General features: G+C 68.3%; 49 protein-coding genes (1 of these 49 cut by a window edge). 37 read left to right on the top strand and 12 right to left on the bottom strand.

The genetic code is table 11. The features are described from left to right. Positions 1-260: 260 nt before the first annotated feature. The 8 genes from pstB to ABD154_RS00270 all read right to left on the bottom strand — a co-directional run bounded on the left by pstB (position 261) and on the right by ABD154_RS00270 (position 9766). Positions 261-1040, bottom strand: coding sequence for a phosphate ABC transporter ATP-binding protein PstB (pstB, locus tag ABD154_RS00235; RefSeq protein ID WP_198499655.1), 780 nt, complete (start codon positions 1038-1040; stop codon positions 261-263). 109 nt (positions 1041-1149) lie between these two features. After that, entirely contained in the window at positions 1150-2289 is a 1140-nt protein-coding gene (gene pstA, locus ABD154_RS00240) for a phosphate ABC transporter permease PstA (protein WP_376871462.1), read from the bottom strand. 2 nt (positions 2290-2291) lie between these two features. Continuing rightward, positions 2292-3182 carry a phosphate ABC transporter permease subunit PstC gene (pstC, locus tag ABD154_RS00245; protein ID WP_198500788.1) on the bottom strand — a complete coding sequence of 297 codons (891 nt, stop codon included), beginning with the start codon at positions 3180-3182 and terminating at the stop codon, positions 2292-2294. Positions 3183-3409: 227 nt separating this feature from the next. Next, positions 3410-4513: a phosphate ABC transporter substrate-binding protein PstS gene (pstS, locus tag ABD154_RS00250; protein ID WP_344249258.1), complete on the bottom strand. Its 1104-nt coding sequence runs from the start codon at positions 4511-4513 to the stop codon at positions 3410-3412. A 283-nt stretch (positions 4514-4796) separates the two neighbouring features. Then, a complete protein-coding gene (locus tag ABD154_RS00255) occupies positions 4797-5771 on the bottom strand; it encodes an NUDIX hydrolase (protein WP_344249260.1) in 975 nt (324 codons plus the stop codon). Then, entirely contained in the window at positions 5768-7912 is a 2145-nt protein-coding gene (locus ABD154_RS00260) for an RNA degradosome polyphosphate kinase (RefSeq protein WP_344249262.1), read from the bottom strand. Before ABD154_RS00260 ends, ABD154_RS00255 begins: the two co-directional genes overlap by 4 nt. After that, positions 7905-8939: a mycothiol synthase gene (mshD, locus tag ABD154_RS00265; RefSeq protein ID WP_344249264.1), complete on the bottom strand. Its 1035-nt coding sequence runs from the start codon at positions 8937-8939 to the stop codon at positions 7905-7907. The genes ABD154_RS00260 and mshD overlap by 8 nt, the downstream gene beginning before the upstream one ends. Continuing rightward, positions 8936-9766 (bottom strand): winged helix-turn-helix domain-containing protein, encoded by an 831-nt coding sequence (locus ABD154_RS00270; RefSeq protein WP_344249266.1) that lies wholly within the window; start codon positions 9764-9766, stop codon positions 8936-8938. The genes mshD and ABD154_RS00270 overlap by 4 nt, the downstream gene beginning before the upstream one ends. A 192-nt stretch (positions 9767-9958) precedes the next feature. Between ABD154_RS00270 and ABD154_RS00275 the strand changes: the two genes are divergently transcribed. The 26 genes from ABD154_RS00275 (at position 9959) to ABD154_RS00400 (ending at position 40447) form a co-directional block, all read left to right on the top strand. Beyond that, positions 9959-10762 carry an ammonia permease gene (locus tag ABD154_RS00275; RefSeq protein ID WP_344249268.1) on the top strand — a complete coding sequence of 268 codons (804 nt, stop codon included), beginning with the start codon at positions 9959-9961 and terminating at the stop codon, positions 10760-10762. Between the two features lie 201 nt (positions 10763-10963). Beyond that, entirely contained in the window at positions 10964-11563 is a 600-nt protein-coding gene (locus tag ABD154_RS00280) for a heme-binding beta-barrel domain-containing protein (RefSeq protein WP_198499649.1), read from the top strand. A 1-nt stretch (position 11564) separates the two neighbouring features. Continuing rightward, complete coding sequence (ygfZ, locus tag ABD154_RS00285) at positions 11565-12740, top strand: CAF17-like 4Fe-4S cluster assembly/insertion protein YgfZ (RefSeq protein ID WP_344249271.1); 1176 nt, start codon at positions 11565-11567, stop codon at positions 12738-12740. Between the two features lie 221 nt (positions 12741-12961). Next, on the top strand, positions 12962-14326 hold the full coding sequence (gene gabT / locus ABD154_RS00290; RefSeq protein ID WP_344249273.1) for a 4-aminobutyrate--2-oxoglutarate transaminase: 1365 nt from the start codon (positions 12962-12964) through the stop codon (positions 14324-14326). Positions 14327-14541: 215 nt separating this feature from the next. Continuing rightward, the gene (locus tag ABD154_RS00295) at positions 14542-16089 is read left to right on the top strand and encodes a sensor histidine kinase (protein ID WP_344249275.1); all 1548 of its coding nucleotides are present in this window, start codon (positions 14542-14544) and stop codon (positions 16087-16089) included. Positions 16090-16121: 32 nt separating this feature from the next. Beyond that, positions 16122-16829: a response regulator transcription factor gene (locus tag ABD154_RS00300; protein ID WP_344249277.1), complete on the top strand. Its 708-nt coding sequence runs from the start codon at positions 16122-16124 to the stop codon at positions 16827-16829. A 175-nt stretch (positions 16830-17004) separates the two neighbouring features. Next, complete coding sequence (locus ABD154_RS00305; protein ID WP_344249279.1) at positions 17005-17226, top strand: hypothetical protein; 222 nt, start codon at positions 17005-17007, stop codon at positions 17224-17226. Next, positions 17207-17599 carry a hypothetical protein gene (locus tag ABD154_RS00310; RefSeq protein ID WP_344249281.1) on the top strand — a complete coding sequence of 131 codons (393 nt, stop codon included), beginning with the start codon at positions 17207-17209 and terminating at the stop codon, positions 17597-17599. Before ABD154_RS00305 ends, ABD154_RS00310 begins: the two co-directional genes overlap by 20 nt. Positions 17600-17715: 116 nt before the next feature. After that, positions 17716-19140 carry a type III PLP-dependent enzyme domain-containing protein gene (locus ABD154_RS00315; protein WP_344249283.1) on the top strand — a complete coding sequence of 475 codons (1425 nt, stop codon included), beginning with the start codon at positions 17716-17718 and terminating at the stop codon, positions 19138-19140. Positions 19141-19244: 104 nt separating this feature from the next. After that, positions 19245-20453, top strand: a complete 1209-nt coding sequence (locus tag ABD154_RS00320) for an ROK family protein (protein WP_344249285.1) — start codon at positions 19245-19247, stop codon at positions 20451-20453. A gap of 190 nt (positions 20454-20643) precedes the next feature. After that, positions 20644-21846, top strand: a complete 1203-nt coding sequence (locus ABD154_RS00325) for an ABC transporter substrate-binding protein (protein WP_344249287.1) — start codon at positions 20644-20646, stop codon at positions 21844-21846. Positions 21847-21871: 25 nt separating this feature from the next. Next, positions 21872-22777, top strand: a complete 906-nt coding sequence (locus tag ABD154_RS00330) for a carbohydrate ABC transporter permease (RefSeq protein WP_344249289.1) — start codon at positions 21872-21874, stop codon at positions 22775-22777. After that, complete coding sequence (locus tag ABD154_RS00335) at positions 22777-23688, top strand: carbohydrate ABC transporter permease (RefSeq protein WP_344249291.1); 912 nt, start codon at positions 22777-22779, stop codon at positions 23686-23688. The genes ABD154_RS00330 and ABD154_RS00335 overlap by 1 nt, the downstream gene beginning before the upstream one ends. Before the next feature lie 131 nt (positions 23689-23819). Further along, positions 23820-25520: a glycoside hydrolase family 13 protein gene (locus ABD154_RS00340; protein WP_344249293.1), complete on the top strand. Its 1701-nt coding sequence runs from the start codon at positions 23820-23822 to the stop codon at positions 25518-25520. 12 nt (positions 25521-25532) lie between these two features. After that, complete coding sequence (locus tag ABD154_RS00345; RefSeq protein WP_344249295.1) at positions 25533-26603, top strand: ABC transporter ATP-binding protein; 1071 nt, start codon at positions 25533-25535, stop codon at positions 26601-26603. A gap of 213 nt (positions 26604-26816) precedes the next feature. Then, positions 26817-28664 carry an ABC transporter substrate-binding protein gene (locus ABD154_RS00350; RefSeq protein WP_344249297.1) on the top strand — a complete coding sequence of 616 codons (1848 nt, stop codon included), beginning with the start codon at positions 26817-26819 and terminating at the stop codon, positions 28662-28664. Positions 28665-28782: 118 nt separating this feature from the next. Beyond that, positions 28783-29892: an ABC transporter permease gene (locus tag ABD154_RS00355; protein WP_344249299.1), complete on the top strand. Its 1110-nt coding sequence runs from the start codon at positions 28783-28785 to the stop codon at positions 29890-29892. Further along, entirely contained in the window at positions 29892-30932 is a 1041-nt protein-coding gene (locus ABD154_RS00360) for an ABC transporter permease (RefSeq protein ID WP_344249301.1), read from the top strand. Before ABD154_RS00355 ends, ABD154_RS00360 begins: the two co-directional genes overlap by 1 nt. Beyond that, complete coding sequence (locus ABD154_RS00365) at positions 30929-32707, top strand: ATP-binding cassette domain-containing protein (protein ID WP_344249303.1); 1779 nt, start codon at positions 30929-30931, stop codon at positions 32705-32707. The genes ABD154_RS00360 and ABD154_RS00365 overlap by 4 nt, the downstream gene beginning before the upstream one ends. Further along, positions 32704-34011: a S66 peptidase family protein gene (locus ABD154_RS00370; protein WP_344249305.1), complete on the top strand. Its 1308-nt coding sequence runs from the start codon at positions 32704-32706 to the stop codon at positions 34009-34011. Before ABD154_RS00365 ends, ABD154_RS00370 begins: the two co-directional genes overlap by 4 nt. 64 nt (positions 34012-34075) lie before the next feature. Beyond that, the gene (locus tag ABD154_RS00375; protein ID WP_344249307.1) at positions 34076-34888 is read left to right on the top strand and encodes a serine hydrolase; all 813 of its coding nucleotides are present in this window, start codon (positions 34076-34078) and stop codon (positions 34886-34888) included. Positions 34889-34991: 103 nt separating this feature from the next. Further along, complete coding sequence (locus ABD154_RS00380) at positions 34992-36143, top strand: DUF819 family protein (protein ID WP_344249309.1); 1152 nt, start codon at positions 34992-34994, stop codon at positions 36141-36143. Between the two features lie 367 nt (positions 36144-36510). After that, positions 36511-37539, top strand: a complete 1029-nt coding sequence (locus ABD154_RS00385; protein ID WP_344249311.1) for a dipeptidase — start codon at positions 36511-36513, stop codon at positions 37537-37539. Next, positions 37536-38345 carry a type 1 glutamine amidotransferase gene (locus ABD154_RS00390; protein ID WP_344249313.1) on the top strand — a complete coding sequence of 270 codons (810 nt, stop codon included), beginning with the start codon at positions 37536-37538 and terminating at the stop codon, positions 38343-38345. The genes ABD154_RS00385 and ABD154_RS00390 overlap by 4 nt, the downstream gene beginning before the upstream one ends. 42 nt (positions 38346-38387) lie before the next feature. After that, the gene (locus tag ABD154_RS00395) at positions 38388-39818 is read left to right on the top strand and encodes an APC family permease (protein WP_344249315.1); all 1431 of its coding nucleotides are present in this window, start codon (positions 38388-38390) and stop codon (positions 39816-39818) included. A 233-nt stretch (positions 39819-40051) separates the two neighbouring features. Beyond that, positions 40052-40447, top strand: coding sequence for a universal stress protein (locus tag ABD154_RS00400; RefSeq protein WP_198499629.1), 396 nt, complete (start codon positions 40052-40054; stop codon positions 40445-40447). A gap of 87 nt (positions 40448-40534) precedes the next feature. Here ABD154_RS00400 and ABD154_RS00405 read toward each other — a convergent pair whose 3' ends face one another. Continuing rightward, complete coding sequence (locus ABD154_RS00405) at positions 40535-41722, bottom strand: NAD(P)/FAD-dependent oxidoreductase (protein ID WP_344249321.1); 1188 nt, start codon at positions 41720-41722, stop codon at positions 40535-40537. Between the two features lie 237 nt (positions 41723-41959). Here ABD154_RS00405 and ABD154_RS00410 point away from each other — a divergent pair, with 237 nt between their 5' ends. From ABD154_RS00410 to ABD154_RS00420, 3 genes are all read left to right on the top strand, one after another. Then, entirely contained in the window at positions 41960-44188 is a 2229-nt protein-coding gene (locus ABD154_RS00410; RefSeq protein WP_344249323.1) for an HNH endonuclease signature motif containing protein, read from the top strand. A gap of 228 nt (positions 44189-44416) precedes the next feature. Continuing rightward, complete coding sequence (locus ABD154_RS00415; RefSeq protein ID WP_211978780.1) at positions 44417-45490, top strand: LLM class flavin-dependent oxidoreductase; 1074 nt, start codon at positions 44417-44419, stop codon at positions 45488-45490. A 291-nt stretch (positions 45491-45781) separates the two neighbouring features. Next, the gene (locus ABD154_RS00420) at positions 45782-46864 is read left to right on the top strand and encodes a C40 family peptidase (protein WP_344249326.1); all 1083 of its coding nucleotides are present in this window, start codon (positions 45782-45784) and stop codon (positions 46862-46864) included. A gap of 281 nt (positions 46865-47145) precedes the next feature. Here the strand turns inward: ABD154_RS00420 and pepN are convergent, their stop codons facing one another. After that, complete coding sequence (gene pepN, locus ABD154_RS00425) at positions 47146-50202, bottom strand: aminopeptidase N (RefSeq protein ID WP_344249327.1); 3057 nt, start codon at positions 50200-50202, stop codon at positions 47146-47148. An 85-nt stretch (positions 50203-50287) separates the two neighbouring features. Between pepN and ABD154_RS00430 the strand changes: the two genes are divergently transcribed. Next, on the top strand, positions 50288-51430 hold the full coding sequence (locus tag ABD154_RS00430) for an FUSC family protein (protein WP_198499623.1): 1143 nt from the start codon (positions 50288-50290) through the stop codon (positions 51428-51430). Between the two features lie 77 nt (positions 51431-51507). Here ABD154_RS00430 and ABD154_RS00435 read toward each other — a convergent pair whose 3' ends face one another. After that, positions 51508-52203, bottom strand: coding sequence for a helix-turn-helix domain-containing protein (locus tag ABD154_RS00435; protein ID WP_232623698.1), 696 nt, complete (start codon positions 52201-52203; stop codon positions 51508-51510). Positions 52204-52286: 83 nt separating this feature from the next. On the opposite strand from ABD154_RS00435, the gene ABD154_RS00440 reads away from it, so the two are divergent. The 7 genes from ABD154_RS00440 to ABD154_RS00470 are packed head-to-tail and all read left to right on the top strand — an operon-like array spanning position 52287 to position 57283. Beyond that, positions 52287-53039 carry an AzlC family ABC transporter permease gene (locus ABD154_RS00440; protein ID WP_198499622.1) on the top strand — a complete coding sequence of 251 codons (753 nt, stop codon included), beginning with the start codon at positions 52287-52289 and terminating at the stop codon, positions 53037-53039. Continuing rightward, a complete protein-coding gene (locus ABD154_RS00445; protein ID WP_198499621.1) occupies positions 53036-53581 on the top strand; it encodes an AzlD domain-containing protein in 546 nt (181 codons plus the stop codon). The genes ABD154_RS00440 and ABD154_RS00445 overlap by 4 nt, the downstream gene beginning before the upstream one ends. Before the next feature lie 45 nt (positions 53582-53626). Then, a complete protein-coding gene (locus ABD154_RS00450; protein WP_137825690.1) occupies positions 53627-53938 on the top strand; it encodes a DUF2516 family protein in 312 nt (103 codons plus the stop codon). Between the two features lie 7 nt (positions 53939-53945). After that, positions 53946-54770: an alpha/beta fold hydrolase gene (locus tag ABD154_RS00455; RefSeq protein ID WP_198499620.1), complete on the top strand. Its 825-nt coding sequence runs from the start codon at positions 53946-53948 to the stop codon at positions 54768-54770. Positions 54771-54780: 10 nt separating this feature from the next. Next, positions 54781-56166: a glycosyltransferase gene (locus ABD154_RS00460; protein WP_232623697.1), complete on the top strand. Its 1386-nt coding sequence runs from the start codon at positions 54781-54783 to the stop codon at positions 56164-56166. Next, the gene (locus ABD154_RS00465; RefSeq protein ID WP_198499619.1) at positions 56166-56900 is read left to right on the top strand and encodes a YbjN domain-containing protein; all 735 of its coding nucleotides are present in this window, start codon (positions 56166-56168) and stop codon (positions 56898-56900) included. Before ABD154_RS00460 ends, ABD154_RS00465 begins: the two co-directional genes overlap by 1 nt. Beyond that, the gene (locus ABD154_RS00470; RefSeq protein ID WP_198499618.1) at positions 56897-57283 is read left to right on the top strand and encodes an iron chaperone; all 387 of its coding nucleotides are present in this window, start codon (positions 56897-56899) and stop codon (positions 57281-57283) included. The genes ABD154_RS00465 and ABD154_RS00470 overlap by 4 nt, the downstream gene beginning before the upstream one ends. Before the next feature lie 4 nt (positions 57284-57287). Here the strand turns inward: ABD154_RS00470 and ABD154_RS00475 are convergent, their stop codons facing one another. Continuing rightward, positions 57288-57671: the final stretch of a bile acid:sodium symporter family protein gene (locus tag ABD154_RS00475; RefSeq protein WP_198499617.1), read on the bottom strand. Its footprint extends 636 nt past the window's final position; 384 of the gene's 1020 nt are visible here — the last part of the coding sequence; its start codon lies beyond the right edge, outside the window — the gene reads right to left on this strand; the stop codon is at positions 57288-57290.

The following is a 57671-nucleotide window of genomic DNA, read 5'->3' on the forward strand; positions in this document are numbered from 1 at the left end:
GAGACCGCCACTTGTCGCCGAGACCGACGGTTCTGGCCGGCGGTCTCAGTGACAAGTGGCGGTCTCGGCGGAGGGGAGCGGCTCAGTCCACTGTCGTCCGGCGTCCGAGGAAGCACGGCGGCAGGGCAGATGCGAAGAGCCGGACCGGGCACGATGCCCGATCCGGCTCTCTCACTCAGCGGTACGTCAGCGACGCCAACGCCACCGACGAGGCCGCCACTGACGAGTGCGTCAGCGAGGCCTCCGCCAGCGGTGCAGGATCATCCGAAGCGACCGGAGATGTAGTTCTCGGTCTCTTCCTTGTCCGGGTTGGAGAAGATCGTCGAGGTGTCGTTGAACTCGATGAGCTTGCCGGGCTTGCCGGTGCCGGCGATGTTGAAGAACGCCGTCTTGTCCGACACGCGCGCGGCCTGCTGCATGTTGTGGGTGACGATGACGACCGTGTACTTGTCCTTGAGGTCGTTGATGAGGTCCTCGATCGCCAGCGTCGAGATCGGGTCGAGGGCCGAGCAGGGCTCGTCCATGAGGAGGACCTCGGGCTCGACGGCGATCGCCCGGGCGATGCACAGACGCTGCTGCTGTCCGCCGGAGAGTCCCGAACCGGGCAGGTTGAGACGGTCCTTGACCTCGTTCCACAGGTTCGCACCCTTGAGCGCGCGCTCGGTGAGGTCGTCGGCGTCGGTCTTCGACATGCGCTTGTTGTTGAGGCGCACCCCGGCGAGCACGTTCTCCTTGATGCTCATCGTCGGGAACGGGTTGGCCCGCTGGAAGACCATGCCGACCTCGCGGCGGACGTTGACCGGGTCGACGCCGGCGCCGTAGATGTTGTTGCCGTCCATGAGGACCTCACCCTTGACGCTGGCGCCGGGGATGACCTCGTGCATGCGGTTGAGCGTGCGCAGCACGGTCGACTTGCCGCAGCCGGAGGGGCCGATGAACGCGGTCACCGACCGCGGCTTGATGTGCATGGAGACATCGTCGACGGCCTGGAAGTCGCCGTAGTAGATGTCGAGATCCTTGATGTCGATCTGCTTGGACATGTGGTGTCACCTCTCTGGAGACGTGTGAAGCGTGAAGCGTGTGGTGCGGGGATCTGCGCCGAGGTGGTCGGCGCCTGGCATCGCCCGCCGGGGCTGCGTGTCGGTCAGTTCATCGGCCGGCCTTGGGGGCGAGGACCTTGGCGATGAAGCGGGCCAGCAGGTTGAGGAGCATGACGAGGATGACGAGGACGAGGGCCGCGGCCCACGCGCGCTCGGAGCTCGCCAGCGCCGCATCACCCGGGGACACGGGTCGCAGCTGCGAATCGTAGATGTAGGTCGGCAGCGTCGACATCCAGCCGGAGAAGAGGTTCCAGTTGAGCGTCTTCGCGAATCCGGCGGTGACCATGATCGGGGCGGTCTCGCCGATGACGCGGGCGATCGCGATCGTCACACCGGAGAGGATGCCGGAGACCGAGGTCGGGAGGACGACCTTGACGATCGTCTTCCACTTCGGCACGCCGAGGGCGTACGAGGCCTCACGGAGGTCCATCGGCACCAGGCGCAGGATCTCCTCGGTGTTGCGCACGACGATCGGGATCATCAGCACCGACAGCGCCACCGAGGCGGTGAAGCCCGTCTTCGCGCTGCCTGTCGCATCCGGCATGACGAGTCCGAGGATCGTCGAGAATAGCGCGAAGGCGAAGAGACCGGCGACGATCGACGGGATGCCCGTCATCACGTCGACGAGGAAGGTGATGGCCTTGCCGAGGCGGTTCTTGCCCGCGTACTCGACGAGGTAGATCGCGGTGAGCACGCCGATCGGGATGGAGATCACGCAGGCGGCGAAGGTGATGAGCACGGTGCCGACGATCGCGTGGTAGAAGCCGCCGGCCAGGGAGGCCTCACCGGCGACGTACTGCTGGTCGAGCACGCCCTTCATGCCGAGCATCGTGCGGGTGAGCAGATCGAAGTTGATCGCCGCTCCGCCCTTCGACACGGTCAGCCACAGCAGCGATACGAGGGGCACGCACGCGAGGACGAAGGTCGAGGTGACGATCGTCGTGGCGACGCGGTCGACGGCTTTGCGCCGGCCCTCGTAGGCGCCGGAGATGATGAGCACCGCGGCGAGGTTGATGACGCCGGCGATGATCGCGGCGATGGCGACGGAGAAGCCGCCGGTCGCCACGACGGTGATGCCGATGCCGACGATGATCGAGGCCGCCGCGATGATCCAGGGGGTCGCCTTGGGCAGCTGCTTCGACGTCAGCGAACGGGTCTTGGTGGTCGCATTGTCCGAGGTCGTCAACATCATCAACTGCCCTTCACGGAAGTCTTGGCAACGATTGCGCGGGCCGCCATGTTCACCAGCAGGGTGATGACGAAGAGGACGAGGCCGATCGAGATGAGCTCGGACAGGCGCAGTCCTGCGGCCTCAGGGAAGTTCTGCGCGATCTCCGAGGCGATGGTCTGGTTGCCGCTGACGAGCAGCGACGCGGTGAGCAGGCCGGGGGAGAGGATCATCGCAACGGCCATCGTCTCACCGAGGGCGCGGCCGAGTCCGAGCATCGTCGCCGAGGCGATGCCCGACTTGCCGAACGGGAGCACGGCCATGCGGATCATCTCCCAGCGGGTGGCGCCGAGCGCGAGCGCCGCCTCCTCCTGCAGGCGCGGGGTCTGGAGGAAGATCTCGCGGGTCAGCGAGGTGATGATCGGCAGGATCATGATCGAGAGGACGAGGGAGGCGGTGAGCAGCGTGCGACCGGTGCTCGAGATCGCGCCGTCGGCGCCGGGGGCGAAGATCGGGATCCACCCGAACCATGTTGCGAGCCACCCGTAGAAGCCGGTGAGGTTGCCGGCGAGCGTGAGGCCCCAGAGGCCGTAGACGACCGAGGGGATGGCGGCGAGCAGGTCGATGACGTAGCCGAGGGCCGGGGCGAGCCGGCGCGGAGCCATGTGCGTCGTGAAGAGCGCGATGCCGAGCGCGAACGGGGTCGCGACGACGAGGGCGATCGCCGAGGACACGAGCGTGCCGATGACGAGCGGCCACACGTAGGCGAAGAAGCCGTTGCCGCCGGTGATCGCGCTCGGATCGGTGAGCTGGGCCTCGATCGTTTCGCTCGACTGCGCGAGGAGGAAGAGGGCGACGCCGGCCAGGGTGAGAAGGATCAGGATGCCGGCGGCGAGCGTCGCGCCGGAGAAGATGCGGTCGCCGGGCCGGACAACGGCCTTGGGCGCCCTGGCCGGGGCCGCCTGGGCGCTCGGCTGAGGCGCGCCGGCCGGGTCTGCCTCAGTGGTCTGTGTGCTGGTCGGCACAGCTGCTCCTCAAGTCGCAGGTGGGGATCCGCAGCGGATCGTGGGCACCGAAGAGCGGCGTAGCGGGAGCTACGCCGCTCTTCGACTGTACAGAATGGCAGGTCAAAGCGTCAGTTTCAGCCGGAGACCTGGATGGTGTCGAGGACGGAGTTGATCTGGTCGCGGAGGTCGCTCGAGATCGGAGCGGAACCGGCCGACTCAGCAGCCGAGGCCTGTCCCTCTTCCGAGACGACGTACTGCTCCCACGCCTTGACCATGTCGACGGTGTTCTGGTCCGAGTAGGACGAGCACACGATGTGGTAGGAGACGAGGACGATCGGGTAGGCGCCCGACTCGGTGGTGTCGCGAGCCAGGTCGAAGGCGAGGTCGCCCTCACCACGGCCCGAGACCGTCTCCGAGGCGTCGAGGACCTTCGAGGCGGCCTCCGGGGAGAGCTCGACGAATTCCTCGCCGACCTTGACCTTCGCCGAGGTGAGCGAACCGACGGCCGAGGCGTCGGCGTAGCCGATCGCACCGTTGGTGTCGGTCACGGTCTGGACGACGCCGTCGGTGCCCTGGGCGGCTTCGCCGCCGTAGGCGCCGGGCCAGTTGCCGTCGGGATCCTCGTCCCAGACGTCACCGGCGGTCGCCTTGAGGTACTCGGTGAAGTTCTCCGTGGTGCCCGAGTCGTCGGCGCGGTGCACGGCGGTGATGTTGAGGTCGGGCAGGGTCGCATCCGGGTTGTCGGCGGCGATGGCCTCGTCGTTCCAGTTCGTGATGTCGCCCTTGAAGATGCCGGCGATCGTGGCGGGCGAGAGGTTGAGCGAGTCGACGCCCTCGACGTTGAACGCCACGGCGATCGGGGAGATGTAGACGGGGAACTCGAAGGCTCCGTCGGGGCCGCAGACTTCCTGCGTCTGGGTGATCTCTTCGTCGTCGAGGTAGGCGTCGGAACCGGCGAACTGCGCGTTGCCGGCGAGGAACTGCTCGCGGCCGGCTCCCGAGCCGTCGGGCGAGTAGTTGACCGTGACGCCGGAGTTCTGGGAGGTGAAGTCGGCTGTCCACGCATCCATCGCCGCCTTCTGCGAGGAGGCGCCGATGCCGGTGAGAGTGCCCTGCAGGTCGCTTTCGCCGCCGCCGCTGGCGGATTCGCCGGTGGCGGAGGTTCCGCCACACGCCGAGAGGGTGAGAGCGCCGACTGCGAGGAATGCAGCGGAGGGGGCAAGATGCTTCAGCTTCACGAAGTTGCCTTTCTGATTGAGCACACGTTTTCGAGCGATCCCGAACGTTCACCGACAACGCTAAGGATGATGTGTAAAGCGAGGGGAGTGGCTCAGTGAATGGAAGGTGAATGGGAGCTGAAGCATTGGAGCCGTGCTGAGTGCTCGGTCACATGGGGGCGGGGATTCGTGAAAGACTCGACGCCGAGGCTGCTGTGCCCAGGCCTCGGGCGTGCCGTGACCGGTGCTGTTTCGTCCCGTGAGCCCACGGCCGCAGGGCCCACAGCCTCGCCCGGCGTCGCGCTCACGCGTCGATGGGGCGGAATCGCTCGACGTCGACGATGCGCGGGACCGTGCCGGGCCGGACGTAGGCGACGAGGATCTCTCCGGGTTTGAGGTAGGGATCGTCGGTCGGCAGGGTCTGGGCGATGCGCTTGGGGGAGTGCCGGGCGAAGACCTCGAGGATCGTCGGCAGCACGGGTCGGTGCGTGCAGAACGCCGTCGGTCTGCCCTTCTCGAGCAGCTTCTCGATGTAGCGCGCGGTCTTCTCCGGGTTCGCGGCGGTCGCCTTCTCGCTGAGTGTGGCGACCTTCTTGATCGACTTGCCGGTCGCCGCGGAGAACGGGGCGAGGGTCGCCACGCACCGCTTCCACGGACTCGAGACGAGCTTCTTCACCTCCCACGCCGCGAGCAGGCCGGTCAGCGCCATCGCCTGCCGGGTGCCGAGGGCGAGCAGGGGGCGGACGTGCTCGGTCTCGTACCACTTCGCCCGCGGGAACGCCTTGCCGTGGCGGACGAGGATGAGCGGCCACGCCCGCAGCGCGTCCGTCTCGTCGTACTTCTCGAGGGCGTCGAGCTGGTCGCGGTCGGCATACGACGTCAGCTTCGTGCGGGCCTGCGCGATCGGCAGCCATACGGCCTCATCGACCTCCCGGCGGTTGAGCGGCGCGAACGTCGCCTCGCCCTTGACCTGGGCCGACCAGTAGAAGACCTTCTTGAGGTTGCGCCCGCCGACCATGTACTCGGCCGTCGGCAAGGGGACCCCGAGCTGGATCTCGAAGCCCGTCTCCTCCCTGACCTCGCGGATCGCGGCCTCCGGCAGCGTCTCCCCGGGTTCGACCTTGCCCTTGGGCCACGACCAGTCGTTGTAGCGGGGCCGGTGGATGAGGGCGACCTCGATGCCCTCGGCGCCGTTGCGCCAGCACACCGCGCCGGCGGCGAGGATGTCGGCGGTGACCCGCGATGATGCCTGCGCGGAATCGACCGTCGAAGGGCTCACGCGTCCTCTCCGATCAGACGGCGCTTGCGGTGCCGGCGGATGAGCTCCGTCTGGTAGTCGGTGAGCTCCGCACCGTCGGGTGCGTGCGTCGTCCGCGTCCACACGCCGTCCCCGGCGAGTTCGAACGCCGAGGTGGTCGGGGCGAACGCGAGGTCGAAGAGTTCGATGATCTCCGCTTTGTGGTTCGGGGCGACGAGTTCGATGAGCGTCTCGACCCGGCGGTCGAGGTTGCGATGCATCATGTCCGCCGAGCCGATGTAGACGATCGGGTCGCCGCCGTTGCCGAAGACGAACGCACGGGAGTGCTCGAGGAAGCGGCCGAGCACGGAGCGGACGGTGATGTTCTCACTCAGCCCCGGGATGCCCGGGCGCAGGGCGCAGATCCCGCGGACGAAGACCTCGACCTCCACGCCCGCCGCAGACGCGCGGTAGAGGGCGTCGATGATCGCCTCGTCGACGATCGAATTCACCTTGATCCGCACGCTGCCGGCACCGCCTGCCTCGGCGATCCTGATCTCGGACTCGATGAGCTCGATGAGACCGGCGCGCACCCGGGTGGGGGCGACGAGGAGACGGGAGTACTCGGCCCGCGGGGCGTAGCCGGAGAGCTGGTTGAACAGCTTCGTGAGATCGTCGGCGACGGCCTTGTCCTTCGTCAGCAGCCCGAAGTCCTCGTAGAGGCGCGCGGTCTTCGGGTGGTAGTTGCCGGTTCCGACGTGGCAGTAGCGGGCCAGCCCCTCGGCCTCCTGCCGGACGACGAGGGAGAGCTTCGCGTGGGTTTTCAGCCCGACGATGCCGTAGACGACGTGGACCCCGGCGCGTTCGAGTTTGCGGGCCCACGTGATGTTGGCCTCCTCGTCGAACCGGGCCTTGATCTCGACAACCGCGAGGACCTGGATGCCCGACTGGGCGGCGTCGACGAGGGCGTCGATGATCGGCGAGTCGCCGGAGGTGCGGTAGAGCGTCTGCTTGATCGCGAGGACGTTCTTGTCCGCGGCCGCCTGCTCGAGGAACGCCTGGACGCTCGTGGAGAACGAGTCGTACGGGTGGTGGAGGAGGATGTCCCGGCTCGACACGGCGGCGAACACGTCGACCTGGTCGCTCGATTCGCGCAGCGAGAGGTCCTTGTTCATCTGCGGGACCATCTTCGGGAAGTGGAGGTCGTCGCGCGGGACATCGGCGATGTCGGCCATGCCGGAGAGGTCGAGCGGGGTGGGCAGCTGGTAGATCTCGGACTCGTCGATGCCGAGTTCGTCCTTGAGCATCTCCCGCACCCGGGGGTGGATGTCCTCGGTGATCTCGACGCGCACCGCCGGACCGAAGCGACGCCGCAGCAGCTCCTTCTCGAGCGCCTTGAGGAGGTTCTCCGCGTCGTCCTCCTCGACCTCGAGGTCCTCGTTGCGGGTGACGCGGAACGTCGAGTGGTGGATGACCTCCATGCCCTCGAACAGGGCGTCGAGGTGGGCGGCGATGATGTCCTCGAGCGCGACGAAGCGGGCGGGGACGTCGCGTCCGGCGGGTCGGTCGGTCACCTCGGCGACATTGAAGAACCGGGGCAGACGCGGGGGCACCTTGACCCGGGCGAAGAGCTCCTTGCCGGAGTCCGGGTAGCGCAGCAGCACGCCGAGGTTGAGGGAGAGTCCCGAGATGTAGGGGAACGGGTGCGCGGGATCGACGGCGAGCGGGGTGAGGACGGGGTAGACGTGTCCGGCGAAGAACTCGTCGACGCGGGCGCGCTCGGATTCGGTGAGCTCGTCCATCGAGACCTTCGTGATCGCCTCGGCGTCGAGGAGCGGGCCGATCTCGTTCTTCAGCAGCTCCGCGTGCCGGGTCATGAGCTCATGCGCCCGGATGTTGATCGCGTGCATGACCTGGTGGGGCATGCGTCCGGTGACCGTGGGCACGGCGAGGCCGGTGTTGATGCGGCGCTTGAGCCCGGCGACGCGGACCATGAAGAACTCGTCGAGGTTCGTCGCGAAGATCGAGAGGAAGCGCACGCGTTCGAGCAGGGGCACCTCGGGGTCGGAGGCGAGGTCGAGGACGCGTTCGTTGAAGGCGAGCCAGCTCAGCTCCCGGTCGAGGAAGCGGTCCTCGGGGGAGGGCAGGTCGAGTTCCTGCCCGGCGGCGATGACGTCATACATCCAACTGCTCCTGGGTGCTCTGAGCCGGTGTGGCCGGCGCATACGACACATGCGCCACCGCGACGTGGAATCCCAGCCGCTCGTACAAGCCTAGCGCCGGGGCGTTGTCCGATTCGACGTAGAGCTCGATCGCGGTCGCCCCGGCCGTGACCATCCGCCGCATGCCCTCGACCGTGAGCGCCCGGCCCACGCCCTTGGCATGGACGCCGGGGTCGACTCCGACGACGTAGACCTCGCCGAGGCGGTCGCCTGATTCCGTGTCCGTGAGCTTCGTCTCATGGAAGCCGATGACGGTGTCGGTGCCGTCGACGGTGCGGGCGGCGATGACGACGGTAGCGGGATCGAAGCCGTCGGCGCCGACGATCGACGCGATGTCGTCGAGCGTCTGGTGACCCTGCTCGGGGTGCCAGTCGAAGGCGGCGTTGTTGACCCGCAGCCATCCGGCTTCGTCGCCCGGGGCGAACGAGCGGATCGTCACGCCCTCCGGCGGCGCGGCCGTCGGAAGGTCGTCGAGCGTGAGGTCGGGGTCGGTGCGCATCTGATAGAGCACCCGGTCGCGGCTGAGGCCGTGCCGGGCGGCGAGATGCCGGGCGGCCGGGTCGTCGCCGTGCGACCAGCACCAGGCGCTCGGCTCCTCGGCGAGGATCGCGGTGAGCAGGGCCTCGCCGTGGCCGCGACCGCGGTGGTCGGGGTCGATGAGGAACTCCGCGGCGTGCCTCTCGCCCTGCCGGGCCCGGATGCCGAAGCCGATGAGCGGGGCGGCTGGGGCGTCGGTGGCTGCGCTGTCGGTGGCGCCGGTGGACGCTGAGCCAGCGTTGGCGGTCGCTGCGTCGTCGTAGACGCGCCACACGCTCGAGGCGGTCTGCGCGTCATGGGCGGTGTCCTCACCGGTGGCGATCGCGAGCAGCCCGCCGGAGATCTCCGCCGCCCCGTCGTGGGCGGTGACGCGATCGAGGAAGGACAGCTCCGCCTCGGTGACGGTGTCGATCGGGGTGCCGGTGACGGCTCCGCTCGCGACGATTCTCATGCACTCATCTCCGTGTCTCTCGACGGGGTCTCTGCTGCGGGCTCTGCGTCCGGGGTCTCGTCCTCCTCGGCGCCGGCGTCGGGGCTGAAGCGGTAGCCGACGTTGCGGACGGTGTGGATCGCGTTCTCGAGGTCCTTGCCGAGCTTCGCCCGCAGCCGGCGGACGTGGACGTCGACGGTGCGGGTGCCCCCGTAGTAGTCGTCGCCCCAGACGCCGAGGAGGATCTCGTCGCGGGTGAACACGCGCTCGGGGTGCATCGCGAAGAACTTGAGCAGGGAGAACTCGCGGTAGGTGAGGTCGAGCGCGCGACCGCCGAGGTCGGCGGTGAACGAGGTCTCGTCGATGCGCAGCGCGCCGCTGACGACGACCATCGGCTCGCCGTTCTCGTTCCAGCCGCTCGCCGCCCCCGACCCGTTCGCCCCGACCCCGCCGGTGCCGAGCTCGGCCCCGGAGCGGATCGCGCCCGGGACGCCCACGGCGCCGGCGCGGTCGCGGGCCAGCCGCAGCCGGGCCTCCACCTCGGCGGGGCCGGCCGTGGAGAGGAGGATGTCGGTGACGGCCCACCGCGCCGATGCCGTGGCCAGCCCGCCTTCGCTGAGGACGACGATGATCGGCAGGCGCAGGCCCGCGGTCTCGAGCGCCGCGGCGATCCGCGGGGCCAGCGAGAGGTCGAGGCACGCGTCGACGAGGGCTACCTCGGCGTCGGTCGTCGTCGCGGCCAGCATGTCGAGGCCGATGCGCTCGACGTGATGGCCGAGGTATTCGAGGGACTGCGGAACGAGTGGCGTCGCGGGTTCCAGGGCGGGGCAGATGTGCAGGATCCTCATGCTCTGCCTGCCCCCTGTGGTCTTCCGTGTTCGGCTTGAGGGAGAGTATATCGAGCGTGCTCAGCCGGGTGCGAGGCGTCCCGTCATTCGGCGGTCGGCGGCGCTTCGCGCGGTCGGCGACGACGGCGGACAGATGGCCGCCGAGCGGTGCGGGAATCGTCGCACGCCGGGCCGATAGGGCACGATAGATGAGTGATCAGATGGATACGAGTAGCAGTCGCGCTTGCCCTCGCCGTCGCCCTGAGCGGGTCGGTGTACTGGGGCTACACGCTCTTCCTGCTCGCGACGGGGCTCATCGTCCTCGGCGTCTCCTACGGCTGGCCGCGGCTGACGGACTCCCCGCAGCCGCGCGCGACCTCGATCATGCTCGCCCTCTTCGGATTCGCGGGTCTCTTCGCCGCATGGCGCGACGACTCCGCCCCCTACCTCGACTGGCTGCCGGTGCTCGCCGGCCTCGGACTGCTGTGGACCTTCGTCCAGAACCTCACCCGCGGCATGGGCGCCTCGGACGCCGTGGCGAACGTGTCGGCGCAGGTCGCCGGCGTCGTCATCGTCCTCTCGGCGAGCACATGGGTGGCGGCGGCGACGGTGCCCGGTGACAAGCAGGTCATCGTCGTCGGCCTCGCCGCCCTCATCGTCGCCGAATGCATGACCGCGCTGCCGTGGCCGGCGATCTACACCTCGCCGCTCGCGGTGGCGATGGCCACAGCGAGTGCGGGGATCGTGTCCGTGCTCGTCCTCGATTCGACGATCGGGCTGCCGATCGCCCTCGTCCTCGGCGCCGTCATGGGCCTCCTCGTCGCCGGTGTCGACCGGATGCTCGGGCTCATCGCGTACGCGAGGTATCAGGCGACCAACCTCGAGCTCGCGCAGAACCTCGCGGCCAAGCGCAACGTCGAGAAGGCCCGCAGCTTCGCCGTCCAGCTCGCCCTCGGCGCCACCCCCATCGCCCTCGGCGGTGTCGTCGTCTACGCCCTCGAGCGCATCGCCCTCTAGTCACCATCCTTGCTGGGTCACCTGCCGCGGCCGAGCGGTTGGCTGAGGTCAGGGACGGGACTGTAGACTCGACGGCATGGAAGAAAACCTCGTGCTTCTCGAAATCGTCTTCTCCGGACTCGTCGGCGTTGCCGCCCTCGGCGCCCTCGGCGTCGCCTACAAGGTCGTCAAGTCCCTCATCGTCGTGAATCGCTGAGACACATGATCGAGATCGACGCCTCCGTCAACCCGGAACTCGTTCCCCTCTCGTGGCTCATCGGCTCGTGGGAAGGCGTCGGCGTCGTCGGATACGCCGACACCCCTGAGAAGCAGTTCGGCCAGCGCATCGAGTTCGTCGCGCACCCGGGAACCCCGTACCTCCAGTACACCGCGCATGCGTGGCTGCTCACCGAGGAGGGCGAGCTCGACGCGACGCTCACCCTGGAGACCGGCATCTGGCAGCTCGTGCGCCCCCGCGACAACGGCGACGTCGGACCGGGCATGCTCGTGCCCACCGAGGAGCCGAGCTTCACCTCGGCGGCGGCCGTCGAGACCCTGCGGACGAACGACGACGCCTTCGAGATCGAAGCCGAGATCGTCCACCCGCACGGTGTCATGGAGCTCTACGCCGGCTACGTCAAGGGCCCGCGCATCGACCTCTCCACCGACGTCGTCGCCCGGACGAAGACCGCGAAGGAGTACACCGCCTCGACGCGGATGTACGGACTCGTCGGCGGCGAACTCATGTGGGCGTGGGACATGGCCGCCCTCGGCCACGAACTCGCCACCCACTCCTCGGCGAGGCTGAAGAAGCTCAGCTGAGATGACCGGGAACCCGACTCCGGACCCAGACACCGCGACACCCCCGCGCCCTTCCTCGCTGCCGCGCGGACTGAGCTCGTCCGCGGTCCTCGGCACCGGTGATCTGGCGCAGACCCCGATGCACTACGGTGAGCCGCTGCGCGAACAGCGGGCGCTCGCCGAACGCGGCGCGATCGTCGACCTCGCCCACCTCCGCGTCCTCCGCCTCACCGGCGCCGACCGGCTCACCTGGCTCAACTCGATCACGACGCAGAAGCTCGACACCCTGACCCCGGGGATCGCGACCGAGACCCTCGTCCTCGACCCCAACGGGCGCATCGAGGGCTGGCTCAAGCTCATCGACGACGGCGAAGCGCTCTGGGCGCTCAGCGATCTGCGCACCGACGAGACCCTCGACTTCCTCCGCCGCATGGTCTTCATGATGCGGGTGACGATCGAGGACGTCAGCGCCGACTACCAGGCGATCGGCGCGATCCGCACCCTGCCCGAGGCCCTGCCCGTGACGCAGGTCTGGGCCGATCCGTGGCCGCACATCGGCACCGGATCCGCCTCCTACGCCGAGGTCGACCTCGGACTCGATGTCGCCGGCAGCGAGCATCCCGGTCTCGAGACCCCCTTCGTCATCGGCATCGTCGCCCGCGCGGAGCTCGCGACCACCTCGGCGAGCGAGTTCCGGATGGCCGGCTTCGACTCCTGGGAGGCCCTGCGCGTGGCCGCGTGGCGGCCGGGACGCAGCGAGATCGACCACAAGTCGCTCGTCGGCGAGCTCGACCTGCTCCGCACCTCAGTCCACCTCGCGAAGGGCTGCTACCGCGGTCAGGAGGCGGTGGCCCGGGTCCACAACCTCGGACAGCCGCCTCGGCGCCTCGTCTTCGTCCACCTCGACGGTTCGGGCCACATCCATCCCGACCCCGGCGCCGAGGTGATGAGCACTGTGCGCGGCACGCAGCGTCCTGTCGGGGAGCTGACCTCGGTGGCCCAGCACTACGAGCTCGGGCCGATCGGCCTCGCCGTCGTCAAGCGCACCGTCGCCGCCGACGCCCCGCTCACCGTCGACCTCGGCGAGGGCGGGATCGTCACCGGGGCACAGGAGATCATCGTCGCCCCCGAACGCGGACGCGAACGCAGCCTGCCGGGGCGGAACAAGGATGTCGACATGCGGAATCAGCACCGCTGAGCCGGCAGGTCGCGTGAGGGCACGCGCGAGCGCGCCCGGCGGCCGCCTCGGCGCGGGGATCAACCGTGCTCAGAGGACGTGCGGGTGACCCCGGAATGACGTCGGTCGCGGCAGAGGCGTGACGACGGATTCCGCACCTCTCCGGGCCCCTGATTGCGGGTTCTGCTCACCTGCCGGACTCGGAATGACAAGAACCGTCGCCACACTCTATTGTTCCCGTTATGACAGCTTTGGAAATTGGCGGCGAAGCTCTGCCGCAGGAACGCAAGATCGTCACCGAGATCCCGGGACCGAAGTCCCGTGAGATCGAGGCCCGGCGATCGACCGCCGTCGCGACCGGCGTCGGATCGAGCCTTCCGGCCTACGTGGTCGCCGCAGGCGGAGGAATCCTCAAGGACGTCGACGGCAATCAGCTCGTCGACCTGGGATCCGGCATCGCCGTGACCACCGCGGGCAACGCGAACCCCCGCGTCGTCAAGGCCGCGACCGAACAGCTCGAGGCGTTCACGCACACGTGCTTCATGGTCAACCCCTACGAGAGCTACGTCGAGGTCGCCGAGGCGCTCAACCGTCTCACCCCCGGTGACCACGAGAAGCGCACCGTGCTCCTCAACTCCGGCGCCGAGGCGGTCGAGAACGCCGTGAAGATCGCCCGCGCGCACACGAACCGCGACGCGGTCGTCGTCTTCGACCACGCGTACCACGGTCGCACCAACCTCACGATGGCGATGACCGCGAAGGCTCATCCCTACAAGGCCGGGTTCGGCCCGTTCGCCGGTGAAGTCTACCGCGCGCCCATGTCATACCCCTTCCGCGACAACGATGCCGCCGGCACGAAGGTCAGCGGCGAAGAGGCGGCCAAGCGCGTGATGACGATGATCGACAAGCAGATCGGTGCGGAGAACGTCGCCGCGATCGTCATTGAGCCCATCCAGGGCGAGGGCGGCTTCATCGTCCCGGCCGAGGGCTTCCTCCCGACGCTCGTCGAGTACGCGCGTGAGAACGGCATCGTCTTCGTCGCCGACGAGGTTCAGGCCGGCTTCGCCCGCACCGGCAAGATGTTCGCCAGCGAGTGGGAGGAGATCGTCCCCGATCTCATCACCACCGCGAAGGGCATCGCCGGCGGTCTGCCGCTCTCGGCGGTCACCGGTCGCGCGGAGATCATGGATTCGGTCGGTCCCGGCCGCCTCGGCGGCACCTACGGCGGCAACCCCACCGCGTGTGCGGCTGCCCTCGGCGCGATCGAGGCGTACGAGAACGACGGTCTCCTCGAGCGGGCGACGCAGATCGGCGAGCTCATCACCGACCGCCTCGTCAAGCTCCAGGACACGTACCCGGAGATCGGCGACATCCGCGGCCGCGGGGCGATGGTCGCCGCTGAGTTCGTGGGTCGCGACTCGATCGACCCGAACCCCGAACTCGTCAAGGATCTCGCGGCCTATGCGGCGAAGAACGGCGTCCTCGTCCTCACGACGGGCACCTTCGGCAACGTCCTGCGGTTCCTGCCGCCGCTGACGATCTCCGACGAGCTGCTGGGCGATGCGTTCGACGTCCTCGAGGCGGGCCTCGCCGAACTCCTCGGCTGACACCTGTTCGGCGGTGGTGAACGCCGCGTCGTCGCCGTCCGGGACGGCGCTGCTTGCCGCTGCCGGACGCTGATTCGCCGCTCCTGTCACGACCCTGCTCACCCGGACTCCCCGCGGAGGCCTCATCGGCCCGCCGTGGGGAGACCACGCCGGTGTGAGCAGGGTCGTGTGCGCTCTTCCTGCGAATTCGCCGCAAATGTAGGACACTTATAGTCATGGGTGCGACGACAGACGAGCGGCCGGAGGGCCGCTGGGCGCGCGTGTGGGGATTCCTGCGCGGCCCCCGCTTCGTCGATCTGCCGATTCGCGCCCTCGCCCTCATCATGGGCCTCACGGTCGTCGTCCCCGGGTCGTTCGAGACCGACGAACCGCTCTACGTCGGCCTGCTCATCGCCGCGTATGCGCTGCTCATCGTCACGCCGTTCGCGCCGCGGACGGTGGCGCTCATCGCCACAGCGGCCGGCATCGGCTACCTGTGGCTCTACCCCGACCTCGAGAACATGTTCCCCGAGGCGCTCATCCTCTCCGCAGGCGTCCTGCTCAGCTATTTCCGCTGGTGGTCGTTCGCGGCGGCGTCGCTCGGCCTGCTCGCCTACATCGGGGTCGCGACGCAGGTCGGCGCCTACGACGAGGGGCTGCCGGGACTCATCGACCTCGGCTACGGGTGGCTGATGACCTCGGTGCTCGGCCTCGCGGCCGGGTTCATCGAACTGCGCTTCCGACGCGAGATCACCCGACGCGAGACGGCGGCCCGCGAGCATGCGCGCACCGTGGAGGCGCTGCGCACGCGCTTCACCTCCGACACCCACGACACGATCTCCCATTCCCTGTCCACAGAGGCCGCGATCATCAAGTCCCTCGGCCGGGCCCCGCAGGCCCCGGGCACGGATCGGATGATCGCCGAGCTCGCGATGGTCAACGCGGAGGCCTCGAAGCGCCTGCGCCAGCTCATCGGTCGCCTGCAGGCGGATGCTCCCGACACCTCGCGGATCGAACTGCAGGCCGAGGCCTACCTCCTCACCTCGGCGATCAGGGACGGCAGCGCGGCCGGCGGCGTGCGGCTGGCGACGACGGTCGGTGACCTCCCCGCTCATGCCTCCTGCGAGGTCGGCGAGCATTTCACGGCCTTCATCCTCGAACTCGCGACGAACGTCATCCGCTACTCGACGCCCGGCACGGAGTCCCGCCTCGATGTCGCCGCGCTGCGCAGTGCGACCGACCGCGTCGACCTCCACTACCGCAGCATCAACAGCGCCGAGGCGGATCTCACCGTCGTGCCGCGCTCGCTGCAGGTGCGCGCGCAGGCCCTCGGCGGGGACTGCACGGTGGCGACGGCCCCCGATGGTCGGGTCGTCGTCGAGGTGGTCCATCCGGTGCGGCTGAGCGGTGACGGCGCCGAGGCGGCTGCCGGGGACCGCGGTGCCGGTAAGCGCGGTGCCGCCGAATGCGTGAGTGAGAATTTCGCTGAGGTGGCGCGTGTCGACGGTGCCGGGGAGCGTGGTGGTTCCGGGCCGCGCGATGGTGCCGGTCCGCGCGGCGGTTCCGGGGACGGCGGTTCTGCCGGCCCTGATGGGCTGACGGACGTGCGCACCTCTGCCGACGACCGTGCGCTTTCCAGCCGCGGCGAGTCCGGTGTCCGTTCGCCGGAGCACTCGGCGACCGGGGCGCTCTCGATGTCGGGTGCCGCTGGCAGCGACGAGCTGCGCCTGCGCTCGGAGCCCGCGCACGGGGAACGGCAGCACAGCGGAAGCCGTCGCGGATGACGTCGCGCGTGAGCGGGACCGGCCCGACGCGCATGAGCCGAACCGGCCCGGAGGCGGGGGAGCCGGCACCGCGCGTTCCCGCACACCCCGGCCCCGCCTCGGTGCTCATCGTCGATGATGACCGGTGGACGACGCGGGCGATCGCCGCGGCGCTCAGCGACGATGGGACGCTCGAGGTGCTCGACCCCCGCCATTCGGGGGAGGATGCGGTCGAGGCGTTCATCCGGTTCCGTCCCGACCTCGTGCTCATGGACGTCAACATGCCGCCGGGGATGAGCGGGGTCGATGCGACCGCGCAGATCATCGAGGTCGAGCCGAGCGCGCGGATCGTCCTCCTCACGACGGTCTCCCCGGGGCCGGGGATCGCGCGCGCCCTCGAGGCCGGTGCCCTGGCCGCGGTGAACAAGACGGCCTCGGACGCGGAGCTCGTCGGCGTCGTCAAGGCCGCGCTCGGCGGGGATTCGCCGGCGCTGCTGCGCTCACTCGCCGCCGACATCGTGCTCAGCGGCGATCCGCTGCACGAAGCCCCCGAGGCGGCGCCCGTCCTCACCGACAAGGAGCTCATCCTCCTGCGGCAGCTGTGTGCGGGGATGGACTACGGCGAGATCGCCGAGGCGCAGTTCGTCTCGTTGCACACCGTGAAGTCGCATGCGCGGAATCTGCGGATCAAGCTCGGTGCGAAGAACCTCGCGCAGGTCGTCGTCCGCGCGATCCAGTTCAAGTTCTACTCGCCGGAGTGAGACGTTCTGCTCGCCGGAGTGAGGCGAGGCGGGGGCACCGAGGCTCACCTGAAGCTCACCCGGCGATTTCATCCTTTTAGGCGATGACAGGCTCGCCCGAGCCGGGCACAGTGGGTGAGGCCGCGCAGTCGTGCGGTCGTCGCAACCGCCGATCGTGCGGTGGAAGGAGCAATCTGTGGAATTGTCGTTGCAGGCGGACCTGCTGGGAATCCTGATGATCGTCTTCGCGGCAGTGTCCGCGGTTCTCATCATCGCGCTCATGATCGTGGGACTGCGTGTGCTCATCAGAGTCGATCGCCGCCTCGGTCGGCAGCTGCCGCATGACGCAGGGACGGTGAGCAGCACCGTGCCGGCGCCGGATGACCGTCCGCTCCTCGGTGGCGGTCATCGCGCGTAGACGGCTCGTCCGCGGCATCGCCATCGCGGTCGGCAGCGGTCTCGCCGCGCTCATCGTCGGAGCCTTCGTCTGCGGGCGGGTGATCTCCTCGTTCACGGTCCAGGACGTCGTCTTTGACAACGTGCCCTCGAAGGTCCACTGCGACGAGATGCCGAGCCGCCAGGCCGCCGAACGGGCGGCAGCGGAGTTCCCCGCCATCGACGATGCCGACGTCCACGTGGTCGATCGATGCGGCGGCGCGATCATCGAGGTCCAGTACGGCGGCTCGTCGACGCGCGAGCGGATTGAGGATGTCCTCGATGAGACCGGGCGCTGGGACCGCGAGTCAGGCTGGTGGTGGGAGTCCGTGCCCGTGCAGCTGCGCAACGTCTGAGGCGCGGTGCCGGGGTGGCGTGCCGGCGCGTCCGGAGCGGATGCCATGATGGTCTCGGAGACCCGGCACCGTCCTCAGTGCCGGATCCGGACGACGACGTGACCGTGAAGGACCCCATGGACAGCACACCACGCGACACCGCCGCCCTGACCGAGCGCCGCAGCCGTGCCATCGCAGCGATCGCAGAGAACTCGTCGACCGAGCCGCCTGCTCGCGGCGACGTCCCGGCGCTCACCGACGACAGTCCCGTGCTCGGCCTCATCGACCTCGACGAGGTGGCCGCCGCGTTCGCGCAGCTGACCGCGGCGTTCGATCCCGCCGCGACGGCAACCACCGACACCACCGCGACATCGGACACCACTGTCCTCCACGCCGTCGCCTGCAAGGCCGTGCCCCTGCTGCCGCTGCTCCGGTTCTTCGCCGAGGCGGGAGCCGGCTGCGAGGTCGCGAGCCCCGGCGAACTCGAGCTCGCCCTCTCCGCCGGGTTCCGGCCCGAGACGATCGTCTTCGACTCGCCCGCGAAGACGATGAGCGAGCTGCGCCGCGCGCTCGCCCTCGGCATCTCGCTCAACGCCGACAGCTGGGAGGAGCTCGCCCGACTCGACGAGCTCGTCGACGATCGCACCACCTCGGTGATCGGGGTGAGGATCAACCCGCAGTCCGGGGTCGGTGCGATCGGCGCGATGAGCACGGCGACGCAGACGTCGAAGTTCGGCATCGGGATCGCCGACCCGGGCGCCCGCGACGCTTTCATCGAGGCCTACCTCGCCCGCCCGTGGCTGACCCAGGTCCACGTCCATTCGGGGTCGCAAGGAATCACCCTCGACCAGGCGGCAGCGGGGATCGCCGCGGCCGTCGACCTCGCCCGCGAGGTCAATGCGAGGGCGGGTGCTCGCCAGGTCACCCGCATCGACATCGGCGGCGGCCTGCCGGTCAACTTCACGAGCGACGAGGTGACCCCGACCTTCGCGGCCTACCGTGAAGTCCTCGACGCCGTCGTCCCCGCCCTCGTGGAGTTCGACATCGTCACTGAGTTCGGCCGCTCCCTGCTCGCGAAGGCCGGCACGATCCTCACCCGCGTCGAAACCGCGAAGACGACCGGTGGGCGGCGCATCGCGATGACCCACGCGGGCGTGCAGGTCGCCACCCGCACCGCCTACGCTCCCGCGGACTGGCCGCTGCGGATCCTTCCGTTCGCCGTCGATGGTGCCCCCAAACGCGGCGAGGCGGTTCCCACCGACGTCGCTGGACCGGCGTGCTTCGCTGGTGACCTCCTCGCCGAGAACCGCGAGCTGCCCCGCCTCGACGTCGGCGATCTCGTCGCCGTGCCCGACACCGGCGCGTACTACTTCGCGAATCCGTTCTCCTACAACCTCCTGCCACGCGTGCCCGTGTACGGCTATGCCGCGCGCGGAGTCCCCGGTTCCGCGGAAGGGGAGGATCGCCTCGGCGCTGGGGTGGAGTTCTCGCTCATCCGGCGCGGGCAGACGATCGCGGAGATCCTCGCCGAGGCAGGGGAGTCGGAGATCTCGCCGCTCTGATCCGGTCGGTGGCGAACTCTGCACCCGCGCAGCGTGGAACAGCAGTCGGCAGAAGCGGCCGTCACTGGGCTCCGCATCGCCCCGTCACCGGATACTCTGAGGTGATGGTGACGACGGAGAGCGGACAGCCGCTGGGGCATCTGCCCATCTCAGCGGCAGACGGTCCGCGCCACACCGTGCGCGAGTGGAATGAGCGGCTCGTGCTCGACCGGCTCTGGGCCGGTGATCCGCTCGTGGGGATGTCGACGAACGATCTCATCTCTCAGACCGGACTCACGCGAGCCACAGTCCTCGCGCAATGCGACGATCTGCAGCGCCGCGGACTCATCGTCCAGGGGCCGCCCGACCGGCAGAGCGGCAGCGGTCGCCCCGGCAAGCGCTTCTTCCCCCGAGCGCGCGATGCCCTCTGTGTCGGTGTCGACGCGGGGCTGAATTCCGTATCCGTGGCAGTCGCCGATGTCACCGGTCGTCGTCTGGGCGGAGCCCGCATCCGCTTTGCCGATGATGCGAGCCGGAGTCGCGCTGCGCAGGTGCGCACCGCCATCGATCGGGCGATCGCAGGGGCGGAGGCAGACCATGAGCAGGTGCGGACCATCTGCTTCGGATTCGCCGCGCCCATCGCCGCCGAGGGCTCGATGGCGATGGAGGACCCGTTCTGGCGGGAAGTGGAAGTGGACCTGCAGGAGGTGCTGCACGACCTCGACTGGGCAGTCTCGGTCCACAACGATGCCAACCTCGCGGCCATCGCCGAACGCCATGCGGGCGCCGTCGACCCCGCGGGGGACTTCGTCATGCTCTTGGCCGGAGAGCGGTTCGGAGCAGGAATCGTCGACGGCGGACACCTTCTCACCGGTGCACGCGGCGGAGCCGGAGAGATGGTCTATCTCGAGCACGTCGAAGGTGTGCGTTCGACCGAGGGGCTGGGCCGACTCGCCCGGAAGTGGGCAGAGCGGGAGAACGCCAGGGGAGTGGATGAGGCACCGCTGCCCTTGGACCCCCACGAACTCATCGCGCAGGCCGCAGCGGGGAGACCGGCGGCGCTGCGGTTGGTCGATGACCTGTCGGATCGTTTGGCGCGGGTCGTGGCGACCCTGTCGAGCCTGCTCAACCCGCAGGTCGTGGTCGTCAGCGGGGCCACGGCGCTTGAGGACGAGATCCTTCTGCGCCGCGCCGAGGAGATGGTGGCCGACTACGCGCCGATGCCGGTGAGGATCGTTCCCTCGAAGCTGGGCGGCGATGCCGTGGTCGACGGAGCCATCGCCGTCGCACTCGAAGCTGTCCGCGACCTGCTGCGGGCTCGCCTCTCGGACTGACGAATGCACAGCCCCGGGCGCAGGTCGCTTGATTTAATTAATTTAGGAGGTATATTTAAGCGCTATAGAAACAGCTTGAAGCATTTGCGCTTGACCATCAGGAGACAACGACGTGTCCCGATCACCGGCAGACTCTCAACCATTCGTCGCAACGCGACGGGGGTTCCTCGCCACCGCTGCGGCCGGAACCATGTTGTCCCTCGGCGGCTGCTCCGGAGGTGCGAGCGGTCGGCCGACCGTCACGCTGTACCAGTCGAAGCCCGAGGCCATCCCCTATTTCCGCGAACTCGTCGCTGCCTTCAACGCCGAGGGCACAGGGCTCCGCGCAGTTCATGACACCGCATCCAATCTGTCGGGAGGCTTCGCTCGCAGTGCCCCGCCCGATCTCGGCTGCCTCAATTACAACTTCGAGATGGCGCGCTTCCAGGAGCGCGGCGCGCTCTCCGACCTCTCGGATCTGCCAGAGGCAGCGGCCGTCGCGCCCGAGATCCAGGGTCTGGTCGATCAGTATCCCGGCTATCCTGGGCGAACCAGTGTCATCCCCTACTCCTTGATGGCGGCCTCCGTTCTCTACAATCGCGAGCTGTTCGACCGGTGCGGGGTCGAGGTGCCCCGGACCTGGACCGAGCTGCTGGAAGCGTGCGGGACATTCCAGGATGCAGGGGTGACGCCTCTCATCAGCACTTACGCCGACGCGTGGACCGTGTCGCAGGGACTCGCCGATTACAGCCTGGGTGGCGGGCTGAACATCGCCGATTTCTTCGCGCAGCTGCGGGCACAGGGAGACGACCTCGGTCCGACGGCCCCGGTGTCCTTCAGCAAGGACTTCTTCGGTCCGCTGTCGAAGATGCTCGAGCTCGCCGCCTACTCGAACCGGAACGCGGCGAGTCTGGGCTACGGAGACGGCAACCTCGCCTTCGCCCGAGGCGAGGGCGCGATGTATCTGCACGGCCCGTGGGCGCTCGGCGAGATCGCCAAGACGAATGCCGACCTCGACATCGGGACCTTCCCGCTGCCGATGACCGAGGACGCGGACGATCTCAGGGTGCGCGTCAACATCGACCTCGCACTCTGGATTCCCGAGGCCGCGCGCAATCCCGATGGAGCCCGCGAGCTGGCAGCCTTTCTGCTCGACCCCGCGATACAGGACACGTACAACGCCGAGAACCTCGGTTTCGGAGTGCGCGCCGGGGCGCCGCCTGTCACCGACGAGCGACTCGTTGAGATGCAGTCGTACGTCGACCGCGGGGCCTTCTACCAGGGTGCGTCCACGGCCATTCCCCGCACGATTCCGTTCGAGAACTACATGCAGGGCCTCGTGCTCGGGGCCGATCTCGAAGGAGTTCTCTCCACCCTCGACGACGACTGGGCCAGATTGGCCCGCCGGTCATGAACCGAACTCAACGATGAGGAGAACGATGACCACAGAGAGCCGGACCGGCAACCGCCACCAAGTTCGGCGCCGCAGACGTGGCGCCGAGGCCGTCCATTTCCTCTTTCTGCTGCCTGCGGTGCTCGCCTTCACCCTGGCCCTCACAGTTCCAGCGGTGATGGGCGTCTTCTTCAGCTTCACCGACTCGATCGGGTTCGGGGAGTGGAACTTCGTCGGTCTCACCAATTACGCGGTTCTCTTCAGCGATCCTGCCATCCTCGGCGCATACGGCTTCACGATCGGCGTCGCGGTGGTCACCGTGATTCTCGTCAACGTCATCGCTCTGCTTCTCGCCATCGGCCTGACTTCGCGAATCCGCGCCAAGAATGCGCTTCGAGCAGTGTTCGTCCTGCCGATGGTGCTGTCAGGGATCATCATCGCGTTCGTCTTCAACTTCCTCTTCTCACGCACGGTGCCCGCCGCGGCAGCGGCCGGGGGACTCGGATTCCTCGAAGAGAGCATCCTCTCCGATCCCGATCTCGCATGGATCTCGATCGTCATCGTCACGGCGTGGCAGGCCGTCCCCTCCGCCATGCTCATCTACATCGCCGGACTCGTCTCCATCCCCGCGGAGGTGTACGAAGCAGCGGCGCTCGACGGAGCGACGTCGTGGTCCCGGCTGCGCTCCATCACCCTGCCCCTGATGGCCGGATACATCGCCATCAACGTGGTGATCGGGTTCAAGAACTTCCTCAATTCGTACGACGTCATCGTCGGCCTCACCGACGGCGGACCGGGCACGTCAACCCGGTCGGTGGCGATGATGATCTTCCGCGGCTTCGACAACGGCGATTACGCCTACCAGATGGCGAACTCAGTGATCTTCTTCCTCATCGCACTCGGCATCGCCCTCATCCAACTGCGGCTCTCCCGCGGAAAGGCCGGCTCCTGATGTCTGCAACACCCACTGTGCTCCCCGACTCCGCTGTCCGAACCTCACCGCGCAATCTCGACGCCGACCGCACCAAGGCGGGAACACGACGCCGGCGGCGTCGGGGAGTCGGTCTCACCGTGCTGCTCGCAGCATGCTCGCTGACAGTCCTGGTTCCGCTCTACGTCACCGTCTCGATGGCGTTGAAGTCGGGTTCCCAAGCTGTCGATGGCGAGGCGTTCGCACTGCCTGCTCCTCCGAGTCTCGAGGGCATCGTCGAGGCGTGGTCGCTGACGAACTTCCCTCGAGCCTTCGCAATCTCCGTGTTCGTGACGACCGTCTCCGTCGTCGGAACCATCCTTCTCAGCTCCATGGCCGCCTACGCGATCTCACGGAACTGGCATCGCAGACTGTTCCGCTGGTCCTTCTTCTACCTCCTGGCCGCGATGTTCCTGCCGTTCCCGGTCCTCGCGCTGTCGCAGGTGAAGCTGACCGGCATGGTCGGCCTGGCGAATCCACTCGGAGTGGCCGTCCTCCACATCCTGTTCCAGCTGTCGTTCTCCGTCATGCTCTACACCGCGTTCCTGCGCAGCCTTCCGGAAGAGCTCGAGGAGAGTGCGCGGATCGACGGTGCGTCGACCACACAGGTCTTCTGGCGGATCGTCTTCCCGCTTCTCGCGCCGATGAGCGCGACGGTCGGCATCTTCTCCTTCCTCGCCTCCTGGAACGACTTCATGATGCCCTCGCTCATCATCGCCGATCCGAGTCTGCAGACCCTCCCCGTCGTGCAGTCGATCTTCCAGACTCAGTTCAGCAACAACTACCACATCGCCTTCTCGTCGTATCTCATGGCGATGGCGCCGGCGGTCATCGTCTACCTCTTCACGCAGCGTTGGGTGATGTCCGGAGTGACCCAGGGAGCGGTGAAGTGATCAGACCGGGACCTCCCAACCGTGCGCCCCCGTCCAGGAGCTCTCGGCCCCGATGCTCCACCGCGGAGTCGTCCCCGGTCACAGCCCGCCTCAGATCCCGTCTCCGGTACGAACAGGACAGGAATACCACAATGCTCCAGACCTCAGAATCGCGTTCGCGCTCGACCGCGCTCCTCCACGACCACGATTGGTGGCGTCAGGCCGCCGTCTACCAGATCTACCCGCGCAGCTTCGCCGACTCCGACGCCAACGGCATCGGCGATCTCGCCGGAATCATCGAGAAGGTGCCCTATCTCAGCGCTCTGGGCATCGACGCCGTCTGGCTCAGCCCGTTCTACCCGTCCGCGCTCGCAGACGGCGGCTATGATGTCGACGACTACCGCGATGTGGACCCGCGACTCGGCACACTCGCCGAGTTCGACGCCCTGACCGCAGCACTGCACGACGTCGGAATCCGCATCATCGTCGACATCGTGCCCAACCATACGTCGGACAGGCACGAATGGTTCCGGGCAGCGCTGGCCGCAAGCAAGGGCTCCCCGGAACGGGGACGCTACCTCTTCAGAGACGGACGCGGGGAGCGAGGGGAACTGCCCCCGTCGGACTGGACTTCGATCTTCGGCGGCTCCGCCTGGGAACCGGTGGGGGACGGCCAGTGGTATCTCCACAACTTCGCCCCCGAACAGCCCGACCTCGACTGGAACAACCCGGACGTGCGTGCAGACTTCCTCGCCACTCTGCGCTTCTGGGCCGACCGCGGAGTCGACGGCTTCCGCGTGGATGTCGCCCACGGTCTGGCCAAGGACCTTCCCCCGGAGGGAGAGCCTCTGCCGACTCAGGCCGAACTCGACGCCCTGCCTCACGACGGACAGCATCCGCTCTGGGACCGAGACGACGTTCACGACATCTATGCGGAATGGAGGCGGCTCTTCCGCAGCTATGATCCGCCCCTGATCGGAGTCGCGGAGGCGTGGGTGGATCCCGATCGCCGGGCTCGCTACGCCGGCGAGGACGGATTGGGGCAGGCCTTCAGCTTCGATCTGCTGCGCGCCGACTTCGACCCCCGGGTCTTCCGAAGCGTCATCACGGCGAACCTCGAACTGGCGGCCGCCTCGGGATCATCGACCACGTGGGTGTTCTCCAACCACGATGTCGTCCGTCACGCCACGCGCTACGGACTGCCGGTCTCAGGAGACAGTGAGCGCATGGGGCGGGAATGGCTGCTCTCCGGGGGAACCGCGCCCGAACTCGACGCTGCTCTGGGTCTGCGCCGGGCTCGCGCGGCCACGCTGCTGCAGCTCGCCCTGCCAGGTTCGGCCTATCTGTACCAAGGCGAGGAACTCGGGCTGCACGAGGTGCCGGACATCCCCGAGGCCGCACGGCAGGATCCGACGTTCTTCCGCAGCCGCGGCGTGGAGCTCGGTCGCGACGGCTGTCGAGTGCCGTTGCCGTGGACATCAGAAGGACCGGCTTTCGGCTTCGGAGACGCGGCGCCGCATCTGCCGCAGCCTGACTGGTTCGCCGAGTACTCTGCCGAGCGCGAGGAGGGCGACCCGTCGTCGACACTGTGGCTGTATCGCCGTGCGCTGCGACTGCGCAGCGAGCTGAGAGAGAGCGAGCAGCTGGAGTGGCTCGAACTCGGAGACGAGGTCGTCGGATTCCGGCGGCCGGGCGGCTGGGTCAGTGTGACGAATTTCGGCCCGCAATCGGTGCCGCTGCCGGACGGTGACGTCCTGCTCTCGAGCGAGGAGCTGCCTGGCGACGGCACTCTCCCCGGCGCTGCGACCGTATGGCTGCGAGATCCCGACACCGGTGAGAACACGAGAGGATGAAGGGCGCACGCCATGGCGACAGTGACATATGACAGCGCGAGTCGGGTCTATCAGCCCGGCCGGAAGCCTGCAGTCGACGGTCTCGACCTCCACGTCGAGGACGGCGAGTTCATCGTTCTCGTCGGACCGTCCGGCTGTGGCAAGTCCACGAGCCTGCGGATGCTGGCCGGCCTCGAAGAGGTGAGCGACGGACGGATCCTCATCGGCGACCGAGACATCACCGATGTCCCGCCCAACGAGCGGGACATCGCCATGGTGTTCCAGAACTACGCTCTCTATCCGCACATGAGTGTGGGAGACAACATGGGCTTCGCCCTCAAGATCGCCGGAGTTCCCGCTGCGCAGCGCAGAGCCCGTGTCCGCGATGCCGCAGAGCTGCTCGACCTCGGCGAATACCTCGACCGAAAGCCCAGAGCGCTGTCGGGCGGACAGCGACAGAGGGTGGCGATGGGAAGGGCCATCGTGCGAGAGCCCAGGGTGTTCCTCATGGACGAGCCGCTGTCGAATCTCGATGCCAAACTGCGCGTGCAGATGCGCTCGCAGATCGCTTCGCTGCAGTCGCGTCTCGGGGTCACCACTGTGTACGTCACCCACGATCAGACGGAAGCACTGACGATGGGGGACAGGATCGCGGTCCTCAACGACGGTCAGCTGCAGCAGGTCGACTCTCCGTCGGTGATGTACTCGCGACCGGCGAATGTCTTCGTGGCGGGGTTCATCGGTTCGCCTGCGATGAACCTCGTGCAGGCGGAGAAGATGGAAGCCGGTGCCGTCGTCGGTGACGTGGTCATCCCGGTGCCCAGGGAGGCGCTGCAGGCATCCTCCGGGGACACCATCACGGTGGGGATCAGACCGGAGGACCTTCGACTGGGCGAGCGCGGAATTCGCCTAAGAGTGGAAATGGTGGAGGTGCTCGGTGCGGACACCTTCGTCCACGGTCGACCCGCCGATGCCGGGGAGGCGGAGTTGGTCGTCGTCCGGGTGCCCACGGAGCGCGCTCCGCGCAAGGGTGAGACGATCCGCGCGCACCCGGACCCGGAGAGGCTTCACCTCTTCGATGCCGAATCGGGGATCAGGCTCTAGGGTCATGTCCTCGCCGAGGCGGGGGAGCCGGAGATCTCGCCGCTCTGATCCGGTCGTCCAGTCTTTCGATGGCGGTCCGGCCCTACGGTGCAGTAGGAAAGGGAGCGAGCCACGGCGCGCATTTCCGTCCCTCAGCCCGCATTGCGACCTAGGATGAGTTGTGAGCAGGGTCTCACCTGCGCCGATGGTTCGATGACGACCGGAAGGACGATGATGTTCACCCACAGCACGCTGCGCAGGGGGCTCGGCAGAACGGTCGCGGGACTTGCCGCGATCGCGCTCGCCGCCGGGCTGGCGACGGCACCGGCAAGCGCTCAGACGACAGAACCCCAACCGACCGACGGCGGCACCGCGGATGCGACGACGCTGCGCATCGCCACCGACGGCTTCATCGACTCATTCAACCCGTTCACCTCCTTCTACCTCCTCCCGACGAACACCTTCCGCTACATGTACGAGAACCTCGTCGCCAACGATGCGAAGGACGGTTCGATCACCGAGGGCCTGGCGACCGAATGGTCGACCGACGACGACGGCAAGGTGTGGACGTACAGCATCCGCCCGGACATGAAGTGGTCGGACGGCGAACCGCTGACGGCGAACGACGTCGCCTGGACCTACACGCAGATGATGGAGAACGAGGATCTCGCGGTCGCCAACGGCAGCCTCGTCGAGAACTTCGAGAAGGTCGAAGCGCCCGACGACGGTACTGTCGTCATCACGCTGAAGAATCCGCAGGCGAACAATCCCGGCCAGGAGATCCCCGTCGTCCCCGAGCACATCTGGTCGACAATCGACAACCCGGGCGAGTTCAAGAATGATGCGAACACGGTCGGCTCGGGACCCTTCCAGCTCGAGAGCTACGAGGCGAACAAATCGGTCACGCTCAAGGCCAACCCGAACTTCTGGCGCGGCAAGCCCAAGCTCGACGGCATCCAGTACCGGTACTACACGAACTCCGACGCCCAGGTGCAGGCCGTCCGCTCGGGTGAGGTCGACATGATCACGCTGCTCTCCCCGGAGCAGTTCACCGCCCTCGAAGGCGCCGACGGCGTCGAACTCAACGACGGCCGCGGCCGCCGCTTCAACAGCATCTCCATCAACTCCGGCCTCGCCGACGCCGAGGGCAAGGAGTTCGGCACCGGCAACGAGGCGCTCAAGGACGTGAAGGTCCGGCAGGCGATCCGCGCCGGCATCGACACCGAGACGCTGCGCAAGCAGGTCATGCAGGACTACGCCCAGCCCGCGACGAGCTTCATCCCCTCGGTGTACTCGACCTGGGCTCTGCCCGCCGATAACCCTGTGATCACCGGGTTCGACGTCGAGAAGGCGAAATCCCTCCTCGACGAAGCCGGGTGGACCCCCGGTGCCGACGGAATCCGGGAGAAGGACGGCAAGAAGCTCGAACTCCGCTTCCTCACCGACGCCGCCGAGCCGATCGAGCAGAACACCGCGAAGTTCCTCGAACCGTGGATGAAGGACATCGGGATCCAGCTGAAGAACGAATCGAGCGACTCCGACACCGTCTCCGAGCTCACCACGAAGGGGGACTACGACCTCTACTTCTCCGGCTGGTCGATCAACCCCGATCCGGACTACCAGCTGAGCATCAACACGTGCGGCAACCGTCCCGACGCCGAAGGCAACGGCGGCACCACGCAGGACGGCTACTGCAACCCCGAGTTCGACAAGCTCTACCAGGCCCAGCACATCGAACTCGACCAGGGCAAGCGTGCCGACCTCGTCCGTCAGGCCCTCGAGATCAACTACGAGGACACTCCCTCGATCGTGCTCTGGTACCCCAACCAGCTCGAGGCCTACCGTTCGGACAAGTTCACCGGCTTCACGAAGCAGCCAAGCGACGGCGGCGCGATCGCCAACCAGGTCGGCTACTGGGGCTACACCTCGGTCGAACCCGCGAGCGAAGCCGCCGGTGCCTCTGACGGAGGCGGGCTGAGCGCGGGTGCCTGGGTCGGCATCGCGATCGCCGTCATCGTCGGCGGTGGCGGAGTTCTCTGGTTCGCCACCCGCGGGCGCAGGAACGCCGACGACCGCGAGTAGTCGACCCGTCCCACCCCGGCCGCTCCGGTCACCGCCGGCAGTTCCGCACCGGAACGCACTGCCCGAGCACCACCTCGGCGGTGGCCGGAGCGGCCCCCTCTCCATCAGGAGCGCACCCGTGACAGCATCGACGAACAACCCCTCCGGTCCCGGCGACCCCGGGACCTCGGACCCAGCCACCACCGGCCCTGCCGCCTCAGGCCCCGCCGTCGACGGGCTCGGCACCCCCATCGACACCGACGAACCGCCGAAGGGCGCCTCGTTCGCCGCGTACTTCCTCCGCAAACTCGGCGGTTCGGCGATCTCGATGGTCCTCGTCATCGTCCTCGGCTTCTTCGCCTTCCGGCTCCTCCCCGGCGACCCGGTCCTCAAGATCGCCAAGGAACGGCCGATGAGCCCGGCCCAGATCGCCGAGCTGCGCAGCCAGTACGGCCTCGACAAACCGCTCATCGTCCAGTTCTGGGACTACCTCGTCGGCATCGTCACGGGCAACCTCGGCGAGAGCTACGTCTACCGCAAACCCGTGTCCGCGCTCATCGGCGAATACCTCGGCCCGACCCTGCTCCTCACCGCCACCGCCGCGGTCATCGCGATCGTGCTCGGCCTCTGGCTCGGACAGCTCTCGGCGTGGCGGCGCAACTCGCTCTTCGACAAGCTCGCCTCCTCCACCGCCCTCGTCTTCTGGTCGGTCCCGACGTTCTGGCTCGGCCTCATCCTCCTCATGGTCTTCGGCGGCACCCTCCAATGGCTGCCGACCGGTGGGATGATCACGCCCGGACTCGACCCGTGGTCACCGGAGGCGATCATCGACGTCATCCGCCACCTCATCCTCCCGGTCATCACCCTCGTCGCCGTCGTCTACGCGCAGTTCCTCATGGTCATGCGCGCCTCCCTCATCGAGGAGATGTCCGAGGACTACCTCACGACCGCTCGCGCGAAGGGCCTCACCGAGGACGAAGTCCGCCGCCGACACGCCGTGCCCAACGCACTCCTGCCCACGGTCACGGTCGTCTTCCTCCACCTCGGCGGACTCATCGCCGGCGCCGTCACCGTCGAGGCGATCTTCTCCTGGCCGGGCCTCGGCAAACTCACCTTCGACGCGATCAGCGGCCCCGACCTGCCCCTCCTCCAAGGCACATTCGTCGTGTTCTCCGCGATCATCATCGTCATGAACCTCGCCGCCGACCTCGTCTACCGCTGGCTCGATCCGAGAGTGAGGAGAGCGTGATGGACAACGATCACCGCGCCGAGGCGGCCCCCGGATCCGCATCGACCCCGGGCACCCAGCCCGCATCGTCCCCGACGACCGGATCCGCACAGTCCCCGGGCACCGAGCCCCCACGGTCTGCTGCCACCCGCGGCGGTGCCGCCGTCTTCGACAGTGCGAAGCTCGTCCGTGAACGCCGTCTGCGCAGTCTCCGACGCAACTGGCGCGCCTTCCGCTCCGACACCCCGGCGATGATCGGGGCGATCGTCCTCCTCCTCTTCGTCCTCATGGCGATCTTCGCTCCCGTCATCGCTCCGGCCTCGATGCTCGACGTGACGAAGCAGCTCGACGTTCCGCGCTACGCCCCGCCGAGCCTCGCCCACCCGCTCGGCACCGACGACCTCGGCCGCGAGATCTGGGCGCGCATCGTCTGGGGCTCGCGCGTCTCCCTCCTCGTCGGCGTCGCCGCGACCCTGATGTCGATGGTCATCGGCACGCTCATGGGCTTGGCCGGCGGACACTTCACCGGCATCGTCGGGGCCGTCGTCATGCGCCTCATCGACTTCTTTCTCGTCCTGCCCTCCCTGCTGCTCGCCATCGTCCTCTCCACCGTCCTCGACCGCGGGGTCTTCACGATCGTCGTCGCGATCGGCATCGCCTCGTGGGCGTCGACGGCCCGGATCGTGCGCTCGCAGACCCTCAGCGTCGAATCCCGGCTCTACATCGAGCGGGCGCGCATCCTCGGTGCCGGACATCGGCACATCCTCGTCAAGCACCTGCTGCCCGCCGTCATGCCGCTCGTGCTCGCGAACACGACGCTCATGGTCGGCAGCGCGATCATCGCGGAGTCGACGCTCGCGTTCCTCGGCCTCGGGGACCCGGGTTCGGAATCGTGGGGGACGATCCTCAAGAACTCGATGGACGCCTCGGCGGCGACCTCGGGATACTGGTGGTACGTGCTGCCGCCGGGCATCGCGATCCTCCTCGTCGTCCTCGCGTTCACGATGGTCGGCCGGGCGCTCGAAGCGATCATCAATCCGACCCTGAGGAGCAGCCGATGACCGATCTCAGCTTCGACGACGTCTCGATCACCTACCGCTCCTCGTCCTCGCGCGGCGACGTGCCCGCCGTCATCGACGTCAGCCTCGACCTGCCGAGCGGGTCGACCCTCGGCATCGCCGGTGAGTCGGGCTCGGGGAAGTCGACGCTCGTGATGTCGGCGCTGCGGCTGCTGCCGAAGTCGGCGACGGTGACCGGGCACGTCCGCCTCGGCGGCCAGGACATCTCCGATCTCAGCTTCGGGCAGATCCGTGCGGTGCGCTGGGCGCAGGCGTCGATCGTCTTCCAGGGCGCGCTCCACTCCCTCAACCCCGTCCGCCGAGTCGGCCGGCAGATCGTCGAAGCCCTCGAACACCACGCCAAGGGCACGTGGACGACGCCCGAGAAGCGTCGGGCGCGGATGCTCGAGCTCCTCCGCGAGGTCGACCTCGACCCGGCGAAGGCCGAGGCGTACCCGCACGAGCTCTCGGGCGGGCAGAAGCAGCGGATCATGATCGCGATGGCGCTTGCGTGCGAACCCGACATCATCATCGCCGACGAGCCGACCACCGCCCTCGACGTCATCGTGCAGAAGCAGATCCTCACCGGGCTCGCCGACCTCGTCGCCGACCGCGGCATCTCGCTGCTGATGATCAGCCACGACCTCGCCGTGCTCTCCGCGGTGTGCGCGAACCTCGCGATCATGAAGGACGGCCGGATCGTCGAATACGGTCCCAGCGACGACGTGTGCCTGCGCCCCCGGGAGGAGTACACCAAACAGCTGGCCGGGGCGTTCCCGCAGATCGGCGACGAGGAGTCGCGTCTGCGTCCGCGCACCGCCAAACCCGCCGAGGTGCGGCTGACCGATCCGTTCACGATGACCGACGAGGTGGTGCTCGAGGCGCAGAACCTCAGCGTCACCTTCGACACCCGGCAGGGCCGGGAGAGAGCCGTCCACGGCGTCGACCTCGCCCTGCGCAGGGCCGAGATCCTCGCCGTCGTCGGTCAGTCGGGATCGGGGAAGACGACGCTGGCGCGCTCACTCCTCGGCCTGCAGGAGACCGACCCGGGATCGCGGATCGCCTTCGCCGGCCGGCCGCTGCCCAGGAAGGCCAAGGACCTGCGGGCATTCCGGCGCCAGGTGCAGATGGTCCTCCAGGACCCGGCGGGGTCGCTCAATCCGAAGCGCAGCGTCTACGAAGCCGTCGCCGAGGGACTCCAGGTCCAGGGGCTGACCGAGGACGAGTACGCGAAGGTCATCGGAGCGCTCGAGGCCGCGGAGCTGACCCCGGCTGCGGACTACCTCGAGTCGATTCCGCAGGAGCTCTCCGGCGGTCAGCGACAGCGCGTCGTCATCGCCGGTGCCCTCGCGCTCGACCCGCAGGTCCTCCTCGCCGACGAGCCGGTCGCCTCCCTCGATGCCTCGGTGCGCGGAGAGATCCTCTCCCTCTTCCTCGCGCTGAAGAAGAACCTCGGGATGAGTGCGCTCATCATCACCCATGACCTGGGCCTGGCCTGGAACATCGCTGATACGGTGGCGGTGATGAAGCAGGGAGAGATCGTCGAATACGGACCCGTCGACACGGTCCTCGCCGACCCTCAGCACGCGTACACGCGCGAACTCCTCGCCGCCGTGCCCCGCCTGGGCAGCCAGAGCCTCGTCCGGTCGGGTGCGACGGTGCCGGGAGGTGCTGCGTCGTCGGATGGCGCGGCACCGGGTGTGACCGCACCAGACGCCACCGCGCAGGGCGTCTCGGCGCAGTGGACCGCGGATCGTGCGGGAACCGACGACACATGACCAGCCCCTATCTCGACTCCGCGCCTCTGGTCCCCGGGGACACCGTGCGTCTCATCGCCCCCTCGGGCCCCGCGGACGAGGACTCGCTGCAGCGGGCGATCTCCCAGCTGGAGGCGTGGGGTCTCAACGTCGTACCGGGCGCTCATCTGCGCGCCCGGCATCCGCGCGTCAACTACCTCGCCGGCACCGATGAGCAGCGCCGCGCCGACCTCGTCGACGCGTGGTGCGACCCCACGGCCGCGGCGGTCATCGCACTGCGCGGGGGCTACGGGGCGATGCGACTGCTCGACGGCCTCGACTTCGCCCACCTGGCCCGCCACGGACTGCGCCCCGACGGACGCCCCAAGCTGCTCACCGGGTCCTCGGACATCACCGCGCTTCACCAGGCCTGGGACCACCACCTCGGCGTCGCGACGCTCTTCTGCCCGATGCCCGGCAACGACCCGTTCAAGGAGTCGGCCGTCGTCCCCGCCGAGGTGGCCTCGTGGCTCTTCGCCCCCTGGGGCGGGCGCGAACTCGGCTTCCCGCCCGACACGACCGGGGCCCCGGACGCACAGACCTCGCACCCCGGCGATCCCGGGGAAGCCAGTCACGCGCACCTCAGCGCCCCCGGTACCCCCTCTCCGCCCGAATCGCGGACGCAGAGTGTCGATGCGGGCCGCGAGAATCGACACTCTGCGTCCGGGAGATCGCCAGCGGACGCCTCCGCCTCGCGAACCGGCTCTGCCGGCGACGACTCGAGGACGAAATGGTCGGAGAATTCGGCCGATTCTCAGACCATTTCGTCCTGGGGATTGCGGGACTCGCGCTCGCGGGCCCAGTCGGACGGCACGTCCGCGGACACCACGTCTGCGGACACCACTCCAGTCAGTCGCGCGCGGACGCTCGTGCCGGGCACAGCCGTCGGGCGGCTCGTCGGCGGCAACCTCAGTCTCGTCGCGGCGGGACTGGGCAGCCCGGAACTCGCCGACGTCCGCACCCGGCGTGCGACGCGAGGACCGGCGATCGCGATGCTCGAGGACGTCGATGAAGAGCTCTACCGTCTCGACAACCTCCTCGTCCAGCTCGTCCGCGGCGGGTGGTTCGCCTCGGCGGATGCCCTCGTCCTCGGGTCGTGGATCGACTGCGCGCCGATCGACGAGATCGAGGCTCTCGTCCTCGACTTCCTCGGCGAGGCGGGGATCCCGATCGTCTCGGAGATGGGGTTCGGCCACGACCCCGATGCGCCGAGCACCCCGCTCGGCGTCGACGTGAGACTCGAGGCGACAATGGGGCAGCGGCCGCGGATGTGGGTCGAACGATGAGCGAGAACAGACGGATGAGCGAACAGAGACGGATGAGCGAGCAGAGAAACCGGAGGGCGACGAGATGAATGAGACGACGAGCGACATCGGCTTCGACAGTCTGCCCGGGGTGCGCTTCAGCGCGCTCGCCTTCGATGTCGACAGCGGGGAGCAGGTCTTCGCGCACCATGCCGAGGACGAGCTCGACACCGCGAGCATGGGCAAGGTCTTCCTCCTCCACACAGCCCTGCAGATGTCCGTCGACGGGACGCTCGACCTCGCGGAGCGGCTGAGCCGCAGACCATCGGAGCGCATCGACGAGTCGGGCATCTGGTACCTCATGGAGCAGAACGACCTGAGCATCTACGACGTCGCGGTCCTCATCGGGGCGTTCAGCGACAACTTCGCGACGAACGTCCTCATCCGCCGCGTCGGACTCGACAACGTCGCCCGGCTGGTCGCCGCCCTCGGCTACCGGAACTCCGGACTCCACGACTTCCTCCGCTGGCCGCGGCCCGCGCAGGCCCCGCGCACCCTGTCGACCGGCACCGCCGCCGAGCTCAGCGACTTCATGGCCCGCCACGCCAGAGACGAGTTCTGGGACGAGTCGACGAATGAGATCTTCCGTCGCTGGTTGGGTGCCGGCGCGGACACCTCGATGGTCGCCTCGGCGTTCGACCTCGATCCGCTCGCCCACTACCACTACCAGCGTGACGTCTGGGTGTGGAACAAGACCGGGACGGACAGTGCGATCCGCGCGGACGCCGGCATCGTCATGACGCCTCGGCGCCGGGTCGCCTACGCGGTCTTCGCGAACTGGGAGAAGGGGACGGACCGCGTCGTCGAGGTCATGCCGGTCATGCGCGCCGCCGGTGACGCCATCCACCGCTTCCTCTGACAGCGCCACCGACCACCCAGCGCCACCGGCTACCAAGCCCAGCCACCCGCCCAGCACCACTGACAACCCAGCCCCACCGCTTCCCCGACTGAAGGACCACCCCATGATCTCCGACGGCTTCCTCTTCATCAGCGTGCTCATCGCGATCGCCGCCGCCCTCGTCATCGCCGGCCACAGCGGCCGCTTCCGGATCTTCGCCCACGTGCCCGGCTTCGTCTTCCTCTACATCATCGCGGCCCTGCTCAACACGGTCGGCGTCTTCGACCACTCCGACTCCGTCACCGAGGTGGGCGACGGCCTGCGCACGGCCCTGCTGCCGGCGATGATCCTCCTTCTCCTCTTCAAGTGCGACATCCGGCAGATCATCCGGCTCGGTCCCAAGCTGCTCCTCACGTTCGCTGTGACCGCCGCGAGCATCGTCGCCGGCTTCCTCGTCAGCTATCTCATCCTCCGCTCGGTCCTCGACCCCGAGGCGTGGAAGGCGCTCGGTGCCCTCAATGCCTCGTGGACAGGCGGGTCGGCGAACATGGTCGCGGTGCAGGAGATCCTCCAGGCGCCCGAGGACGTCTTCGGGTACGTGCTCATCGTCGACACCGTCATCTACTCGTTCTGGCTGCTGCTGATCTTCTCCTCCGTGACGGTCTCCGACCGCTTCAACCGCTGGACGAAGGCGGACACCTCGAAGCTCGAGGTCGCCTCGACGGCTGACGACGAGGAGAAGCCGCTGACGATGCCCGCGCTCTTCGGGCTCCTCGGATTCGCCCTCCTCGTCTCGGCGCTGGCGATCCGAGCGGGCGAGCTGCTGCCGGAGATCGGCACCGTCATCAACGCCTCGACGTGGACGATCCTCATCGTCAGCGTCCTCGGTCTCATCATCGGCTCGACGCGGTTCGGCCGGGTGCGCGGCTCGAGCGAACTCGCCACGATCATGCTCTACGTCATCATCGGCATCATCGCCTCGGGCTCCGACTTCACCTCGCTCACGCAGGCCCCGCTCTACCTCGTCGCCGGTCTCATCGTCATCGTCGTCCACGCCGCCATCATGCTCGTCTACGCGAAGCTGACGAAGACCGAGCTCTTCAGCATCGCCGTGGCGAGCACCGCGAACATCGGCGGCATCGCCTCGGCGCCGGTGGTGGCTGGGGCCTTCAATCGCCAGCTCGTTCCCGTCGGCGTGCTCTTCGCGCTCATGGGCACGTTCCTCGGGACCTTCCTCGGCCTCGCCTCGGCGCAGATCATGTCCAGCCTCGGGTGATGCGGAGCGCCGGCCCTGCCGCGCCACCACAGGACCCGCCCCGCCACCCGGCGCCGGGTTTCACGTCCGGCCGGCGCGCGGTGCGGTGCGGACTCTCCCGACCGCAGGCCCTGCCGACCCCAGGCCCGCTCGATCAAGCGGCAGTGCGGATGTGGGCGCGTGCACGGACACAGATCCGCACTGCCGCTTGATCGGGGCACCGGAGGCGTAACCTGGGCGTACGCGAGCGCCCACTGCCCGCGACCACGCAACGACAAACCCGACTCAGCGACAAGCCCCACCCCGCAGCAATCCCCCACCCCGCAGCAATCCGCCACACCGCGACCACCTTGGCGAGGATCACCCTCCCCGCCGCGAAAGGACACAGATGAGCATCGACGTCTTCGACGGACACAACGACCTCGCGTGGTGGCTGCGGGAGGAGCGCGACTACAGCGTCGACGGGCTCAACGACCCGCAGATCTCGCCGTTCACGACGATGGATCAGCTGCGGGACGGTCATGTCGCCGCGCAGTTCTGGTCGGTGTACGTCCATTCGTCGATCACCGGGGCCGACGCCGTCGTCGCGACATGGGAGCAGATCGACGCGGTCCGCCGCTTCGTCGCCGCGTACCCCGAGCGTCTGAAATTCACCCGCACCGCCGCCGAGGTGGCCGCCGCCCGGGATGCCGGCCGCGTCGCCTCGCTCATGGGCGTCGAGGGCGGCCAGCAGATCGACGAATCGCTGGCGATGCTGCGCAGCTATGCCCGCGCGGGCGCGAGGTACATGACGCTGACGTGGTCGACGACGCATTCGTGGGCGGACTCGGCGACCGACGAACCCCGGCACGACGGCCTCACCGCCTTCGGCCGCGAGGTCGTGGCGGAGATGAACCGGATCGGCATGATCGTCGACCTCTCCCACGTCGCGCCGAGCGTCATGCACCAGTCCCTCGACCTCACCACGCTGCCGGTGATCTTCAGCCATTCGTGCGCCCGCGGCCTCAACCCGCACCCGCGCAACATCCCCGACGACGTCCTCGACCGCCTGCCCGGCAACGGGGGAGTGGCGATGATGACCTTCGTCCCGTCGTTCGTCTCGCGTCAGCGCTGGGACTGGGCGGAGGCCGGGGAGACCGGCACTGCCCCCGAGGTGACCGTGGCCGATGTCGCCGACCACTGCGACTACGTGCGCGAGCGGATCGGCATCGACCACGTCGGGCTCGGCGGGGACATCTGCGGCGTCGATGAGCTGCCGATCGGGCTCGGCGACGCCGGGCAGTACCCGAACCTCTTCGCCGAACTCTCCCGCCGAGGCTGGTCGGATCCGGACCTGCGCAAGCTCGGCTTCGACAACGTCATGCGCGTCCTCGAGGCGCATGAGGACGCGTACGTGTCGTTCCTGGGGGAGTCATGACGGGCGCTGGGGCTGGGGCGCGCGCCGAGGCGGCAGCCGACGCCACCGCGACCACCGAGGCGGCGCCGGGCACCGCGACCGCGCCGGCGTCACCCGCACCCCGCGTCCTCGTCATCGTCAACGACATCGACTCCCCGCCGGGGAAGTTCGCCGACTGGCTCACCGAGGCGGGCATCGACGCCGACGTCCGCATCGCCCCCGAGACCGGGGTGCCCGAACCGGCCGAGCTCGACCGCGTCGACGGCCTCATCCTCCTCGGCGGCGGACTCATGCCCGACGAGACCGACCGCGCTCCCTGGCTGCGCGGCGAGGCCGATCTCGTCCGCCGCGCACTCGACCACGACCTCCCGCAGCTGGGCGTCTGCCTCGGCGGGCAGCTCATCGCCCACGTCGCCGGCGGCACCGTGCAGGCGCAGTCGGGAACCCCGGAGAAGGGGTACACATGGATCGACCTCACCGAGGCGGCCGCCGAGGATCCCGTGTTCTCCGCGGTGTCCGCGCGGCCGGCGTTCCTCGAGAGCCACGTCGATCGGATCGTCGACCTCCCCGCCGAGGCGGTGCTGCTCGCGACGAGTCCGGCGTGCCGCATCCAGGCCTTCCGAATCGGGCGGGCGTGGGGCACGCAGTTCCATCCCGAGGCGACCGCGCAGAATATCTCGCGGTGGGACGAGGAGAAGCTGGCCAAACTGGGGTTTAATAAGGACACACTCGAAAGAGAGGCCGAGGAGCGTGAGGGCGACAGCCTCGTCGAAGCGAAGAGGCTCTTCACAGCGTTCCTCACCGTGGTCCGTGACCAGCGCGGGTGACCGACTGCGGACTGAGCGCCTCGAGACGACTACGGAGGAATCGTGAGTCACAGCGAGACAGCATCAGCGGACACCTCGAAGGACGGTGAGCAGCCGGAGACCCTGAAACGGGTGATGGGGCCCAAGCTGCTTCTCCTCTTCATCGTCGGAGACATCCTCGGCACGGGCGTCTACGCCCTGACCGGCACGGTCGCCGGTCAGGTCGGCGGAGCCGGGTGGGCGCCGGTCCTCCTCGCCTTCGCCGTGGCACTCATCACGGCCTGCTCGTACATGGAGCTCGTCACGAAGTACCCGCGCGCCGCCGGTGCCGCGCTCTATGCGCACAAGGCGTTCGGGATCCACTTCATCACGTTCCTCGTCGCCTTCGCCGTGCTCAGCTCGGGCATCACCTCAGCGTCGACGGCGTCGAACGTCTTCGCGGCGAACATGGTCGCCGGCTTCGGCTGGGACATCTCGGGCACCGGGGTGATGTGGATCGCGCTCGGCTTCCTCGCCCTCGTCGCGGCGATCAACCTGCGCGGGGTCTCCGAGAGCGTGTGGTTCAACGTCGTCCTCACCCTCATCGAACTCACCGGCCTCCTGCTCGTCATCGTCGTCGGCTTCTTCGCCCTCGGCTCCGGCACCGCCGACTTCTACCGCGTCGTCGTCTTCGAGACCGCCGAGGACAAGAGCGTCTTCCTCGCGATCACCGGAGCCACGGCGCTCGCCTTCTTCTCGATGGTCGGCTTCGAGGACTCGGTCAACATGGTCGAGGAGACGAAGGACCCGCGGATCTTCCCGAAGATCATGCTCACGGGCCTGTCGATCACCGGCGTCATCTACGTTCTCGTCTCGATCGTCGCCGTGGCGGCCGTGCCGATCGGTCAGCTCGCGACGAGCGAGACCCCGCTCCTCGATGTCGTGCGGGCCGGTGCGCCGGGGATTCCGATCGACGCGATCTTCCCGTTCATGACGATGTTCGCCGTCGCGAACTCGGCGCTCATCAACATGCTCATGGCCAGCCGCCTCCTCTACGGCATGGCGAAGCAGAACGTGCTGCCGCCGGTGTTCGCGAAGGTGCTGAAGAACCGCCGTTCGCCGTGGGTGTCGATCATCTTCACGACCCTCATCGCGTTCGCCCTCATCGTCGCGGTGACGAACATCCTGCCCGAGACCGTCACCGCCTCCCTCGGCGGCACGACCTCGCTGCTGCTCCTCACCGTCTTCGCGGTCGTCAACGTCGCAGTGCTCGTGCTGCGCCGCCAACCGGTCGATCACGAGCACTTCCGATCGCCGACCTACCTGCCGTGGCTCGGCGTCTTCACGTGCGCGTTCCTCGTCGGACCGTGGGCGCGCCTCGACGATCTCATCCAGTATCAGATCGCGCTGGCGCTCGTCGGCATCGGCGTGGTCCTCTGGGCGATCACCTGGCTGTGGAACCGCTCGGTCAAGGGCCGCAGCACCCGCTTCCGCCACCCGGACGACCTCACGTGATGACCGGGCCGTCCAGGATCTGCCGGCGGGGGAGCGTCGCCCTCCCCGGTCAGGGTCGTGCGGATGCGCTCCGACCTCCTCGGCGAGGTTGTGCGGAAGAGATCCGACCGCCTCGGCGAGGTCGTGCGGATGCGCTCCGACCGCCTTGGCGAGGCACGACCGCACCCCGCCCCACCTACCATGCTCACGTCCGCCCAGATCGGGCGGCAGCGAACCGAATGCGAAGGTGAACCATGACCATCATCGTCGGCTACGTCAACACCCCGGACGGGCGCGCGGCCCTCGACACCGCGATCGCGGAGGCGAAGAAGCACGACAGCAGCGTCATCGTCGTCAACGCCTCCAGGCCGGTCGTGCGGCGGGACTCCCATCGCCTCGGTGAGAAGGAGGTCGCGGAGGTGGAGTCCATCCTCGCCGAGGCGGGCGTGAGCGGCGAGATCCGCTCCCCGGGCAGCGAACTCGACCCGGCGGAGCAGATCATCGCCACCGCCGCCGAGGTGGGGGCTCAGCTCGTCGTGCTCGGCACCCGCAAGCGCACCCCGGTGGGCAAGTTCCTCCTGGGATCGACGGTCCAGAAGGTCATCATCGATGCCGTGTGCCCCGTGCTCTGCGTCAAGGCGGAGTACTGAGCTGAGTGCTGGGCGCTGGGCTGGACTGCGCGTTGGGCTGTGCTGAGGCGGGTGCCCGTCGGATGAGGTTCCGCCCGGTGACGTGGCTCAGCCGACGAGGGCGCTCTGGATGAGCTCGTAGTTGATCATCGCGCCGGCCCGCACGCCGCTGGCCGCGCTCGCGCCGAGCATCGCAGACATGTCCGCGACGTTCCCGACGGCCCACACACCGGGGATGTCGGTGCGACCCGTCGGGTCTGCGGGGATCGATGACCCCATGCCGCTCGGATCCTCGACGACCGTGCCGCCGAGCTGAGTGAAGACCTCGCCGTTGGCGCGGAAGAACGGGCCGACGACCAGCGCTTCGAGGGTGATCGCGGAGGCGGTGGGCGCCGAGGTGGCCCAGTGCTCAGGGGCGGTGGTGAGCAACCTGGCGGCAGCGGGTCCGGGAGCGGCGGTGGCTCCAGCAGTGGCGGCGCGGCCTCGGTCGGCGTTCGGCTGATCGGGATCCGAGGTGCCGGCGGCAGATCTCAGCGTCACGTTGGTGCCCGCGTCGGTCCTGTGCACTGCGTCGACCTGCGCATCGACGAAGGCGATGCCGAGGTTGTCGAGCATCGCCGCCTGCTCGGCCGTCGGCTCCGGCGCAGCGTGCCTGATGAAAGTCACCCGGTCGCTGAGCTGGGAGAACATCATCGCCTGGTGGTACGACAGGGCGGTGGTGCCGATGACGCCGATGCTCTGTCCGCGCACCTCGTAGCCGTGGCAGTAGGGGCAGTGGAGGACGGTGTCGCCCCATCCCTCGGCGAGACCGGGGATGTCCGGGAGCTCATCGGTGATGCCGGTGGCGATGACGACGTGCTGCGCAGAGACTTGCACGCCGGCTGAGGTGTCGAGGGTGAATCGATGGGGGCGAGCTGCTTCGGTGGGGGCGCTGTGCGCGCCGGTCACGGTGGGTGCCGCCTCGGCGGGAGCCTGCACATCGGTCGGGGCATTCTCCTGGTGGGGGCGAGCCGCCTCGGCGGGGGTGCTCTGTGCGCCGGTCACGGCGGCGTCGATGAACGTGACCCCGTAGCCCTCAGCCTCCGTCCGGCCCTTCGCGACGAGATCGAGCGGGTTGATGCCCTCGTGCCCGAGCACATTGTGGGCATGGGCGCTCGTGCGGTTGCGCGGTGAACCGGCGTCGATGACGACGACCCGGCGCAGGGAGCGCGCCAGCGCGATCGCCGTGGCGAGGCCGGCGGCACCCCCTCCGACGATGGCGACGTCGGCGGTGATGGTCTGAGTGGCAGCGGTCATGACAGTTCCCTCGCTTCAGGATTCGGACAGTGCAGAGATCGGTGGACAGGGACCAGTGTGCTCGGAGGCGGTCGTGTCTGCAATCGCGTTTGCGATAACTGCAATAACTGCCCTGTGCAAGGCGGTTCACCGAGGTGAGAGGTGCGAGAAAATCGCTGAGACAATGAATTCAAACTCGCGAAAATTATCTAAATAATTCGTACATCACTCTTCACATATCTCACCCGTGGATGTAAGATGGATCACACAGGAACCACAGGACGACGGACGGACCTCGAGGACATGACCCTCACCCCGGATCGCAGTCGCGATCAACGGAGCGCACGCCGCAAGCGGATGGCGTGCCGCTCGCGTGCGGCCGGAGGTCGGGTTCCGAACGGCAGTCGTCAGCGCAAGCTCGACAGGCGGCGGTCGAGCGGCGATGCTCCCGATTCCGCGGCCGGCCCCGACGCGTGGTGGATCCCTGCGGAGTGCTCAGACTGGGACGAATCGGCCGCCCACCGGCAGAACGATCTCATCGAGCGGCAGCGGGGTGTGCTCGGCTCGCTCGGGCCCGCTCCCGGCGACGGGGAAGTCGGGTTGGGCTTCGCCAGCTCGATCTCCGACCGGACCATGCACGACAGGGTGTCCGGACCACCGGCCGAACCCCGCGATCCTTTTCCCGACGAGACGGCGTCGTCCGACCCTGAGAATGTCGACATTGATGTTGCCGACGATGCGCAGTCGACCGTCTCGGCGGTCCACCCTCTGCTCAACGAAGAAGCGTGGGCCGATCTCTCGTCGCTTGCGCCGGAGATGACCGGAAGCATCGAAAGTCTGCGCACGCTCGTCGACGAATTGGAGTGTTTCGCGCGACCGATGGGTCCCGATGAGGCGATCGCGATGCTCGACGGCATCGAGACGATCAACCGCCTCGCCGAAGCGCTCTCAGTCGTCACTCTCTCCGTGTTCCAGCGGGTCGGTGCTCCACGGGACTACGGTGCGAAGTCGACGAAGGACCTCGTGCGGGATCGCTGTGGGGTGTCCTCGCGAGAAGCGTCACGACGCGTCGATCTGGCAGACAACCTGGGCAAGCGGGTGACCACCTCAGGGGAATCGCTCGAACCCGTCAACCCGGCGATCGCGGAGGGACTTCGCTCCGGACGACTGTCAACGGTGCAGGCCGGTCTGATCACCCGCTTCATCGGAGAGCTTCCACGCTCGGTCACAGAGGCGCAGCGACTCGAGGCGGAGAGCATCCTCGTCGACAAAGCGCCGGCCGTGCACGTCAAAGACTTAAGGATCCTCTTCGACGAGATCCTCAAATGGCTTGATCCCGATGGCGAGCTGCCCAAGGACGACACTCCCCGAGAGGACTTCGCCGTCCATCTGCGCGCCCGCAAGGACGGAACCTGGGACCTCAGGGGTCGCTTGGACGCCGTGGTCGGTGGAATCATGCACGGGCTGCTCACGTCACGCATGCAGTCCGAGTCCGAGAGCGGCGCCGACTCGTGCGCCGACGGCACTCAGCCAGCCGATGGCGAGGAGCCGGGCACGGGCATGCAGTCAGCCGGTGACGATGTGGGCTCGAGCAGCGATGACGATGCACGTCACGGCGGTGAGGTCAGCGGCAGTGAGGCCATCGGTAACAATGAGCCACACGGCAGCGGTGATCCGACCGGCATCGGTGTCCCGAGGCGCAGCGGCGATCCGGGCGCCGACGATGCGGCGGACGACGTCATCCAACTGTTCTCCGAAGTGCTCTGCGGCGACCGTTACGACGCCGTCGATCCGACTCCGCAGCAGCTTCCCGTCGCGTCGGCCCAGAGTTCGCGCGCCGCGGATGTCCCTGCGGGGTACGGAATGCGCGACGACGGCATCGCTGTGCCCATGGCCGGAGCGCAGCCATCTGTGCGCAACCGCATCTACGAGCGGTTCGCCACGATCATCGGCCGCATCGAAATGGATCACGTCGGAGCAGGTGCCCCGTTCGCGCTCGTCGTCACCGCAAAGGCCGAGGACATCGCCACAGGAAGCGGTCGTGCGACAACCGGGGCCGCCGAGAGCTTCCCCATCGACACCGCTGTCCGCGAAGGACTCAACGGGACCGTCTTCTTCCACCTCATGAGCGAAAAAGGCCGCACGGTGAGAGTCGAGACCGAGAACCGGTACGCCAACAAGAACCAACTGGCGATTCTCGCCGCACGAGACAAAGGCTGCACGTTCCCCGGCTGCGAGACCCCGCCGGGCTGGTGCGAAGCACACCATATCGTGCCGTTCTCCGAGGGCGGCAAGACCAACATCAACAACCTCACCCTCGCGTGCAGCTATCACCACCACCTCATCGACCGAACCGACTGGGAGACGATCATGCTCTTCGACGGCAGGGCTGCGTGGGTGCCTCCGGCGACCATCGACCCAGCGCGACGGCCGATCCTCCACACCCGCTTCATCGCCGACGACATCGCTGACACCCTCTTCGGATAGCAGCGCCACCACGGCATGAGGGGACGAGTGTGCCCTCGCCTCTATCGAACGACCTTCCAACAGGCGACCCTCGGACAGGCGACCGTCGGACGGGCGCCCCTTGGACAGACGATCCCCGCACACAGGACCCGCGCACAGACAACTACCGGCCAGTCGATCGATCCTGGTCAGCGCCGTGTGTGAGCCAGGTCATGGAATGATCGCGTCAAGGCGGCTGTTGGCCTGAACATGGAGCTTTCCCTTCTCGATCTCGTGCCCGTCCGCGTCGGGCAGACCACCTCGGACGCCTTCGCCGCGTCCCACGAACTCGTCCGCGCCGCCGATGCACTCGGATACACCCGCTACTGGGTCGCCGAACACCACAACATGCCGTCGATTGCCTCGACGATGCCCGGAGCCGAACTCATGTACCTCGGCCAGGGCACCGAACGCATCCGGCTGGGCTCGGGTGGAGTGATGCTGCCCAACCACGCCCCACTCGCCGTCGCCGAACTCTTCTCCCTCCTCGCAGCGATCTACGGAGACCGCATCGACCTGGGCATCGGACGGGCGCCGGGCACGGATCCCATCACCTCGGCGGCGATGCGGGGCCACCTCGGCGAAGGACGGATGGTCGACCGGAACGGTCAGACCATCGACCCCGTCGAGCAGTTCCCCCAGCACGTCATCGACACCCTGGCCCTGATGACCGCCGAGGGCGTGCGCATCCCGCTGCACGGCGGACGCGAACACACGCTGCGCGCGACTCCCGCACCCGTCCCGGGCACCCAGGTGCTGCCATGGTTGCTCGGATCCTCGGGATACTCGGCGCGCCTCGCCGCGGAACTCGGCATGCCCTACGTCTTCGCCAACCACTTCGCCGCCGGCGCGACGACGGGCATGAAGATCTACCGTGACAACTTCACGCCTGGCGCCTACGGTGATGAGCCGCGCACCTTCGTCACCGTCAACGCCGTCGTCTCACCCACCGAGGAGGAGGCCCGGCTGCGGTCCGAACCCTTCATGCTGCAGATGGCTCGGCTGCGCACCGGAGGGGCGATGGGACCGCTGCGACTGGCCGGCGATGACGTGCGGTCGGTGATGACCGATCAGGAGCGCATGGTCGCCGAAGAGCTGTCGAAGAACTGGATCATCGGCGACCCGCAGTCGGCGACGACCCAGATCGAGGAGCTCGCCGCCCGCTTCGAAGTCGATGAGGTCATGCTCCAGCCCGTGGCCGGCGCCATGGACGGCGAGGGCCTGCGCGAGGATGCCGCACGGATCCAGACCCTCGAGCTGCTCGCCGGTGAGATCCTGCGGTGAGCCCGAGCTGTGAGCCCCGAGCTGCGAGCCCCAGCGGGGAACTCCAGCGGTGAGCCCCAGCGGTGAACTCCAACGGTGAGAGGCAGTCCGAGAAACGGACTGTTCACCGTCTGACCCGAGACAATATCCGGGTCAGACAGTAGAATCGTCTGCGTGCATCGTTTCGATGCCCTGAGAATCGACCGAGACAGGTCGGTGCGCGGGGTGACGGAACGCAGAGAAATGAACATTCGGCGGCTTCCCCCGCGCGGGTGCGACCTCGGGTCGTTCCCGCAGACCGAAAGAGAATCAATGCGTACCAGAATCGCTGTTTCGGCGGCGCTCGGACTCGGGCTCGTGCTCAGTGCCGGCGCTCCTGCCATCTCGAGCAATCTGACTTCGACGAACTCCTCGTCCACCATGGCGGCCTCCGTCGTGCCCGGACAGGAACTCGAACCCATCACCGACGGCAAGATCGAGAAGGGCGAGACCGCCTACGTCGACGTCACCGTCGCCACGCTGTGGAAGGACACGTCCTCCCCGCGCAAGGTCGACGAACCGGCGCTCGGCAAGCCCGTCGACCTCGACAAATGGAACGACAACCTCAAGGACACCGAGGTGCGCCGCGGTCTGACCGGCAAGACCGAGACCCAGGCCGTCTACGGTTCGCCCGTCACCGTCCTCGACATCAAGGGCGACTGGGCGAAGGTCGCCGTCAACGACCAGTCCACCCCGAAGGACGACAAGGGCTACCCCGGCTGGCTGCCGACGAAGCAGCTCGTCGAGAACGACCGCTTCGGTTCCCTGAAGAAGGACCAGCCGCGTGCTGTCGTCACCGCGAAGACGGCCGAGCTCGAAGGCATCGAGTTCACGAAGGACACGGGAGCCGACCCGAGCTTCAACGTCGAGCTTCCCCTCATCGCCCAGGACGTCGAAGACGTGCGCGTGGCGCTGCCCGGCGGCGGCGCAGCGTGGATCGACGTCAACGACGTCGCCGTCTACGAGGCAGGCGACAAGCCCGCCAAGCCCTCCGGCGACGACCTCGTCGAGACCGCGAAGCAGTTCGACGGCCTCCGCTACCTGTGGGCCGGTGTCTCCGCCTACGGCTTCGACTGCTCAGGCTTCACCTACAGCATCTACCGCGCCCACGGCATCGACATCCCGCGCGACTCCGGCGACCAGGCGAAGGCCGGCAAGGAAGTGTCGTCGAAGGACCTCAAAGCCGGCGACCTGCTCTTCTTCTCGACGAGCTCGGGCACCGTCCACCACGTCGGCATGTACATCGGCGACGGCAAGATGATCCACTCACCCAACGCCTCGAAGACGGTCTACGTCGTCGACTGGAAGGATTGGGACAAGGGCAACGAGTTCTCCGGAGCCCGCCGCATCATCTGATGCGCATCCGTTCGTTCCCGCGCTGAAGCCGGTCGCAGTCGTCCTGCGGCCGGCTTCCGGCATTCGACAGGGCGTTTGTCCGCCGCCGAGGTGGTGGCGAGTCCGCTGCGGAGGGTCCAGGCGGCCGGTTTGGTCGCGAGTCCGCCGAGGTGGTGGGCAGCTCGCCGAGGTGGGGGCCAGACGGCCGAGTTGGTCGCGAGTCCGCCGAGGTGGTGGGCAGTCTTCCGAGGTGGTGGTGGCGAGTCCGCAGGCCGGGCCGGTCTGGCCGCCCGACTGTGAGCTCAGTGCCGCGAGGTCTGGCGGGACTTGAGGAAGATCGCCCGGGCCAGGTCGTCGCGGCGCTCGATGAGGAGACGCCGCAGGGCCGCCGGCGCATCGGCGTTCTCCTCGAGCCACGCGTCGGTCCGCTCGACGACGCCCTCTTCGTCATCCGACCACCGCGGGTAGAGCCCGAGCACGAGCCGCCGCGCGATCTCGATCGAATTGTCCGCCCAGAACCCGCGCAGCCGCTCGAAGTACTCGTCGACGTAGACCTCGGTGATCGGCAGCGCCGAGGGGGCGACGAATCCGGAGATGATCGCCGAGAGCACATCGTTGCTCAGCTGGGCCGCATCGAGGATCGCCTCCCATGCGCGCATCTTGACGATCGGCAGAGGCAGAGCCGCACTCGCGGTCTCGGCGCGCAATCGACCCGAGGAACTCTGGTCGAGGTGGGTCTCGCGGGCGATGTCCGTCTGGTCCGCCCACCCCAGGCTGACGAGAGCGGTGAGCGCGTTCCACCGCAGGGCATGATCGTTGATGAGCCCCCGGAACGGCAGCGAGGCGGCCGCATGCTCCGCGGGCCCCGTCGCTCCAGCCCGTGCAGAGGTCCGTCGCGAGGCAGTGGCCGACCCGGAGTCCGCACCCTTGCCGGCTGCGGCTGCGCGGTCGACGCGAGAGCCTTCAGCACTGGCGTCGGACGCAGCATCGGTGCCGGACTCAGCACTCGCAACGGACGCAGCACTGACATCGGACGCAGCACTCGCACCGGATGCAGTATCTGCCTCAGCCGCGGGCGGTGTCTCCGGGGAAGCCTCCTCGGCGACCTCGGGGCTCATGCTGTCGATCTCCTCGCCCACCGGCACCGAGAGCACCTGCGTGGCGAACGCGCGACCCATGGCGATCGACGGGTTGGCCTCGATGCAGCGCGCCGTGCGGGCGGTCAGCGAGAGGACGAGATTCGCGAGATGCAGCTGCGCATCCGACCCCGACTTCGCCGTCGCGAGCGCATCGAGTGCCGCCCCGAGGAGCCCGGAGATCGCCGTCTCGAAATTGCGTTCGGCCACCCACTGATCGAGGCAGAGCAGAGCCGTCTGACTCAGACCGGCCATGATGCCCGGATTGCTCTCCTTGCCGAGGCTGCGCGCATACGCCGTGAGATACCTCTGCACCGGCAGCAGCCCGTCGCGCACCGCATTGTCGAGAGCCGACCACACGAGTGCCCGCGACAGCGGATCCTTGATCCGCGACACCGCGGTCACCGCCGTCTCCGTCGACGCCTCGTCGAGGCGCACCCGCGCATAGTCGTGGTCGCCGTAGTTGAGGAGGGCGATGTCACCGCGCGTGCGACCGATGAGCTGCTCCACCTCGGCGGTCTCCCCATCGAAGTCGAAGACCACCGAATCGAGCGGCACGATGTCTCGTCCGGCCCGGCCAAGGGTCGCGATCTCGAGCGTGTGCGGCCGCAGCAGCTTCGCGCCCTCTGCCGAATCCGACTGCGAGATCCGCGCTCCTGTGATGCTCGCCCGCGCAGCATCGCGCGCGGCCCCGGCGCCCCGCGACGTCGCGGCGCTCCGTCCTGAAGCACCCTCCTGCGACGACCCGGCACCGCCAGCCGACCCGGCACCGCCAGCCGACCCGGCACCGCCAGCCGACCCGGCATCGCCGGTCGACCCAGCATCGTCGCCCGTCGTCAGGGCGAGCGAGAGCTCTGAGACCCCCGAGGTCCCCAGCCACGCGTCCGCCCAGCCGGCGATGTCACGCTCGGGAGCCGCCTCGGCGAGGCATTCGAGGAAGTCCGCCAACTCGGTGTTCCCGAACGCGAAGCGCTTGAAGTAGAGCCGGGACCCGGCGAAGAACGCCTCCCGCCCGACGTACGCGACGAGCTGCTTGAGCACCGAGGCGCCCTTGGCGTACGTGATGCCGTCGAAGTTGAGCTTCGCCGCCTCGACGTCGGGGATGTCGGCGACGATCGGATGCGTCGTCGGGTAAAGATCCTGCATATACGCCCACGCCTTTCGGCGCAGCGCGAACGTCACCCAGCCGTCGGTGAACCGCGTCGCCTCGGCGAGCGCCAGCCCGCCCATGTAATCGGCGAACGACTCCTTGAGCCACAGGTCGTCCCACCACTTCATCGTCACGAGATCGCCGAACCACATGTGCGCCATCTCGTGGAGGATGACGTTCGCCCGCGACTCGTACATCGCATCGGTGACCTTGTCGCGGAAGATCATCGCGTCCGTGAAGGTGACGAGCCCGGGATTCTCCATCGCGCCGAGGTTGTACTCGGGAACGAAGATCTGATCGTACTTGCCCCACGGGTAGGGGTAGTCGAACTCGGCGCTGAAGAAGTCGAGACCGGCCTTCGTGATCCCGAGGATGTCGGAGGCATCGAGATGATCGACGAGGGACGCCCGCGTCCACACGCCGAGGTCGACCGTCTCCTTCGTCACCGGGTCCGTCCACGTGTCCGTCGCCCCCTCATAGGGGCCTGCGGTGATGCACGTGATGTAGCTCGACTGCTTGAGCGTCGGCGCGAAATAATGGGTCACGGCATCGTCGCTGGTGGCCTCACGGCTCGTCTCGGCCTGATTCGACAGCACCTGGAATGCCTCGGGGGCGGTGACGCTGAAGACGAACTTCGCCTTGAGATCGGGCTGGTCGAAGTTCGCGAACACCCGCCGGGCATCGGTCGGTTCGAACTGTGAGTAGAGGTAGACCTTGCCGTCGGCGGCGTCGGTGAATCGGTGCAGACCCTCACCCGAGGTCGAATACCGCGCCCTGGCCTCAACGGTCAGCGTGTTCTTTCCCTCACGGACGGGAAACGTGATGCGGGCGCCGTCGAACACCTCGGCGGGGGAGAGGTCCTCCCCATTGATCTGGACGAGGGAGACTGAGTCGGCGATGAGGTCGATGAAGGTCTGGGCGTCGGCGCGAGCCTTGAACTCGACGACGGTGCGGGAGAGGAACGTATCAGCATCGGACTCGGCATTGCTCACATCGAGATGGACGGTGTAAGTCTTGACCTTGAGCAGATGAGATCGGCTCTGCGCTTCGTCTCGGGTCAGGTTCGTCGTCATTCTTCAGCCTCCTCGGCGCACCGACATTAGCATGTCACAATTCCGGTAATCTGAGTACAGCGAGCGCGGGAGGGGGTCGGAAAGCATGGCGAAAGTCGAGGTCAGCGGGCTGGCCAAGCGAGGGTTCAACATCATCGCCCACCGTCTGCGCATGGGATTCAAACGTGTCGGCGCGAACTTCGGACAGCTCATCCAGATCCCCATCGCCGCGACCGCCGCGTACGCGTTCTGCGTCTACGTCCTCGGCCATCCCTACCCGTTCCTCGCCGCCGTCGCCGCGGCCGTCGGCATCGGCCCCGTCGCCGACCGCCGCCTGCGCCGGTCGCTGGAGATCGGCTTCGGCGCGACCTTCGGGGTGCTCGTCGGCGAGGTGCTCGTCAACATCTACGGCTCCGGCATCTGGCAGCTCGCCCTCACACTCATCATCGGCCTCGTCATCGGCACGGTGCTCAACTCCGGGGGCATCTTCATCACGCAGATCGCCGTCCAGTCCGTCTACGTCGTCGTCGTTCCCGCGACCGCGACGACCCTGCCGTTCCCACGCACCCTCGATGCCCTCGTCGGCTCGCTCTTCGCGATCATCCTCGCCCTCATCATGCCCCGCGACGCCCGCAAGGTCCCGCGGGCGCTCGCCGCGAACCTCCTCGACGAGGTGAGCAGTGTGCTGACGATGATGTCGCGGGCGCTGCGGGACGCCGACACGGAACTCGCGATGCGGGCGCTCACCCGTGCCCGCGAGACCCAGGACATCATCGATTCGTGGGGGTCGTCGCTCCAGGTGTCGAAGGAAGCTGCGAAGATCAATGCGCGCGGCCGCCGCCATGCCGCCGAGGTGACCCGACTCTCCCGTGCCCACACCTACTCCGACCGGGCGATGCGCACGATCCGCGTCATCGCGCGCAGGGTCGTCGGCATCACCGAGCTCGGAGTGAAGAAGCCGATCATCGCCGACTACGTCGAATCCCTGGCCGACGGGGCGAAGAAGCTCGAGATCGCGCTGCGGCGGGGCACCGATCGCTCCCTCGCCGAGGTGGCCCTGTCCGAGGCCGCAGGCGAACTCGATCCGCGGGCGGAGAAGAGCTGGGACATCCACGACGAATCCCTCGTCCTGCTCCTGCGGCCGGTGGCCGCCGATCTCCTCCAGGCGGCCGGTCTGACGAACGACGCCGCCCACGATCGGCTGCCCTCGCTGGCCGAGGACAACGCCGACGGTCCGCCCGTGGAGTGACGCGTCCCGTCAGCTCTCGATGGGGGCGCCCGTCAGAGTTCGCCGAGGCGGTCGTCGGCTCTCGATGACAGCGCCCGTCAGTTCTCGATGACGAAGATGCAGTTCGTACCAGGTTCGAGCGCGGTGAACGTGTGCGGCTGATCGCCGGGATGGACGAGGTAGTCGCCGGCGACGAGTTCGTACGACTGGCCGAGCGCCTCGATCCGTGCCGCCCCGCGACCGACGATGACGTGCTCGACCGTGCCCGCCGGATGCGGGTGGGAGTTGCGTGACTCGCCCGGTTCGGCCGCGATGAAGTAGATGTCGCGCCGCGCAGTCGGCGGGGATGTCGAGAGCAGCGTCGCGACGTAGTTCGCGCTCGTCGACGGCAGGCTCGGCATGTCGCGGACATGGTGGAGGGCGACCTCGTGCTGCGGGGGATCGAGCAGTCGGGAGAGCGGGATGTCGAGGGCGGCGGCCAGGGCCCACATCGTCTCGAGGCTCGGATTGGCGGTGCCCGCTTCGAGGCCGGACATCGTCGACTTGCCGATGCCGGCGCGGCGCGCGACCTCCGAGAGGGAGAGACCGGCGCGCTGGCGTTCGCGCTTCACCGCCGCAGCGACCTGGGCCCGCGGCGTCCGCGAGTCCTCCGGGACGACCTCACCGGGGGAGGAGTCGCCGGGGGACGAACCATCGGCAGCAGAGTCGGCGACCTCGTCGGTACGGTCGACGTCGGCGCGACCGACGTCGCCGGCGTGGTCGGTGAGAGACGAATCGTTCGAAGCTGCACTCATGCCACCATCCTACCGTGGTGTTCACCAGAGCGGTTCCTCGTTCGGGTTGACGAACGAACTGGCGAGTGTGCACTATGGTGAACATGAGTTCACCATTCCGTACGATCGATCGCGTGCTTCCGGCGTCGACCTACCGCGCCGTCGCGATCATCACGGTGACGATCGTCGCCGTCGCCCTGTCCTACGGCGCGATCTCGGCGACCGCAGGATTCGCGTGGTGGCAGACGCTGCTGCTCGCGGCCTTCGCACTCGGCGGGGCTGCCGAATTCACCTTCGTCGGCGTCATCGCCGCGGGCGGTGCCCCGGTGCTCGCCGTGCTCGCCGGTCTCCTCGTCAACTCGCGGAACTTCGCGTTCGGCATGGCCGTCGGTCCCTTCTTCCCGCAGGACTGGCGGGCGCTCATCGCCGCCCACTGGATCAATGACGAATCGACCGCGGTCGCCCGGACCGGTGTCGGCGACCGCCAGCGCTGGCACGCCTTCCTCCTCATGGGGGCGGCGATCGCGCTGATGTGGCCCTCCGGTGCCGTCGTCGGCCAATGGCTCGGGACCGTCATCGACGCGGACATGCTCGGGCTCGACGCCGCGTTCCCGATCATCCTCTTCTGCCTCATCCGCGGCGACCTGAAGAACCGGAAGACGCTCTGCCTGACCTTGGCGGGCATCCTCGTCGCCGTGCTGCTCACGCCGATCCTGCCGCTCGGCCTCGGCGCGGTGACCTCCCTGTCGGTGTTCGCCGTTCTCGCCCTCGGCTGGCTGGTCCGCCGCGCAGTCCGCTCGCGGAAGATGCCTGGCGCCCCGACCACGACCGCACCCGAGAGCGAGGCCACCCGATGACCGCGACGACCTTCCTCATCGCGCTCGCCGCGCTTGCCATCGGCACGTACGTCATGCGCTTCGCCGGGGTCAAGGTCGGGGCGGCCCTGGCCACCCGCGGCAAGCGCCGCGCCCTCGTCGCCGTCGGCACCGACCACGCCCCCGCCTCGGCGAGCGCAGCCACGACGGGCACGACCACCTCGGCGAACAACACAACCACCCCGAACACATCCACCCAGGGCACAACTGCCTCGGCGAACACAAGCACGACCACCCCGGGCACACCCGCCTCGGCGAACGCCCCGGACGCCACCGGCGCGGACGTCGTCCCCGACGCACCGACCTCCCGGGTGACGAAGTGGATGGACCGGGCCACCGTCGTCCTCATCGGCGCCGTCTTCGCGACGACGGCGATCTTCGACGGTCGCGAGCTCGCCGATCCGGCGCGTCTCATCGGCGTCGGCGTCGGTGTGCTCGCCGCGATCCTGCGGGTGCCGATGCTCGTCTGCGTCGTCCTCGCCATGGGCGTGTGCGCGGGTCTGCGGGTCTCGGGCATCCTGTGAGTTGCCCCGATGCCGTCGCCACCGGCGGTTGCTACCCTGGTGGGCATGGAACTCATTGCTGACTTTCAGCGCCTCGTCTTTCTCGCCCTCACGGTCGCTGCGTTCGGCGTCCAGCTGTGGGCGTTCGTCGATGCGCTCCGGTACAAGGATGAGAATTACCGGGCCGTGGACAAGCAGAGCAAGAAGTTCTGGGTGATCCTCCTCGGGGTCGGCCTCGCGCTCGCCCTCATCGCCCTGCCGCCGCTGGGCCAGAGCATCATCTTCCTCAACCTCCTCGCCCTCGTCGGCGCGATCGTCTACCTCACCGACGTGCGCCCGAAGATCAAGGCCGTCGACCCGCGGAACCGGAACGCCTGACCCGCGCATGAGCGACGCCAACCTCCCCGGTCCCGAGACCGGGTACATCTCGACGTTCGGCACCGGCGAGCCTCACACCCTCTTCAGCCACGGATTCGCCGGCGCGATCCGCGACACCCGCCCGTTCGGCACCGGCATCACGGGAACGAAGCACTTCCTCCACCTCTTCGGCCACGGCGGCCGACCCTCGCCCGGGCCCGGGTGGGACTACGCCCTCATCGCCGAGGCGCTCGCCGACGCTCTCACCGCGACCTCCGCGACGCGCGCCCTCGGCGTCTCGATGTCCGCCGGAGGTCTCCTCCGGCTGCTGAGCACCGGGCACCCGGCCGTCGCCGGGCTGGAGAAGGTCGCGCTCGTCCTGCCCGCATCGTTCGCCGGCTTCCCCGCCGAGGTGGCTCACGCCCACACCGCGTACCTCGAGTCCCTGCGCGATCTCGTCGCCGCCGGTGACGTCGACGGCATCACCGAGCTCATGCTCACCCGCGAACCCGCCGAGGTGGCCGACCTCGTCCCGGCCCGCGCGTGGACGCGGGCGAAGGCGGAGAACCTCGTCCACACCGACATGTCCGACGGGCTCGGTCTCGCCCTCGAGATCGCCGCCGCCGGCGTCGGCGACCCCGCCGAGTTCGATGCCGGACTCACCCGGCTGCGCGAGTTCGCGGGCGAGGTGCTCGTCCTCACCCATGAGGACGACCCCGCTCACCCCGTCTTCATCGCCGAGGAGATCGCCGCCGCCGTCCCCGGTTCACGCCTCGAGGTCCTGCCCGCCGGATCGATCCTGTGGCGCGGCCGCCATGAGGTCCGCCGAATCCTCAGCGAGTTCTTTGGCTAGACTGGCGACCGTGCACATCTCCGTCCTCTCCCTCCACACCTCACCCGCGGCGCAGCCTGGGCAGGGCGACGCGGGCGGGATGAACGTCTACGTCGACCATACGGTCAGGGCACTTGCCGCCATGGGGCACGTGGTCGACGTCTTCACCGCCGACCCGAACGGGAACGGAACCGAACAGGCCGACGCCGAGACCGTGACGCTGTCCGAGAACATCCGCCTCCACTTCCTGCGCACGGACGCCACGACGAAGGAAGCGCTCGCCGGTCGGATCGACGACCTCGCCCGCATGCTCGCCGCGCATCCCGCGTACGCCGCCGCTGACCTCGTGTGGGCGCACTACTGGATCTCCGCCGAGGCGGCCCTGCGGGCACAGGCGCTCGTCACGGGCAACGATGCCACCCGGACCCGCCCGCAGCTCATCGCGAGCATGCACACGATCGGCGCCGTGAAGAACCGGGACTCGGAGACCGAGGACGAATCGCCCCGACGCCTGCGGGCCGAGGAGCGCATCGCCCACCGCGTCGACCTCCTCGTCGCCAACACCCCGGCCGAACGCCGCGACCTCATCGGGGAGCTCGGCGCGGCTCCGGACTCCGTCATCGTCGCCCGCCCGGGCGTCGACCATGATCTCTTCTCACCCGGGTCCCGGGCTGCGGCGCGGCGGGAGCTCGGCATCGCCGCCGACGAGCATCTCGTCCTCTACGTCGGGCGGATGCAGTTCATCAAGGGCACCGACGTCGTCGTCGATGCCCTCGCCTGCCTGCAGGAGAACAACCCCGCGCTGGCGGCGTCCACCCGCGGGATCCTCCTCGGCGCCGCCTCGGGGTGGACCGAACCGGCCGATTCCTCCGACCACCTCGGCGCTGAGGCCGCGGCACCCGAACGCCGGACGACGGGCCTTCGGACCGCGGATCCCCGAACCTCTGATCTCCACACCGCGGACTTCCACGCCGCGCTCTCGGCGGCGGTCGCCGTCGACCCGCGCATCGAGGTCAGGCAGCCGGTGCCGGCGGCCGATCTCGTCACCTACTACCGTGCCGCCGATGTCCTCCTCGTCCCGTCCCGCAGCGAATCCTTCGGGCTCGTTGCAGCCGAGGCCGCGGCCTCGGGACTGCCCGCGATCGCCTCGGCGGTGGGCGGTCTGCCGGAGGTCGTCGAGAACGGCTTCTCCGGTCTCCTCATCGCCGACCACAATCCGCGCCATTGGGCGCTCACCCTCGAGCGGCTGCTCGGCGACGCGCAGCTGCGCGCCGAACTCGGCGAGCACGCGGTGGCCCGTTCGCAGCGGTTCGACTGGCACACGACGGTGGCGACGGTGCTCGACGCCCTCGCCGAGGCGGCCGAACCGGCCTCGCGGGACCTCGCCGCTCCCGGCCTGTGCGGGGGATCGCGCTGATGACAGGGCCCGAGTCCGCACACCCGGGGACCCCGGCGGCGACGAGCGAGACGCCGACGAGTGCGATCATGTCCGGCATCACCGAGTGGGCGTCAGCGAACGAGGTTGAGGTCGACAGCGTCGACGACTCGTCGATCGCGGTCGTGCTGCCCGGCGAGCGGAAGCTCAAGACGACGGTCTCGATCGTCATCTCGGCCAGGACCGCCGAGCTCGCCGCGTTCGTCATCCGCCACCCGGATGAGAACGCCGCGGAGTTCAACCGCTGGCTGCTGCGGAAGAACATGAAACTCGCGGCGACCGCGTTCGGGGTCGACCACCTCGGCGACGTCTACCTCAGAGCCACGGTTCCCGCTCTTCGGCTGCTCGATGACCTCGACGGACTGCTGGGGGAGTTCCTCACCGTCGCCGACGAATCGTTCAACGAACTTCTCCTCATCGGGTTCCTCACGGGGATGAAGAAGGAGTGGGCGTGGCGGGTCAGCCGCGGGGAGTCGACCCGGAACCTCGCCGCGTTCGAGCATGTGCTCGCCGGTCCCGACAATGAGTTCCTCGGCACGATCGGGCCGGAGCGCCCGGAGTCGCCCGGATCGGAGCAGGCGGGGACGCTCGGATCCGAGCAGGCGGGGACCCTCGGTTCCGGGCAGTCTGAGGCCGCTGAGCGCACCGAGGCGGCTGAGCCCTCGGACGCGACCGCGCCAGACGACGGCGAAACTGACGACGGGGAGCGGCGATGATCAAACGCGTCGATCTCAGCAAGCCGGGCACCGTCGACGAATACATCGCGACCTTCGACTCGGAGTCCCAGCGCGACTTTCTCACGCAGCTGCGCGATCTCAGCCGGGAGCACGCCCCGACCGCCGGCGAGGGCATCAAATGGGGCAACCCCGCGTACTTCCTCGACTCGATCCTCTTCGTCTTCGCCGGGTACACGCACCATGCGAATTTCGTCTTCACTCCGAGCACGAAGGAGGCCTTCGCGGATCGGCTTTCCGGCTTCGACACGGGCAAGGGCTCGATCAAGCTGCCCTATGACGAGGAGATCCCCGCTGACCTCCTCGCCGAGATGATCGCCCATCGCATCCGCGAATTCGAGGTCGACGGCGTCAAGTGGATGTGAGCCCTCACGCGTCCTGCCGCGTGGGCGCGGTGTGTGACGCATCCGACGGGGGCTTGCCGTAGGGCAGACGTGCGAAGATCGAGGCGAGAACGGCACCGGAGACGTTGTGCCACACGCTGAAGACGGCACCCGGCAGCGCCGCGAGCGGAGAGAAGTACGTCGTCGCGAGCGTCGAGGCGAGCCCGGAGTTCTGCAGACCGACCTCGAACGAGAGCGCCCGGCGGGTCGGCGTGTCGAGACGGCACGCGGCGGCCACGCCGTAGCCCACAGCGAGCCCGAGCACATTGTGCGTGATGACCGCGAGCAGCACGAGGATGCCCGCCGTGGCGATCGACCCGGCCGAACCGGCGACGACGATGGCGACGATGTAGGCGATCGCCACCGAGGC

It is taken from the genome of Brevibacterium sanguinis, from assembly GCF_039528855.1.
In the GTDB taxonomy this organism is placed as follows: domain Bacteria; phylum Actinomycetota; class Actinomycetes; order Actinomycetales; family Brevibacteriaceae; genus Brevibacterium; species Brevibacterium sanguinis.

What these genes read in the sequence shown, in the direction of transcription:
- pstB (WP_198499655.1), bottom strand. Translation starts at nt 1,040, where the DNA reads ATGTCCAAGCAGATCGACATCAAGGATCTCGACATCTACTACGGCGAC.
- pstA (WP_376871462.1), bottom strand. Translation starts at nt 2,289, where the DNA reads ATGTTGACGACCTCGGACAATGCGACCACCAAGACCCGTTCGCTGACG.
- ABD154_RS00260 (WP_344249262.1), bottom strand. Translation starts at nt 7,912, where the DNA reads ATGTATGACGTCATCGCCGCCGGGCAGGAACTCGACCTGCCCTCCCCC.
- mshD (WP_344249264.1), bottom strand. Translation starts at nt 8,939, where the DNA reads ATGAGAATCGTCGCGAGCGGAGCCGTCACCGGCACCCCGATCGACACC.
- ABD154_RS00270 (WP_344249266.1), bottom strand. Translation starts at nt 9,766, where the DNA reads ATGAGGATCCTGCACATCTGCCCCGCCCTGGAACCCGCGACGCCACTC.
- ABD154_RS00280 (WP_198499649.1), top strand. Translation starts at nt 10,964, where the DNA reads ATGATCGAGATCGACGCCTCCGTCAACCCGGAACTCGTTCCCCTCTCG.
- ygfZ (WP_344249271.1), top strand. Translation starts at nt 11,565, where the DNA reads ATGACCGGGAACCCGACTCCGGACCCAGACACCGCGACACCCCCGCGC.
- gabT (WP_344249273.1), top strand. Translation starts at nt 12,962, where the DNA reads ATGACAGCTTTGGAAATTGGCGGCGAAGCTCTGCCGCAGGAACGCAAG.
- ABD154_RS00295 (WP_344249275.1), top strand. Translation starts at nt 14,542, where the DNA reads ATGGGTGCGACGACAGACGAGCGGCCGGAGGGCCGCTGGGCGCGCGTG.
- ABD154_RS00300 (WP_344249277.1), top strand. Translation starts at nt 16,122, where the DNA reads ATGAGCCGAACCGGCCCGGAGGCGGGGGAGCCGGCACCGCGCGTTCCC.
- ABD154_RS00315 (WP_344249283.1), top strand. Translation starts at nt 17,716, where the DNA reads ATGGACAGCACACCACGCGACACCGCCGCCCTGACCGAGCGCCGCAGC.
- ABD154_RS00320 (WP_344249285.1), top strand. Translation starts at nt 19,245, where the DNA reads ATGGTGACGACGGAGAGCGGACAGCCGCTGGGGCATCTGCCCATCTCA.
- ABD154_RS00325 (WP_344249287.1), top strand. Translation starts at nt 20,644, where the DNA reads ATGTTGTCCCTCGGCGGCTGCTCCGGAGGTGCGAGCGGTCGGCCGACC.
- ABD154_RS00330 (WP_344249289.1), top strand. Translation starts at nt 21,872, where the DNA reads ATGACCACAGAGAGCCGGACCGGCAACCGCCACCAAGTTCGGCGCCGC.
- ABD154_RS00335 (WP_344249291.1), top strand. Translation starts at nt 22,777, where the DNA reads ATGTCTGCAACACCCACTGTGCTCCCCGACTCCGCTGTCCGAACCTCA.
- ABD154_RS00340 (WP_344249293.1), top strand. Translation starts at nt 23,820, where the DNA reads ATGCTCCAGACCTCAGAATCGCGTTCGCGCTCGACCGCGCTCCTCCAC.
- ABD154_RS00345 (WP_344249295.1), top strand. Translation starts at nt 25,533, where the DNA reads ATGGCGACAGTGACATATGACAGCGCGAGTCGGGTCTATCAGCCCGGC.
- ABD154_RS00350 (WP_344249297.1), top strand. Translation starts at nt 26,817, where the DNA reads ATGTTCACCCACAGCACGCTGCGCAGGGGGCTCGGCAGAACGGTCGCG.
- ABD154_RS00360 (WP_344249301.1), top strand. Translation starts at nt 29,892, where the DNA reads ATGGACAACGATCACCGCGCCGAGGCGGCCCCCGGATCCGCATCGACC.
- ABD154_RS00365 (WP_344249303.1), top strand. Translation starts at nt 30,929, where the DNA reads ATGACCGATCTCAGCTTCGACGACGTCTCGATCACCTACCGCTCCTCG.
- ABD154_RS00370 (WP_344249305.1), top strand. Translation starts at nt 32,704, where the DNA reads ATGACCAGCCCCTATCTCGACTCCGCGCCTCTGGTCCCCGGGGACACC.
- ABD154_RS00375 (WP_344249307.1), top strand. Translation starts at nt 34,076, where the DNA reads ATGAATGAGACGACGAGCGACATCGGCTTCGACAGTCTGCCCGGGGTG.
- ABD154_RS00380 (WP_344249309.1), top strand. Translation starts at nt 34,992, where the DNA reads ATGATCTCCGACGGCTTCCTCTTCATCAGCGTGCTCATCGCGATCGCC.
- ABD154_RS00385 (WP_344249311.1), top strand. Translation starts at nt 36,511, where the DNA reads ATGAGCATCGACGTCTTCGACGGACACAACGACCTCGCGTGGTGGCTG.
- ABD154_RS00390 (WP_344249313.1), top strand. Translation starts at nt 37,536, where the DNA reads ATGACGGGCGCTGGGGCTGGGGCGCGCGCCGAGGCGGCAGCCGACGCC.
- ABD154_RS00400 (WP_198499629.1), top strand. Translation starts at nt 40,052, where the DNA reads ATGACCATCATCGTCGGCTACGTCAACACCCCGGACGGGCGCGCGGCC.
- ABD154_RS00405 (WP_344249321.1), bottom strand. Translation starts at nt 41,722, where the DNA reads ATGACCGCTGCCACTCAGACCATCACCGCCGACGTCGCCATCGTCGGA.
- ABD154_RS00410 (WP_344249323.1), top strand. Translation starts at nt 41,960, where the DNA reads ATGGATCACACAGGAACCACAGGACGACGGACGGACCTCGAGGACATG.
- ABD154_RS00415 (WP_211978780.1), top strand. Translation starts at nt 44,417, where the DNA reads ATGGAGCTTTCCCTTCTCGATCTCGTGCCCGTCCGCGTCGGGCAGACC.
- ABD154_RS00420 (WP_344249326.1), top strand. Translation starts at nt 45,782, where the DNA reads ATGCGTACCAGAATCGCTGTTTCGGCGGCGCTCGGACTCGGGCTCGTG.
- pepN (WP_344249327.1), bottom strand. Translation starts at nt 50,202, where the DNA reads ATGACGACGAACCTGACCCGAGACGAAGCGCAGAGCCGATCTCATCTG.
- ABD154_RS00430 (WP_198499623.1), top strand. Translation starts at nt 50,288, where the DNA reads ATGGCGAAAGTCGAGGTCAGCGGGCTGGCCAAGCGAGGGTTCAACATC.
- ABD154_RS00435 (WP_232623698.1), bottom strand. Translation starts at nt 52,203, where the DNA reads ATGAGTGCAGCTTCGAACGATTCGTCTCTCACCGACCACGCCGGCGAC.
- ABD154_RS00440 (WP_198499622.1), top strand. Translation starts at nt 52,287, where the DNA reads ATGAGTTCACCATTCCGTACGATCGATCGCGTGCTTCCGGCGTCGACC.
- ABD154_RS00445 (WP_198499621.1), top strand. Translation starts at nt 53,036, where the DNA reads ATGACCGCGACGACCTTCCTCATCGCGCTCGCCGCGCTTGCCATCGGC.
- ABD154_RS00450 (WP_137825690.1), top strand. Translation starts at nt 53,627, where the DNA reads ATGGAACTCATTGCTGACTTTCAGCGCCTCGTCTTTCTCGCCCTCACG.
- ABD154_RS00455 (WP_198499620.1), top strand. Translation starts at nt 53,946, where the DNA reads ATGAGCGACGCCAACCTCCCCGGTCCCGAGACCGGGTACATCTCGACG.
- ABD154_RS00465 (WP_198499619.1), top strand. Translation starts at nt 56,166, where the DNA reads ATGACAGGGCCCGAGTCCGCACACCCGGGGACCCCGGCGGCGACGAGC.
- ABD154_RS00470 (WP_198499618.1), top strand. Translation starts at nt 56,897, where the DNA reads ATGATCAAACGCGTCGATCTCAGCAAGCCGGGCACCGTCGACGAATAC.